Origin of the sequence: Pedobacter sp. MC2016-14 (assembly GCF_020991475.1) — a bacterium.
Taxonomy (GTDB): domain Bacteria; phylum Bacteroidota; class Bacteroidia; order Sphingobacteriales; family Sphingobacteriaceae; genus Pedobacter.
The window spans coordinates 402,070-459,740 of record NZ_JAJMPA010000003.1; the positions used below are offsets into that span (position 1 = coordinate 402,070).

The window sequence follows — 57,671 nt, forward strand, 5'->3', positions numbered from 1 at the left end:
AGGTTAAAATAGTGGTAGGCCCTTAAAAATAAAGCCTCACCAGCCAGCTGGTTTTTTTGAGCAGCAGTAACCTGGGCAGTTCCATCAGCGATGGCAATGCTTTCATTCTGATAACTTACACCCAGGCTTTTGAGCACGTAATTGATAGAACGGATATTTTTATAGGTATTTAACCAATACAGGTAAACCTTATCATGCGCGGAATTGAGGTTAAACATATCCAGCTCATTGAGTTCCACGTTGCTGGTGGCAGAACTGTTGGGCACACCCTGTTTGGTGTTGTCGCTCCGCAGCTCGGTCAGCATCCATTCCGTTTCCAGGGGCAGCAGTAAGCCGTTGTAGCTCCCGGTAAGTCCGGTTTTGGTTTCCTCATAGTTCCTGTAAAAAGAACTTACCCCCACATTGGATACCGGATCCAGCTCAATGATTTTTTTGCAGGAAAAAGTACTGATGCTTACAGCGATGATGAAGATATTAAGGGTTAATGTTTTCATGTTGAGTAATTTAAAAGCTTCCATATCTAGAAATTTACATCCAGTCCGAAGGTGTAGGTACGCGCAATTGGGAAGGCGCCACGTTGATAGCCCGCAATTAAAGGAGAAGCATAGGCAGAACTTGTGGTCCTGGCTTCGGGGTTAATACCACGGTAGCTGCTGCCCATTAAGTACAGCAGGTTATCTACAGAACTGTACAGCCTGATGCCGCTAACACCTAATTTTTTACTGATTTTGGAGGCAAAAGTATAACCCAAAATCACATTCCTTAAAGCCGCATAAGAAGCATCCTCAAGTACATAATCGGTCAGCAGCCAGTTTTCACCATTGGTATAATAAGGCGTTTTGCCATCACCAGGATTGGCGGCACTGATCCAGCGGTTGGCGATAAAGTTTTCGTTGTACTTGCGCGATTCATTGTAATTGGCATCACCGTTAATTAAACTGCCGCCCTGAACGCCCTGAATGAGCACACTGAGGTCAAAGCCTTTGTATTTAAAGGTATTGGTTACGCCCCAGGTAAAATCTGGAAAAGGAGAACCCAGCACGGTACGGTCATCAATGTCTATTTTGTTGTCGCCATTTACATCCACATACTTTAAACCACCTGCAGCAAAGTATTTAGAAAGGGTAGAAGTTTGTCCCGTTGCTTTAGCCGCATCAATTTCTGCCTGCGAAGTCCAGATGCCATCGGTTTTATAACCAAAAAACTGGATGGCACGGTCGCCCACAATGTTGGCATAAATCTCGTTTCTTTCCCCATATTTATATTGCACAGGTTCGCCGCCCAAAGCCACTAATTTATTACGGGTAGCAGACACATTTAAATTGGTGCTCCAGCTAAAATCTTTTGTTTTAAGGTTGTTCATCGTCAGTTCTACCTCTGCACCCTGGTTCCTCAGTTTGCCGGCATTTCTGAAATACTCATTAGAGCCGCTAAAAGATTGGGTATTGGCCTGGTACAGCAACTGATCGGTAATGGAATTGTAGTATTCCAGTGTTAGGGCAAAGCGGTCTTTCAGGAAGCTGACATCCAAACCGGTATTAAATTCAAAGGTACGCTCCCAGGAAATGTCCGGGTTGGCCAGTACATTGCTGTTCGGCGATAAACCAAGGCCAACTGTTCCGGTACCAGAGCCAAAAGAATAATTACTTGGGTACAGGAGGTTGACATAAGAAAATGCAGGGATGTTGTTGTTACCCGTAACCCCATAACTGGCCCTCAGCTTCATGCTGCTGATCCAGTCGGCGCTTTTCATAAAGTTTTCATTGGAAATGGCCCAGCCGCCGGAAATAGCAGGGAAGTAACCCCATTTTTTACCCGGTCCAAAATTGGAACTTCCATCTGCACGGAAGCTGGCACTCAGCAGGTATTTGCCCTTGTAATCGTAATTGACCCTGCCCAGGTAGGAAAGTAAGCCTTTAGGATATTCCAGCGTATTGGTTAGAGCCTGATCAATCTGACCGGCCTGGTTTAAGGTTTTAAAATCTTCTGTAGGGAAGTTACGGCCTACAATGTTGCTTTCCTTCGTTTTGGTCTGCTGTGCCGTATAACCTACCAAACCCGTAAAATTATGGTTGCCAGCTTTTAGGCTATAGTTTAAAGTGTTTTCCCAAAGCAGGTCCAGGTACAGTTTATTGTAAATTACGGCCTGGTTTACATCGCCATCTTTACGGGCGCCGGATTTGGTGAAGGTGGTATTTTCCTGACTGGAGTAATAGCCGCCAACAGAGGTTTTAAAAATCAGGTTCTTGGCTACCGTAACGCTCAAATCTCCACCACCCAGTACGCGATAAGTTTGCTGCGTAATGTTTTCCCTGGCTGCGATGGAAAGCGGGGTATTGTTACTGGTAGAAAAAGGCTCAACCGTACCGTTGCTGCTCCACAGACTGCCATCGGGCATGAAACCGGAATAGGTTAAACCGTTAAAATGGCGCGCCTGGATAAAATCACCGGGTGCAATATTTGCCCATTGCGCGTTCTGGTGTACGAATGCAGAAGTAAAGGCATCGTGATACACGGGCAGGAAGGAAGCAAACCTGAAATAATCTGTAAAGTTGGAAGCTGGTCGGATAGTTTTGATGTAAGATGGGTTGATGTTGAAACTGAAACGCACCCTTTTGCTCAGTTCGCCGTCTACCTTAGCTTTGACATTTAAACGGGTATTTTCGTTGAATTTTAACACCGCTTTGTCTTTTTGGCCATTGGCCGATAAATAATAGCGGATGTCTTTTTTACCACCACTGATGCCAAACTGGATGTTAGAGATGGCACCGTTTTGTAAAGCTTCCTGCTGCCAGTCGGTAGCGTAACCTGCAATTTGGTTTTCTATGACATAAGCTGCACGCTCTGCCGGGGTAATGAGGTTAATTTGACTGCTGGCTACAGTGGGGTCGGTCTGCCTTAAAGCCGCTTCCTGAAACAGCAAATTGGTGTATTCGCCCACACTTAAAATGGGGTTAACGGAATACGGGTTTTTAAAACCGTAATAACTTTTAAAGGTATACCTTGGTTTGTCAGATACCCCGCCTTTGGTGGTGATTAAAATGACCCCATTGGCAGCACGGGAACCGTAAATGGCACCCGAAGCGGCATCTTTCAAGACCTCAATGGATTCTACATCCTGAGGATTCACAAAGGAAAGTCCGTCTGGAACGGGATAACCATCTACCACCACCAAGGGCTGTGAGTCTGCACTGATGGAGTTGAAACCACGCACCCGAACGGTAGGCGCGGCACCAACCTCAGAACTTACGTTTTGGATGGTAACCCCGGCGATTTTCCCGATCAGGGCATTGTCTAACCTTGAAGTGGGCATTTCGTCCAGGTTGGTATTTTTCAGTTTACTTACTGAACCGGTTACGGATGATCTTTTTTGGGTACCATAACCAATCACGACCACATCTTCCAGGTTGTTTTTGAGTTCCTGAAGGGTAACGGTAATGGTTTCGTTTTTGGTTACGGGGTGCCCGTATAACTGGTAGCCCAGGTAATTGATCAACAGGATTTTTCCCGTTTCAACGCTAATGGAGAATTCTCCTTTTTCGTTGGTCATGGTGCCTTGTTTACCGTCCTTTACTTTAACGGAAGCTCCGGACAGGGCTTCCCCGTCCGGAGTTTTTACCGTTCCCTGGATTTTAACTTTAGTTTGCGCTAAAGTTTTGTTTCCAAAAAGGAGCGAGGTCAATAGCACAAGCACCATACATTGTAAATAATATTTTAGGTTCATGCTGGTTTAATTTGGTTAGCTGATGGTTGGTATTATTTGTAATCTGGGTTTTGGACCAGGTTGCCTTTACTTAAATCTATTTCGGTTTGCGGAATAGGAAAGATTAAACGGTAAGCCGGTACAGTTAGGGTTGGATTGCCGGTAGCGGTTAAATAGGCATTCAGGATGGCAATGGTGCTTGCCTGGTCCATTCGTACCAAATCATACCAGCGTTGGTTTTCAAATCCAAATTCCAGTTTACGTTCTTTAAAGATTAAATCCCTGGCATTGGCTTTAGTGCCCAGGCCAACTAAGTTATACAAGCTGGCGCCCGCACGACCGCGCACCTCGTTGATAGGCGTCAGTACATCTAAAGTTGGTGCAGCAGCAAGCTCATTGTTCACTTCGGCCGCCATCAGCAATACATCAGAAAAACGGATGACAGGAAAATCGTTTCCGGCATCCCTTACTGGTGCCGTAGCATCTAAAAATTTAGTCGCCAGGCCATTGGTAGCATTATAGGTGCTGGCTTTCCTGACATCGGTACTTTCAAAAAGCGCCATGTATTGTGCAGAAGCTTTTACGTTCCTTGCATCGCCATTGTTGGAGTATTCGTAAGAAAAAGAGTTTCCTTCGCCATTAGAACTCGCTTTGTAGCGAACAGCAAACAGGATTTCTTTGCTCATTTCTGATGCGGTGCTGAATATAGCCGCATAACTTGGGTTTAAAGTATAAGTGCTGCCTTTAAAGTTGGTACCAACCAAGGGGTCCAGTTGCAATTTGGCATTAGGATAATCTTTGGTAGTGAGGTAAACTTTGGCCAGTAAAGCTTGCGAAGCACCTTTGGTGGCACGGGCGATTTGTGCCGTTGGCCATGAAGGAGGACAAGTAGCCACAGAAGTCAGCAAATCTGTTTTAATCTGGCTGTAAATGGTGGAGGTGCTGATGCGTTTGAATTTCTCAAAATCATCAAAATTGATGGAAGCAGTAATCAAAGGCACATCGCCATACAAACGGATCAGGTTGAAATACATTAAAGAGCGGATGAACTTAACCTCACCTTCAAAGTATTGCTTTTTAACCGGGTCTGTTACGTTGTTGATGTATTTAAGCACCAGGTTACAACGCGCTATGGTATTGTAGGAACGCTGCCAGAAATCGGCCAGGAAGAAATTGGAAGGGGCATCCCTGAAAAACTTAATGGCACCCCAATCGCCCTCCAGGGATACACCCGAAGTATTGTCGGCCCTGATCTCGGTTAGTTTAAATTCGATGTCGTACACCTTTTGCAAGCCGTCATAACAGGCAATCACACCAGTTTCTACCTCATCTGTAGTGCGGTAGTAATTCTGCTCAATGAGGTTGGATACTGGTTTTTCATCTAAAAACTTTTTACAGCTGCTTAGGCTTACTATAAGACCCAAGGCAATTAATATTTTGGTTTTCATGGAGTTGTTTTAAAAGTTAGCGTTAAGACCAAAAGTGATGTTTCTTGTGATGGGCGCTGAACCACGCTGGTAGCCGTTTTTAAGCGGATCGTCAGTATACTCGTTTACGCCTTCAGGATTGTAACTTGAATAGCCTTTGGCAAACTTGTACCATAAGTTAGCTGCCGATACATATAACCTTAAATTACTGGCTTTGATGGCTTTCATGATGTTGCCCGGAAAGGTATAACCCAGGTTTACATTGCGAAGCGCTACAAATGACGCATCTTCAATAGAATAACGGCTTTCTGTTTTGTATTTGGTTTTGGCTTGCAATGCAGTTGGCAACAAGAGGTAAGCAGAAGTTCCGGTAGCAGAGAATTGTGTTTCGTAGTAGTTAGGGTCTGCATTGAATACGCTTGCCCCATGAGAACCTTGTACCACAAAGCTAAAATCGAAGTTTTTGTATTTTACATTATTGGTTAATCCCCAGGTAAATTTAGGGGTAGGCTGACCCAATACCACCCGGTCGGCTTCATTCACTACACCATCGTTGTTCATGTCGCGGGCAATGATCCTGTCGGAGTGAACATTGGTGGGCCAGAAATTCCCGCCCACCGAAATGTCACTATCATACTCATAACCGTAAAATTGTACCAATGGAGCACCTACCTGCGCCAGGAAATAGTTCAGTCTTTTAGGATCACCAATGCTGATGATGGAAGTACTGTTTCCAATATTTTTAACTGTGTTTTTATTCGTTGCACCATTTGCTGCCAGGCTCCATTTAACATCCTGGCTGTCGATGATTTTTGCACCCAGTTCAAATTCAATCCCTTGGTTTTGCACTTCGCCATTGTTTACATAAACACCGGAACTCCCTGTAATGGTGTTGATTGGCTGGAAGAAGAGTAAGTCTTTGGTTTTGGTTTTGTAAGCATCTACCGTTAAGGTAAATTTGTTTTTTAAGAAAGCCAGGTCTACACCGCCGTTGAAACTGAAACTGCGTTCCCATCCCAAATTAGGATTGTCGTAAAAGCTGGAATTAAAGCCCAGGCTGGTAGCATCGCCCAATATGGCACCTACTGTACTTACGTTAGCGAAGGCTTTGTAATTGCCGATGTTGTTGTTTCCTGTAGCACCATAACTGGCCCTCAGTTTTAAATCGTTTACTAAGGATTCTTTGTTGTAGAAATCTTCATTGCTTACGCGCCAGCCCACAGAGGCAGAAGGGAAATAACGCCAGCGGTTATCGGCACCGAAACGGGAGCTACCATCCCAGCGTGAACCGATGGAAAGTAAATATTTGTTGTCATAAGCATAATTGGCCCTGAACAATAGGGAAGCAAGCGTATTGCGCTCTTCTGTAGAACTCAGCGAGTTTGGTGTTCCTGCATTTAAAGTAGGAATATCGTCTGTTGCGAAATTGGTGGCTACGGCATTACTGGCAGAGATTTTTGTAGATTGAGAGGTGAAACCGGCCACCACATTTAAATCGTGTTTACCAAATGTTTTGGCATAGTTTAAAATGTTCTCGTTCAATAAATCGATGGTTTGGGTATTGGCTAAAGTAGCCCTGGTAGATGCTTGTGCTACGGCAGCGCTTTGCAAAAAGAGGTCACGCGTGGCCCATGATTTCTGGAAAAACTCTGTCCGCGAATTGTTGATGAATGCACCGGCAGATACTTTTAAAGAGAGGGCATCGGTAAAGTTATACTGCACATTGGCATTGGTAATGGTTTTGTAAGTAAAGGTGGTGTTTTTGATGCCGGCTAAGTTGGCGTAACCGTTGTTGTTGGCCGTAGCCGAGAGGTTGATGCCCGTGTAACGGGTATTGGTAGCCGGATCAAAGGCCCTTTGGTTGACCATAGCGCCAATTGGGTAACCTGTAGCCGCAGAAATTTCTGGAGTGGAATATAAGGGCAACCAGGTAGCGAAGGCACGCAGCACATCGTGTATTTTATAGTTAGGCGTATTTTGCACCGTGTAAGAAGGGGTGATGCTTAAGCCAATTTTCCATTTATCGCTTGGCGTAATGTCTATATTGGCTTGTCCGCCGTATCTTTTATAATCGTTGGTCAGGATGACACCCTTATCCAATAAGGCTTCTCCAGACACATAATATTTTACGTTTGGACTGCCGCCGCTCAGGTTAACTTGTGTGTTTTGAAAGGTTCCGGTTCTGAAGACCACGTCCTGAGGATCCATAGGTACATCAAACTTTTGTGCGGCAATAATTTCAGGAGATAAATTGCCGTTGTTTACAGATCTTACATGGTCTGCCCATTCAGACAGGGTAGGGAAGTCAAGGCGACGGTATACATCTTTAAAGCCGGTAGCATTGTTGAAACCGAAAACTGTTTTACCCTCTTTACCAGATTTGGTGGTGATGAGGATAACCCCATTGGCACCCCTAGATCCGTAGATGGCTGCCGATGCCGCATCTTTTAAGACCTCGATACTTTCTACGTTGTTCATATCTACCGAGGCTAAATCTGTAGGAACAGGGTAACCATCGATAACGATTAATGGGTTGGTACCTGCGGTAATAGAGGCTGCACCACGGATTTTAATTACGGGCGCCGCACCTGCGGTAGCATCTGTAGTTTGGATTTGCACACCGGCAAGTTTACCAGCTAAAGCCTGATCTGCCCTGGATACCGGGATTTGGTTGAGGTTATCGTTGGTGAGTTTGGCTACTGCACCAGTTACGGAAGATTTCTTTTGGGTACCGTAACCAATGACCACCACGGTTTCCATGGTATTTGGAAGTTCTTGTATGGTAATGGTAACAGACTCGGCTTTAGTTACGGTAAATGTTTGCGTAACATAACCAATGTAGCTGATTTCCAGAACCTGGCCAGTGCTTACATTTAAGCTGAATGCACCGTTGGTATCTGTAACTGCGCCTTGCTGGGCATTTTTAACTTTAACGGAAGCACCTGGTAAGCGAGCCCCGTCTGGTGTTTTAACCACACCTTGTACAGTTACTTTATTTTGTGCCTGTACCGGCTGCGTAAATAATGCACAGCTGAACAATACAAGCAGTAGGCCTGATAAGTAAACTTTTACGTTCATATCTTTAATATTTATATTTGGTTAGTGTTGTTTGCATGCTGCCCTCTGGCGCATTGCTTCTTTTTTTATGAAGTCAGGACATCATTTACTGTCCTGACTTTAAGGGTATAGGGTATTTGATTATGAAAAATTAAGTCCGCCGTTGATGTCGATGTTGTTTCCGGTAATGTAGCTGGCCTGATCTGAAGCCAGGTACACAATGAGGTCTGCCACTTCCTGTGCCTGACCTTCGCGTTTTAACAGGGTAGCATTGGCCACGTTTACCCGAACTTCTGGTTTACTAAAGGTATCGTGGAAGGTAGTAGCAATCATACCCGGTAATACAGCGTTTACACGAATGCCTTTTGGTCCCAGTTCTTTGGCAAGGGATCTGGTGTAAGTCATGACCGCACCTTTTGATGCTGCATAGGCACTGGCACCCGGACCACCGCCATCTCTACCCGCAAGGGAAGATAAATTGATGATGGAAGCGCCTGAGCTCATGTAAGGTATGACCGCTTTGGAAGCCAGGTATACGCTTTTCAGGTTCAGGTTCATCACCTGGTCCCAGAATTCTTCTTCCAGTTCCAGTGTGGTTTTGCGGGCAATCATACCGCCGGCAACATTGACCAGGATATGGATTTCTTCGCCAAAAGCGGCCCTGGTCTGATCGATCAGGCTGGTTACTTCGGCAGATTTAGTCACATCACCTTTAACAATGATGCCTTGACCACCAGCAGCTGTAATGATGGCCAGTGTTTCTTCTGCATTTTGCAGGTTGCCATGGTAATTGATGACAACTTTTGCTCCTTCTGCTGCCAATTGGCAGGATACTGCTCTTCCGATATCTCTTGATCCGCCAGTTACGATGGCTACTTTGTTTGTTAAACGCATACTAGTAATTAGATTTAATGAATTAATTTTTTTGAACTGATATATCTGATACAAAACCAGGTAATGGGCACCAGTACGGCAGCCAGTATAAAAAAGGAATTGTAGCTTGTTTTTGTAATGATGGGCACCGCCCAGGTGGTTAATAAAGTTCCGGCTACTGCAGCTGTACCACCCATACCCGCTACGGCACCTACGTTTTTGCCATGGAAGTAATCGCTTGGCAAGGTTTGAATGTTGCCGATTAAAAACTGGAAGCCAAATAACGTAGTACCAATTAAAGTCATGGCCAGGGTAGGTTGTTCTTTAAGACTGCCAAGGAAATAAACAATGGCCACCAGGGAAGCCAGCATGATGGCGCAGCCTAAGGTAATGGCTTTTTTACGTGCTTTTACTGCAGCTACACCTTGTTTGATTTGCCTGGATGAATAATAGCCACCTAGTAAACTGCCGATGGCGGCAAACAAATAGGGCAGCCAGGTAAAGGCACCGATTTGTTTGATATCAAACAGGAATTGCTCTTTTAAAAAGGTTGGCAGCCAGGTCACGAACAGCCACCAAACCGGGTCTATAAAAAACCTGCCGGTGATGATGCCCCAGGTATTCCTGAATTTTAGCAATTCGCGCCAGGTTAGTACTGGTGCTGTTTCCACTACTGTGGCTGTTTCTGGTTTTTTGTCCAGGATGTAATTCCGTTCTTCTTCGGTAAGCCAGTTGTGTTTATCGGGCGTGGCTTTGTTGATGAACAACCAGGGAATGATCCAGATTAGTCCAAGAAGCGCAATAAGCACAAAGGTCATTTTCCAACCGAAAGCGATGTATAAAAGCGCGATGATGGGCGCAGAGACCACAGAGCCCAGGGAAGCACCTGCACCAAAAATACCTTGGGCAATGGCCCGCTCTTTGGCCGGAAACCATTCTGCATTACTTTTGGTGGCACCAGGCCAGTTGCCAGCTTCGCTAAAGCCCAGTAAAAACCGGAAGATGTTGAAGGAAAACAAGCTGCGTGCGAAAGCATGGAGTGCAATGGAAATGCTCCAGCCAACGATGGAAATGGTCATCCCCAGTCTGGTACCCACCGCATCCATCAGTTTGCCGGTAAACGTTTGCCCTAAGGCATAGGCAATCATAAAGAAGGTTGTGATCAGTGCCAGCGCGCTTTTGTTGTCGACATCACTGATCCCGAAGTCCTTGTAAATATAAGGCCACATAATGTTAATGGCACTTCTGTCAATATAGTTGATCACTGTTGCCAGGGCAATCAGCGCGACTATGTACCATCTTAATCCTCTAACCTTCATGTATATCAGGAGTTATATCTATTGTAATTAAAGACCAAGGCTTTTCAGGAAATCCATAATTTTGGCGTTGACCATGCTATTGTCTTCTGGTGTGAATTTTCCATGCAAACCATCCTTTACCGTGATGAATTCATTTTTAACGCCCAGTTTATCCAGCTTTTCTTTTAAGGCTACGCTTTGCTCATAAGGTACTGTGGGATCTGCATCGCCATGTACAATGAAAATTGGCGGACTGCTCTTTTTAACCAGGTAAAAGGGAGATACAGATTTGGCAAATTCTGCGTCTTTAGCCTTTGAACCTAACCATGCTGTGGCAGATTTGCTGGTTTTGTGAACGCCATAAGCCCAATCCCATACGTCTGTAATGCCATATTTATCGATGATGGCGGCAACTTTAATGTTTTCTACACCCGGGCAATTGGTATCAAAGATGTGGTTGTTTTCTAACAAGCCACCCATCAGTGCCAGGTGACCACCGGCAGAGCCGCCCATGATGACAATTTTATTGAGGTCTACATTTAGTTTGCCGGCATTTTTAATGATATAAATGAGGGCGCAACGGGTATCTTCTACTGCTGCTGGTGCTGTTGCGGCGCCGGTTAAACGGTATTCGATGTTGGCTACCGCATAACCGCGTTTGAAAAAGCCACTGAAACCAGTTTGCGATTCTTTAGTGCCTTTGTTCCAGCCACCGCCATGAATGTTGATGACAATGGGCGTTGGTTTTCCGGCAGGGGGTAAGTACAAATCGAGTTTACCTTCCCAGTCGTTCACTTTAGTATAAACCACATCCAATTGTGCCGTAAAACCAGCGGGATATTTTACCGGTTTGATCTCTGTTTCCTGGGCCATTATAGAACTGCTGATGCATAGCAATCCAATTAACATGAATTTTAATTTCATATTTTACTGATTATTAGTTTTTTATCTTAAATTAACTTTTCAAGAAATCCTCGCGATGCGGAGTGAACACATCGATTAAAATTCCCGGTTCAATACATACACATCCGTGTATAATGTGGGGTGGCACATAATAGCCATCGCCCTTTTTGATGATTTTTTTGTCTTCTCCGATGGTCATTTCAAACACGCCGCTGTCTACATAGGTAACCTGGGTGTGGTGGTGCTCATGCAAAGTGCCTACAGCACCTGCTTCAAATTTTGCTTTAACGAGCATAATGCGCTCATCGTGGCCATAAATTTGTCTTTGTACACCGTTGCCCAGATCTTCCCAAGGGGTTTCTTCGTCTATTTGAAATAAGTTGCTTTGTATCATGAATGCTTAATTGAGTTGTACGCTTTTATTTTTGTCTTTGTAATTGATTGTATATTGATAGGTTTTGTCCTTCACTTTAAAGGATACAGCTACCTGTTGTTCATCTGCACTAATTATTTTAAGTCCGCTTACCTGGTTCGCGGCACCTACAACGGTTTCGTTAACAGGATTGGTACGGCCATGCACCTCGGTAATGGTAAAAAATAATTGGTTTTGTGCCTGTGGCTGCGAAAGGATAAAGGCTTTGCTTTCTACCAGGTTGAGCTCCGGATCATTGGCACCTAAGGAAACCAGTTTAACTTTGATGTCCGCATCTGTAGTAAAATGCGTGGTGTAAAACCGTTTGTTGTTCAGCAGGGTAACATATCCTCCACTAGCAGCTACGTTTTCTTCTGCATTTAGCCAGAGGTGCTGGTAGCCATAATTGGTACCCAAAGCTTGCAGGTTATTTTTTACCGCATTGATTTTGAAGGAAGAAGCAACCAGCTGGCCTTTGTACCAGAAAGGAAGGTCGTACTGGTGGTTTTGTGCTGCATTTACCTGGAATAAATCGATCAGTAAGGGTTTATCCAGACCTTCGATATTGACCAGGGCAGATGTTCTGGTCATTTTTACACCCGGATAGGCATGATTTTCTGTTGCACTAGCGGCCTGAATGTCTTTGGTGTTTTTGAAAAACAACTGTTCTGGATGCTGTTCCTGGGCCAGTTCTGCATTGGCTTTGAAATTTGAAGTCTGATCTACCACAAGGGTATTGTGCGCTACCGTTTGTTTAGCCCATGTTTTGTTTTCCGGAAGGTAATCTCCTCCTTTTTTAGATTCGATATTCAGGAACCTCGCTGCACCATAGTCGGGGAAGATTTCGGTGTTGTTGTCGTAGTATAAAATATTCAGACGGTCAAAGTGTCCATGGCCCATGCCTTGCGACGCGGCTTTAAAAAGCAAACATTGCTGATCCTGGTTGTCGCCATACCTTAAGATCCCCAATCCGCCTTCGGTGCCGGAAGCGCCATCGCCAATCCATTGTGGTTGGTAGTTAAAGCTTTTCATTTTACCGGCAGCTAGATCTGCTGCGATTTTTAAGCCCGCATCAGAAACGATGACTTCGCCCTGGCGCTGTGCAATATCTAACAACTGCGGCTGCGCTTTAATGTCTGCATAGGCAATGTCTACACCATAGACCAGCTCTGCCGATTGATAAGTTTTATCTTTAATGGCATCATTGATCGGGAAAAATGTACCATCGGTATACGTAAGCTGCAAAGAGGTGTTGATGGCTTTGGAGAGCAACTGGTTGCGGTATTGGAAAATTTTAAGCGCTGGCTGATAGTTGTTGATGGCTTTGGCAAAGATGACGAAAGGCAACAAGGCATAACGCTGGTAGTAAGGTCCTTCGGTATAATATCCATCAGGCGAAAATAATTGGTCAACTTGTGCAAGGTAACCTGTTTTTCCATCCAGTTTGCTGCCTTTAATAGCCATGTTTACATATTCTGGTTTGTTCAATACATAACCGGTCATGCCTACAGCCGCAATGTCCCAGGTGCCATGGTTATGGATCAAATTAAACGTTGTGGCACAATCTACCGTAAAATATTTTAAAATGGGTAAAAAGAGGTGTGTTTCAATTTGTTTTCTATCTGCCGGGGCTATGCCATCAAAGGCCATGTCGTAACCCTGAATGGTATATACCTGCCATACAAAATCGTTTAGGCTTTGCCAGAACATTTTTCCTGCCTGGTGACCAGGTTTAGCTTTTGGATGTACTGGCCACTTTTCGTACTGAGCAGCATAACTCAGCAAAATTGTTTTTACGTAATCGGCATATTTCTGTTCTCCGCTGATTTGGTAGGCCACCCCGCAATTTAAGATATTGCTGTAGTTTTTTTTATGCTGTTCGTGGGTAAAGCCACCACCAGCATCTTTAGGAACGGGAACAAGGATAGGTTGCGATAAGGCATAATCTGCATTGCGCTTTACCTCTTCATATGATTTTTTAAGCAGGGGATAGGTAGCAATGCCTTTGCGCAATTCAGCAACATTCTTCTTCGTCATCATAATACCGGGATGATCCTGGGCTGATGCGGCAGAAAAAATAAGGCAAAAGATACCTGTTACCAACTTTTTTAAGTAGTTCATTTCTTTATCACTAGTGTATAATTTCCGCGGAGGGCTGCTCAGCGAAACAACTGATTTATCTTAATCTTTTTGAATAATTTTTTGTGCGGTATAACCTGCTTTACTAATCTGAAACATATCATTAAGGTGGGCTGCAATGGCATTTTCCGCCGCATCTATATCCTGATCTATAATAGCTTGCAAAATTTCACGGTGTTCGTTTTTAGCCTGTATGCCACGATTTTCACCGCATATCTTATTTTCTACAATGTTTTTGATCAAATCTGGAATAAGGATCAGGATCATCGATTCGATGACAGAGTTTTTGGAAGCGCTGGCAATTTTGATGTGAAAGATCATGTCTTCTTCCACAGCATCTACACCGCTGTCTATTTTATTCTCGTAATCTGTCATTGCTGCTCTTAAAGCTTCAATGTCCTGTTCGGTGCGTCTTTCTGCCGCAAGCCTTACTGCATCGAGCTCCAAATAGTAGCGCGCCTCAAGCATGGCGTTAAAATCGTCTTTGCTAAATTTGATGACATCGGTAATGATATTGTCCAGAACTTTAAGACTAAGTCCGGCAACATAGGTTCCGCTTTGGGGATTGGTTTTTAGTAAACCGTAAAATTCAAGTCTTAAAATCGCTTCTCTTACGTAACTTCTGCCTACACCAAATTTTTCGGCAAGCATCCTTTCCGCAGGAAGTCTGTCGCCGGGTTGTAGCTGACCTGATGTAATGAGTTGTTTAAGCTGCTTGATGATCTTGTCAACAGGTGACTCGACTTCGATAGACTTAATGGTTTCAATAAATGATTTCATACGCAATATTTGGTTTACCAATTAATTGGTAAACCAAATATATGGATAGTATTTATAATTCCAAATTTTATATCAGAAATTGTTTTGAACACTAATTTGAGATTTTGCGTTAAAAAATGATGCTGCCCAGGTAAGTGCTGTTGGCACATTCCATATTTTTAGCCGATCTAAAAGAGATATAACACTCCATAGGCATACCTTTCCAGCTGCTATGTACCTTAACACTTTCCCGCCCTGTGCTTCTTTTAGCGCCACAAAGCTCAAATATTGCATCTTTGAGTTCAGCATTCCACAACAGGAGCATAACGTGATCGGTATCTGTAGCGCTGCTGCTGATCTTATCCCAGGAGAAAATGAATTGATCTTCTACAACGCTGACCGATGGATTAATGGCAGGTAATAAATCTCCTTTTGTAACCAATACTTTACTATAATCAATGTATTGGTTGGGGTATTGTCCGGCAACGATGTTATGAATTGCATGTTTTTGTCCTTCGTTGTAAGCACTGGATACGGTACCATGAGCAACATGTGCAAAGCCCACATCGAGGATGTCCTGGATATCACTGGTAAATTTTCCGGTAATCGCCATTACAGTCCGGTGCGCTAGCTGTTTTAATGTAGGTGGTTTGGTGGTTTTTTCCTTTTCGCCGCGAACGTAATGCCTTCCTTTTAAGGTGTAATACTCGAGGTTGCCTGCTTTTCCACTTGGGTGGCTTCCGAGGCCATTTGGTAATTTTGCCATAATTTTAAATTTAAATTGTTTCTGTTACCCTCATTGATGCAAAACACTGTTTGACTGATGGGTAATCTCTCAAATATCTGGTAACTTGTTGGTATATAAAAAGGTAAGGGGTGCAAGAAGGTGCAAGATTACCCGAAATGACCACAAAAGATCTAAAATAATTAGCGGCCATTCCGGTGGAACTGGACATTTTAGCCTGGAGCAACTGGTAGCTTGTTGTAGTTTACGTTAGGGTAAAGTTGGATTATGGTTAGGGTATGCTTAGGGTATCAGGGGTAAAATCTAAACATTTACCAAGGAATCTCTATGTTTAAGCTACCCTTAACTACAACAAGCTCCCTGCTTTCTGTATTACGGATCTTCTAAACAATTCGATTTGTAAGGTGTTGTTAAGAGACACCTATTATTAAAAAAATAAGATTATGAATACGCCAGAAAACGAAAACGAACAAGAAGAAAACAAAAAAATAGTTTACAAAGAAACTACGCTTGATGATGATGAGACGCTGAGCAGTGGCGAGACTTCATCTTCAACTGGTTCCGGACGTTCTGCATTTGCACATACACCGGAAAGGAAAAACAGACCGCTGGGTACAGGCCATGAGCCTGGGGTAACACCAGGCAGGGATTTTTAATGATTCCATTAGCGAAAAAGGTACAGGTATAAATTAATTACTTGTACCTTTTTTGTTTAGTATGCGCTTGGTATCATTGAAATTGTTATTTTCATCTCAAATAAAATAAATTCTAAACGGATGAAAAACTTCTTCTGCCTTCTTATAGCTCTTGTGTTAATTACCGGGCTTGCTTCTGCACAAACTACTTACCGTTTCTATGACGATGTGCAGACCATCAAAGAGTACGATAAAATTTATAAACCCACTGAAAACCCTGTATTATTTATAGGCAGTTCTTCGATCAGGAAATGGGATGATGCGGAACGGGTGTTTGCGCCTTTTAATGTTTTGAACCGAGGGATTGGGGGTGCGGTAACGGATGACATTACCCATTACCTTAATGATCTGGTTTTTCCTTACAAGCCGCGTCAGATTGTATTGTACGTAGGAGAGAATGATTTACCAGCGGCAAATGTTACTGCTGATTCTGTTTTAAATAAGACCATCAGGTTATACGATGCCATAAGGGCTGTTTTACCAGAGATACCTATTGTGTACATTAGTATGAAGCCTAGTCCGAGCAGAGAAAAGTACGTACAGAAAGCAATGGATGCAAACCAGCTGATTAAAGCTTACCTGGCCAGGCAAAAGAACACCGTATTTGTTGATATTTTTCCGCTGATGCTGACTAAAGATGGCAAGAACAGGCCTGAATTATTTGTGAGCGATATGTTGCACATGAATAAAGCCGGCTATGCCATTTGGGAAAAAGCAGTAAAACCCCATCTTTTGAAATACTAATCTGTAAGAAATGGTGCTACTTCTTTAAAATGATAAAAAATAATATACTGTTTATTAATTTTTAAATTAAAGTGTATATTTGTGATATTAAGTATTACATTAGAGAGATGAGTTACCCAGTTTTAAATATCGCAAATAAAATCATTGCCAGTAATGATGCAAGCCAGGGAGAGATAATTTCGAACTTAAAGTTGCAGAAGCTTCTTTATTACATGCAAGGCTTTTTTATAGCGGTGTTTGACAGGAAGCTTTTCGAAAATGAAATAGAAGCCTGGCAATATGGGCCGGTTGTAAGGGAAATGTATGAGCATTTCAGAACCTTTGGATCAGGCGCAATCACCTTGACCGAAGATGCAGAAATTGCAAGTCTAACAGATGAAGAGCATCAGCTGTTTAAGGATGTAATGGATGAGTACGGGCAATTTTCGGCCATTAAATTAATGAACATGACGCACGAAGAATTGCCCTGGAAAAAAGTTTTTAACCACACGCCACAAGGCGAAATTTCTTACGATTTACTAAAAGAATACTTCAAAACTCAAATTGTTGAGTAAATGAGATCATGGGCGTAAATAAATGTTCAAACAAAGTTTGGCATTTTGCTGTTTGTTTATAAAATACCCACATGCCTCGCTGGATCAAAATCGCCCTGAAAACTTTGGCCGTCCTTATTGTAATCATTATGGTTGCATTTTTGGGAATGGCTTATTACGTGAATAAAAACAATAAATCTTTACTCTTAGCGGTTACCAAACAGTTAAATTTAAATTTGAACGGCACGTTGACTATCGGCAGTATGGATCCTACTTTTTTAAAAGGGTTTCCGGGGATTAGTTTACGCTTGAATAATGTGTTGATGCAGGATAAATCTTTTGCGGCCCATAAACACAGGTTGCTGGAGGCTAAGGACTTTAACATTTCTGTGAATACACTTGCGCTGCTGAGGGGTGCCATTGAAATTAAAAAGATAGAGATCACTGATGCCACTATTTATTTATATACCGATACTACAGGGTACAGCAATACATCTATATTTAAAAAAAGAGACAAATCAAAACCCGTAGCTGCTGATGACGATGACGGTTCTGCTACAGAGCTGAGGAAATTTGCTCTAAACAATGTAAATTTTGTAGTGGACAACCAGAAAGGGCATAAATTATTTCAGTTTGAAATACAGAGCTTAAAAGGGAATATGGATTATCCGTCTGAAGGATGGAAAGCTGATTTCCAGTTGAAAACACTGGTAAAAAGCTTAGCCTTTAATACGAGAAGAGGTAGTTTTATTAAGGATCAGTTATTGGAAGGGCCTTTTAACGTAACTTACGATGAAGATAAAGAGCTGATTACAGTGCTCCCTAATACCTTGAATATTGGCAAAGACCCTTTTATTATTGGTGCCCGCTTTGCTTTAGGGGAAGATCCGACAGAGTTTTCTATCAACATTACCGCTAATGGGATTTTATGGCGTAATGCATCTGCATTGCTGGCGCCAAACATCAAATCAAGGTTGGATATGTTTAACCTGAAAGCACCAATAGATGTGAAATGCGATTTAAATGGTAACATGGGTCCGGGTGGTGACCCTAAAATAAACGTGGTGGCACAGGTGAGGGGAAACGTACTGACGATGCCTGGTGGCGTGGTGCAGGACTGTGATTTCACTGGGGTTTATACCAATAATTTTGTGAATGGGAAGGGTTATAATGATGAAAATTCTGCCGTTAAACTTTATCATTTTGTAGGAAACTATGAAGAAATGCCATTTACCATAGATACGGCTTCAATTGATAACTTTCTTAAACCTATTGCGACAGGTACTTTTCAATCACAGTTCCCGATTAAAAAACTGAACAATGTACTGGGGCAGGATTTACTACATTTTACTAAGGGTACGGCGAACATCAAGCTAACTTACAAAGCTGATATTGTAAACTACAAACTAAACAAGCCTATTGTGAGGGGAGTGGTTGACATTAAAAATGCAAGCCTAAACTATGTACCCCGCCAGCTTAATTTTACCAATACTTCTATTTCTTTAAATTTTACCGGCCCCGATTTATTTATTAAAAACATCAGGTTGCAAAGTGGCAGGAGCGTAGTAGCCATGGAAGGTACCATCAAAAACTTTTTAAATCTTTATTACTCTGCACCGGAGAAAATTATATTGAACTGGCAAATTAAAAGTCCGCAGTTACATTTGGCAGAATTTATTGGTTTTTTAGGCAACCGGACCTATGTAAATACACCTGCTAAGGCCAGTAAAAATACATTTTCGAAAGATCTGAATGCCGTATTTGAAAGAAGTAAAGTAAATATGCACCTGCAGGTAGATAAAGTGTACTACAATAAGTTTTTGGCCACTAATGCGGTTGCGGACTTGCTGGTTACGGAGAGCGGCATCAACATTAGAAATGTGAGTGTAAACCATGGTGGTGGTACTTTAAAGCTGAATGGGAATTTACACCAAACAGGTGCACAAAGTAAATTTGCGATTAACACCACTTTGAGCAATGTGAACATACAACGTTTTTTCTACGGTTTTGAAAACTTTGGATTAAAGTCCATTACATCTGAAAATTTGCGGGGCAACTTGTTTTCTAAGGTAAACATTGGCGGTACCATTTCCAGCAAAGGGAAGCTGCTACCAAGCTCGCTCAACGGCAGTATTATATTTGACCTGAAACAAGGTGCATTGTTAAATTTTGATCCCATTACCAATGTAGGGAAGTTTGCTTTCCCTTTAAGGGATTTGAAAAATATCCAGTTTAGAAATTTAAACGGGAAATTTGATGTAAGGGGTGAAAAGATTACCATAAACCCCATGCAAATAAGCTCTAACGTGTTAAATATGGACGTTGCGGGTATTTATTCCATGAATAAAGGAACCAACATTGCCGTGGATGTACCACTTAGAAACCCTAAGAACGACATAGAAATTGAGGATGTGGCCGAACGCAAGGAAAAAAGGATGCGTGGCATTGTGTTGCACCTTTTGGCTACAGATGGTGAAGATGGTAAGATTAAAATTAAGTTGAACCGTAACAGGGATAAAACCAAATAGGAGGCTATAGGTCTTCCGGATTTTCTTTTTTGATTGGAATGTTAATGACCACTGTAGTTCCTTGCTGAAGGATGCTGTTCAGTTCTACCTCTCCCTCATAAAAGGCAATTTTTGAACGGATGCTTTCCAGGCCTTTCCCTTTCACAGCTTCTCCTTGCTGATCAAAGCCATTACCATTGTCTTCTATAATGATTGATATGGTATCTGAATGTTCTATAATTTCCAGGTAAGCATGACTGGCGGCTGCATGTTTAAGAATATTGTTGAGCAATTCCTGAATAATCCTGAACAAATCATTTAGAAAATAAACAGGGTATGCTTCCGGATTTTCAAATCCAAGCATGGTACTTTCAAGCGAAATTTTATCAGAAATATTGATCTTGTAAATCAGGTCTTGTAACGCTTTTTTAATTCCAAATTTTTCTATTGCCCAGGGTGTAAGGTTATGGCTTAGTGTGCGTATGGTTTGCGAAATATCTTTGAGTACATCCTGAGCATGTTGCAGTTTTTCGGGTGTTTTTTCATTAGAAAGACCTCTGGCATCCAGGGCTGTTGAAACCTGCAAGGTAGCAATGGACAGCATGGCGCCAACGTCATCGTGCAGCTGATCGGCGATGATCCTCCTTTCACTTTCCTTTGTTTCCAGGATACTTTCCGTTAGCTGTTCCTGCTTTTTATTAAAGGCAATGAGGAGCTGCTCCCTGTCTTTACGATAGGTGTTGAAGCGGTAAGCTAATCCAAAAATGAGAATAACCGCTTCGATGAAAATCCCGGTTTGAATGCCAAAATTGGAAAGGTAATTGTTTGCCACATCACTGGAACCGGCTTGCACCATGATTTCGGACATGGCGCAGGTTAACAAAGCAAGGGTAGAAATGAGGTAAAACCAGGCCTCTCTGTTACCCGATTTAATTTTTTCGATGATGCTCAATATCATGAGCAGGGTAGTGGAAAGCCCTGCAACCAATAATATTTTAAGTAAGAACAATACTAAGGTTGGATAGGCCACGTAATTTACCGGAACCAGAAACAAGCTGAGCATGGAAAACAAAAATACCTTAAGCCAGTTAATGGGCCGGTACAATTTACTTTCTTTAGTTTGACCGATAAATGCCTGCATAAAATGCAGGAGCATTATAGCAAAAAGGCAATTAAAAACGGGTCGGGACCTGCTTGCAAAATAAATGGATTCTGGCCATAGGTACTGGTAGCCATATCCTTTATCAGCAATTACCCATAGATATACAAAGATAAGGTACAGTACATAATAGAGATACAACTTATCCTTTACGGTAACATAAAGGAAAAGCCCGAAAATAACCAGCAAACATACACCACCACATAGGATTCCATTTAGGAAATTATTGGTGTTTGTTTTTTGGTTAAATTCATAGGCCTTTGTAATACTTAAACTTAGCTGCAAAGATTCATTGTGCTTATCTACACGGATTAAATACAAACTGTTAGATTTTTTTTCTGTTTGTAAGGGCAAGATATAAAGCGGATGGGGAATGGGCCGGGAAGCAAATTTTCGGTGATCTCCGGTTTGGTATCTCCGGATTAAAAATCCTTTATGATATTGGTATACATCCAGTAAATTGATCAGCGGACTACCCATAATCAGATAGGTGCTATCTGTTACAGGGGGCACTTCTACGGCCATCCAATAGACAGATGAACTAAAGCCTAGATTTAAACGTGCTCCTTTTACGGGTTTAAATTGACCTTTTTTATAAAAATTATAAGCATCCAGAGCAGTTAAAGTCCTGTTTTTATCTTCTAGGATCATGCGCTTACACAACACATCATTTGCTTGCAAAGGTGTACTTATACTATTGAATAGGGAGAAGCATAAAAAAAGAAACAGGGAGTTATAGCCTGAAAATTTAAAAGGACAGCGCTGTAGAAAAACGATCATTAGAAAATTAACTGCAAAATTTAAAACATAATTGGATGCCAATTGTCATCTTGAATATAAATTGTAGGTTTAACTTACACTCGCATTGCAATTTAAAGGATTTAATTGGTTATATTTGTGCAAATTTTTAAACATTAATGAAGATATTTATTACAGGCCTTCCTTTAGAAGTAGGGGAAGATGAATTAACGGCCGTTTTTGGTGATTTTGGTCAAGTAAAATCACTTAGGATTATCAAAGATCGTGAGACTGGTCAGAGTCGTGGATTTGGTTTCGTAGAGATGCCAGTTGACGAGGAAGCCAGAGAAGCCATTAAAAGAATGAATGGTGGCGATTACAATGGTAACCGTATTAAAGTTGCTGAAGCGCAAGAAAAACCAGGAAACGCAGGTGGCGGAAACGCTGGCGGTGGTTTTAAACGCAACAACAACAACAGAGAAAGAAGCTATTAATTAGCTTTTTCTTTTTGGCTTTCTGAGCATTTAATGTTGAGCAATTGACATTACGCATATAAAAAAACCGGTCGGTTAAATTCGGTCGGTTATTTTTATTTATCATTCTCTTTTTCCAGTATAGTGAATTGCTGAATGAGCCTTTCTCCTTTTTCGTCTACCAAGGTTAGCGTATGTTGACCAGGAGCTGGGCTGAGGGATAACTGATGAAAACTGCGCGTGGTAGCAATATAATCGTTATCTATATGCCAGTATAACTTTGCACCGGGTTCTCTGTGTGTAGCATTAAAAATTACTTTTCCCCTGCTGCCATCCAATTCTATTGGAATGTATACCGTAGCATAGTTTTTAGGATAAATGATTTCCATCATACTGTTGCTGCTTTGCGGACTGCAGCCTTCCATAAATGGCGGTAAGGTTTTATAATCGCTATGCTTTACCTTATAATAGGATTCCATGGCTGGTGGCAAAATGAACCAGGATTTATGAACCATTTGATCCACGGCTTCGCATTCGTCTGATACTTGCCATCGGCTGCTTCGGTCCAGATGTATGAGCTTATGAAAAGGGCAGAGCACGGTTTTTTCGCCGGCAATGGGAACCAATTGTTCTTGTTTGTCCAAACATTGCAGACCTGGTTTATACCCGCTTTGCCTGCAGACCAGCATTTTCTTTAATTTGTGCCGGGGTGTTTCAAACCATTTGCCTGCAGGGAGTTTTCTGAAAATATCAAAAAGAATTGGCGCGGCTGCATCTATACCTGTTAAGCCCGGTCTACCTTCGCCATCTGCATTGCCTACCCACACGCAAACCACATAATCTGGGGTTAAACCAACTGCCCAGGCATCACGAAATCCAAAACTAGTACCGGTTTTCCAGGCAATCCTTTGTGAGGAAGAAAATTGTTGCCACAATCCTTCTTCGCCAGGTCGCATCAGCTCTTCCATGGCGTTAAAGGTATTCCAAATGGATCCATGGTCCAGCATGCCGGTAAGCTCAGGTTTCGGCTCCTTATGGGGATTATTTTGGAAATATACAGGCGCGTCATAATCTGCCGGATTGTATTTCCCCTGATATTCATTGTAATGATTTAAAGATCTGGCCATCCCCATATATGTTTTGGCAAGATCCCACATGGTGACTTCGCTGCCGCCAAGTATCAATGAAAGACCGTAATGATCTGCCGGTTTAGTAAGGGTACCAATACCCAGGCGTTTAAGTTTGTCGTAAAACCGCTGGTACTTATAGGTTTGCAGCATTTTAACTGCAGGGATATTTAAGGAGCGGCTCAGGGCAAGGTCGGCCGGAATTGCACCATCATAACCAAGGTCATAATTTTGTGGCGTATAGCCACTAATCTGGGTAGGGATATCGGGGATAAGGGTATGGGGCAGAATGAAGCCGTCGTTAAGCATACTGGCATATAAGAGTGGCTTTAATGTGCTACCAGGGCTTCGTGATGCCTTAATCATATCGACATGACTTTCAAAATCAACATGCTCTGGCTGGTAGGTATTGCCTACGTAACTAAGCACAGTACCTTTACGTACATCCAGCACCAATGCGGCTACGTTGTTGATGTCATTTGCCTGGTAACGGTTTTGATAGCGCTTTAACAAGGCATTAATGCTAAGCTGAAGGTCATAATTTAATGTGGTGGTGATCCTGTTGGTAGACAGGCCCAGAACCTTTGATTCGGACCTGAACCTGCTCAATAAATGTGGTGCGTTTTCAGGCAAAGGCATCGGTTTCCCCGGGAGGGGTTCAAATTTCGCTAAATCTGCAGAAGACCTGTCAAGGTAATGGAGCCGCACCATTTTATCTAACAAGTCGTTCCTTTTTTTTATGAGCCTTGCGGTATTCTTACCGGGATGCACCAGGGAAGGACTATTGGGCAGTACAGCTAGTGTAGCCATCTCTCCCCAGGAAAGATTTTCAGGACCTCTACCATAGTATCGCCATGAGGCGGCATCCAATCCCACTACGTTACTGCCAAAGGGGGCATTGGCCGCATACATTTTTAAGATCTCTTGCTTGGAGTAGCCCAATTCAAGTCTGACAGAAAGGAGGAGTTCAATGAATTTTTGGCCCAGGGTGCGGTTTTCCTTTCGGGAAAGCCTGATGACCTGCATACTGAGTGTACTGCCGCCGCTTACGACAGCTTTTGCACGTAAATTTACCCGTATAGCCCGTATCATAGCCAAGGGATCTACCCCGATATGACTGTAAAAGCGCTTGTCTTCAAATGCGGTAATACATTTGATAAACTTATCTGGTACTGCCGAAGCAGCAGGAAATCTCCATTGGCCGTCTTTTGCTATAGAAGCGCTGAGCAATTGCCCGTTAGACGCTTCTATAACGTAAGAGGTTGGACTTACAAAGAGTTTAGCCGGCAGGCAAAACCAAAACCAAACCAGCAAGACCAGACAAATGGCATCGCTGATGATTATTTTACGACCTGTACCCATTGACCAGCTTGAGTTGCAGAAATGGTGTTGTTATACATCGCTTCGCACTGTATGGCAGATAAGTAAAACTTACCCAGGTAAGATGCATTTAACAACACCTTATAGGTAACAGTTTCATTTTCCCGTAAATTGAAATACGTAAACACCCGGTCATCACGAATATCTCTGTAACCATATGGGGACGAAGCCAGGATACTTTCGTTATCGTTTAACCTGGTGTTGATGATTTCCCATCCGGATGGAAAGATTTGCGTAAGAGCCATTTGCTCATAATAACCCATTTTTCCTGGATTCTTGATCGTTACTTCGGCATAAAAATCTAAACCTTGCTTTAATACCGTAGGGTCTATTGTTTTGCCGTTGAGCAATTTATAGTTAACACCCATAATTAACGCATCTGTATTGTTTGGAAGGAAATTGTTTTGACCTGCAGCTGGTTGTCCTTGCAAAATAAGCCTTGCAAACAGTACACGCTGGCTATTATTGGTAACTGATGCAGTCCTGCTTTTGAATAAAACCGGTATACTACTCATGTATTTTCCGGAATTGTCTGATGCTTTTTTACCATCCAAAACGTAGGTATAGGCCAATTTAGCTGCAGAAGTGGTTTGGCCGCAGAATTTTGCAATGGCCAACAAACTGTATGCGGTAGTTTGTGTGCTGTACCAGGTATCCTGACCTAATTTGGAAGCCAATGGTTGCAGCAATTCTGCTGCTTTTCCTTTTTGTCCCAACAGGGTAAGGGTTTCCAGGATCATGGCTTCATCTCTTGTGTCTGAGCCATAGGTACCACCCATTTGATTGTAAGGCTTAACAGCAGTTGCCAATCCCGCTACAAGTTTATTGGCCGCATCCGTTTGCCCGGCTAATTTATAGGCAGCAGCCAGTCTCCATTTTGCACTTTCAGATAAATACTCGAAGGCACGCAATTTGTTCATGGCAGCCATTTCCGGACGTTTAGCCAATGCCAATACATACAAACGATACGATTGCAACAAGTCACCCCCATAAAAATTGGTACTGTTGGGTGCCCAATTGCCTGCTTTGTTTTTTAGGTAACGAATTAATTCATCCATACCCACCGGTACGGTATAGCCCGCATTTTGTGCTTCTATTAAAAAGTGTGCAGCATAATTGCTTCCCCATTCATCTGAACTGGAGGCACCGGGCCAGTAGCCAAGGCCACCATCAGTAGTTTGGAAACCACGTAGTTTTTGAATAGCTACTTTGATGTTTCTTTCTTTTTCTGTTTTCTGCTGTTCTGACAATTGGGTAAGCTGCTCTAAAAACAACTGTGGAAATACAGATGAGGTGGTTTGTTCTACACAGCCATGAGGGTATTGCATCAAGTAACTTAACCTCTTTTTAAGGTTAATAGGAGGAATAGCAGACAATTCCAGGTTGCCACTGTTTGTGCCGGCCATACCTGTTGGTTGATAATTTACAGACCATGTTTTACCAGGTTCTATCATTTGAGAAAGTACATTGGTTACGTAAGGATTTGGATTTCTAATGTCCATCTCTACATCGTAAACCGCAGTTTCACTGCCACTTTGAACTTTCACCTTAACTTTAGCTATACCTATACGTTCTGGTGCTTTGACCTCAAAGTAAGCCATTTGTTCTCCTGGTTGTTTAAAGAACATTGTTTTAGCCGCACTGCCCTGGATCAACAGGTTTTGCGCCTGAACACTCAGCGTAACATTTTTTAAAGCTGCTTCTGTAGTAAATACAGTGACTGGCAGGGTAAAGCTTTCTCCGGGACCAATAACCCTTGGTAAGGTAGCCAACAGCATCAGTGGTTTTTTAACTTGTACAGATTTTTCTGCAAAGCCATATGCACCTTGCTGACCAGCAACAACCATTACCCTTACGGCACCGATGTATTGAGGCAGCTTAAATTTATGCGTTTTAGTTTCGCCTTTACCGATAGCAAATGGCCCCATATACTTAACCACAGGTGCAAAGCGGTTGGCTTTGGCTGGTTTTAAATTGCGGTTGGCACTGCCATCACCACCAATGCTGAGGATGCGTTCCAGATTGCCGCCCCAGGCGCCAAGTACTTCATCAAACAAATCCCATGTTTTTACCCCAAGACCTTCCCGTGCATAAAAAACAGCATGTGGGTCTGGTGTTTTAAATCTGGTAAGGTCAAGCAAACCTTCATCTACGATGGCGATGGTATAGGTCATGGCTTTACCTGTTTGTTCCTTTACCGTAAGTGTAGTTTCCGTTTCTGGCTTAATTTTATCTGCCATTTGCAGCACCGGTTTGAGGATGGTTTCGGTATATTCTACCAGGATAGGAATTGCCCCATACATCCGGATAGGCAAATCATTGACCGTTTGGGCATGCGGTTGCAGCAACGTAATATTGGCAAATACGTTTGGTGCCATATTTTTCTCTGCCTTGAAAGTAAACTGGGTTTGTCCTTTTTGGGTTTCTGTCCAAAAGGTTTTTAATACTTTACTGCCATTTTCAATGGAGATTAAAGCCCGGCCGCCTTTTCCGGAAGGAATAGTCAATACCACATCTTCGCCAACCTTAAACTTAGCTTTATTGGCCGTAAAAGAAAGCATGGATGCTTCAGTAGGGTTGCTGCCTTGTTCTCGCTGCGCCCATCCCGGCCAATCGATGTACACCGATTTTCCGGTAACATGCCCGCCATTGTAATCTCTTACCAGAATTAGGTAACGGCCCCATTCTGGCTCATCGATCCGCAGGTTGTAACTTCCTTTGCCATCCAGTAGCGTAATGTTTTCTGTAGTGATGAGTTTGTTGTATTGGTTTTGAGTAAAGTTAGCGTAGGCATCTTCTCCATCACGTTCCCACCACCAGCGCCACTGCACTTTGTATAATTCCAGGCCTACTGTTTTACCTCCTTTAACGAGTTTGCCATTTCTATCTACATTGACAATGTCAATTTTATGGTCTTTACCCGTAACCAGCATACCGCTTAATTTATCACCTTCTGGGGCCTTGATGCCATAATAGTTGTTATACAAGTGATACGGGATGCTAAAATTATCAATACTGAAATTTCCGCCGGCTTCAAATACCTTGGTGCTAAAGTTGGCCCTTAGCATACCCGGTGCGGTTTTGTTTTCTTCCAGACTGGTATTAATTACTGCCGAACCATTTTCGTTTAAGCTACCTTCAAAAATAGTGTTGACCTGTGATTCGAATTTCACAGTTGGATTATCAAACGTGTAAGCCTCAAAACCTTTAAAGGTGGTAGTCATGGTATTTAAATTGACATCTACCTTTGCTTTTAAATTCTTTCCTGGTGTGCCAAAAAGCCATGTAGCAGTAAGGTTGGCTGTAGAAGCCGGTCCGCTGCTAAGGTAAGTACGGTTGCCAATATCAAAGTTTATTTTTAACCGGTTTGGCATCACCGTTTCTATTTTTAAAGTTTTGGTAAAGGTAGAACCTCCGGCTTTAACTTTTGCGGTCCAGTTTCCGGTAGGCGCAGTATTATCCGTAGCCGTTTTGATGGCATAAAACCCATTCAACGTTTGGGTCTGCACAGCCTTTTTTACCAGTTGGCCACTCGGATTGTACAATTCAAATGAAATGGGATAGGAGCCGGGTAATTTTTTTAATTTATCTTCCAGGATAAAGGACAAGAACAAGGAGTCTCCTGGTCTCCAAACGCCGCGTTCGCCGTATAAAAATCCTTTTAAGCCATTCTGTACCAAATCTCCACCAACATCAAAGCGACTCAAAGGCAAAGCATTGCCATCATCCAGTTTGAGGTAGCCGCGCTCTTTTCCATTTTTAGCAATTAGCAGGAATGGTTTTCGTTTTAAATCAAATGTAGCCAAACCATCTGCATCAGTTTTTGAACTGAATATAATTTGACGCTGGTAATCCACAAATTCAAGTTCAACACCGCTTAAAGGTTCAGCAGTTAACAGATCTGTAGCAACGATGAGCATACTGTTGTCGTTTCCACGTTTGACCACCAAACCAATGTTAGAGGCCAGTAAATTTCTGCTTGCCCATCTTTCACTGGTATAATAGGAGTCTGTACATGGATTGTCGCGATCCTCCCATCTGTAGTAATTGGGATAGCTACTGTTATACTGGCTCCAAAAATCGTCGTCCTCGTCAATTTTCTCCCCATAATTCTCGTATCCTTCATCCCCTCCATCAGCAGACTGTTCTTCTTTGCTGCTGCTGTTACAATCGAATACGTTATAGCTGTGCCTGAACCCGAGCGTAACCCTATACATAGCACCGGGTTCAGCTTTAATGATCTTATCCAGATCTAGTGTAAAGCGGTTCTTTTTATGAAGATCAAGCGCTTTATCTTCATCAAGTCTGATGGTTTTTTGTACCACAGGTTTACCTACACGACGCAATTCTGAACCATCTTTGTAATTGTTGGTTTGAAAGAACTGCGGAATGTTATTTTCATAAATCCTGATGACCGTTACATCTACTGCTTTTAAATTGACGGTTTCAAAAGGAAGCACCAGTTTACCTGAATTGGGTAGGATGGTTCCATTGCCGGAGATGGTAACTGAAGGTTGTTTTTTTTCAAAGACGATGTTGGCATTTTTTGCAGCTTCTAATTTCTTGCCTTCGATATTCTCTATACCCTGATTGGCATAGACGGTATAGTTTCCATCTAATGTATTGGGCGCGTATATTTTTACCTGACTGGCGTCAATGGTATAACGTGTATCTGTAACGCCATTGAGACCCACCAGTCCGTTTAAGTCTTGCCCAACGCCTACAGGTTCCGAAAACTGAATTAAGGCATAATCTTCCAACTGCTGAACAGCCTTAATATTGAGTACCTTAAAAACGCCCAATTTAGGAACCTCTACAACTTCTTCTCCTTCATTTTTGGCGTCTATGGCGTCACCAGACCATTTTATGCTTAGTTTTTCTTCTGTATTGGTTTTCTTGATGCTGTCTATGCTGAAGATGGAGCTGTTTTTGGCGGGGTTATGCTGCCATTTGATTTTAAGTTTTTGAGGGAAATCCAGTTCGATTGTTTTTTCCAGTTGTTTTGTATCTTCTTCATCAGAAGTGATGATTTCGCCGCTCAGTTTCATATACTCCATAGAAGTATTGTTTTGGGAAACCAGGCCATTTTGGGTTAACATCATGCCGGGGTTGATAACCTTAAAATCGAACTCGAACTCTTCCTGACCTTTTTCGGTTTCGGTAACCGCTTTTAAATTGAAGGTGGCTGTATAAGTTTCTCCTGGTTCCAGGTTTTCATCGGGCCTAAATTCTACCGTCTGGCCGTCAATCCAATATGTTTTACCTTTTATAGAAGGCGAAAAATCAAAGAGTTCACGCTCATCTGGTTTCCCTGCATCATTCATGGTACTTACCTGACTGGCAAGATGCAACCTGATGTAGCTTTTCTTTGAAATGGTGCCAGAGGTATACGCCTCTATATATTTGGCATAAGCCTGATTGTAATCGTCTGGTTTGGATTTCCTGAAAAAGAAAAATGCCGCCAGACCCAACAGAACAACTGAGATGGCAGCAATAGATAGTAATTTCTTATTTTGCTGGATAAATGTAGAGAATGAATTTTTCATAATTTTCATGTATTGGTAGATACAGCTGAAAATTAAGAAAAATTTAAGGTAACAACGGGAATTATTTTATCATCACCCCAGGTTTATTAACCAGGGGGATTTTGATGAGGTTTTCATCAACAATACTTTCGGGAAGAAAGATGAATTTTTTATCGTAGATGGTGCCGTCAATGTAATAGCTTAACCAATATTCATTGGTTAAGCCAAAAACTGCTGTATCTATAGCTTCTACACCAGAAAATGATTGCGCTTTCAGATCACCCAGGAAGTGTCTGAGCATAGAGGTTTTAACCTGCCTGCCATCTTTTTCGCCGTAGCCTTTCGAACTGATCAATACGTTACTAATGGGTTCATCTTTTAGATTTATAAGATAGACCGTCCAATTTTTTACTTCAGGTGTTTCGCCAATCAGCACTACGGCCATAGCCACATCTTCAACAATATTTTCTGGCAGATCTTTAATCATATTTTTATTTTTTCTTAACCGCCGCTTTCTTTTTTGCAGCAGGAGCTTTTGCTGCTGCTTTTTTAGCAGGAGCCTTTTTTGCTTTTACATCAAATGCTGCAGGTAGCTGCTCTACAATTAACTTTTTAACCTCTTCTAATGAAATTACGGCCAGCTCTTCAGCGGTATATTTATCATTAGTGGCTGGGTTTTTCCTCAGTTTCAGCATCTCTTTGCCAAAGCGAATGAATGGTCCCCATCTGCCGTTTTCAATGGCTATTTTTTCTGCAGGCCATGTCTGAATAAAACGATTGGCTTCTTTCTCTATCTTTTTGGCGATAAGTTCACGAATGTCCTGATCTGATAGAAAATCAAAATTATAGGCCTTAGGCACATTAATAAACAGGTCGTTCCATTTGATGAAAGGCCCAAACCGTCCTGTGCCTTTAGTTACAGGCATACCATCAAACTGTGCAACTGGTGCATCTGCAGTAATCTTTTCACCAATAATTACCTCGGCACGAGCCTGGTCTACGGTTAAAGGATCTTCGTTCTTTGGAATAGAAATGTAGGTTTCTCCCCATTTAACGTAGGGACCAAACCTTCCAACACCTACAGAAACTTCTTTATCCTGGAAAGGCTCAAGTTGGAAAGGCAGACGAAACTGCTCGAGTGCATCTTCTAACGTAATGGTACCTACAGACTGAGATTTCATTAAGCTTGCATACCTAGGCTTTTCTTCATCATCTGTATGGCCTATTTGTACCAATGGTCCAAATTTTCCAACTTTGGCATATACATTTTTACCACTTTCGGGATCAACACCCAGTAAACGTTCTCCGTTTGCACGATCTGCATTTTCTAAAGTAGTTTCTACTTCCTGATGGAAAGGGGTGTAGAAGGAGTGGAGCATTTTGGTCCATACCTGCAATCCCTGCGCAATTTCATCGAACTCTTTTTCTACGTTTGCCGTAAAGTTAAAATCTACGATGTCTTTAAAATGCTCTACAAGGAAATCATTTACAACTTCGCCAATATCTGTAGGGAAAAGTTTAGCTTTTTCTGCACCTGTAATTTCTGTTTTAACCTGCTTGTTGATTTGACCATTGCTTAAAACAAGGGAACCAAATGAACGTTGACGGCCATCACGATCTTCTTTAACCACATAACCGCGATTTTGTATGGTAGAGATGGTAGGTGCATAGGTAGATGGACGACCAATGCCTAATTCTTCCAGTTTTTTTACCAGACTGGCCTCTGTATATCGTGCAGGCGGGCGGGAGAAACGCTCTATTGCACTCATTTCTTTAAGTTGGAGATTTTGTCCTTTGCTTAAAGGGGGTAGTAGGTTATTATCTGTATTGTCATCCAGATCTTCTTCATCACTGGATTCAAGGTAAACTTTTAAAAAGCCGTCAAACTTCATCACTTCACCTTCAGCAACCAGGTGTTCTGCTCTGGTACTTACTTTAACATGAGCTGTGGTTTTCTCAAATATAGCTTCGCTCATTTGAGAAGCGATTGCACGCTTCCAAATTAACTCATACAGGCGTTGTTCGGAGCTATCTCCGGGCACACTATGGTGATTGAAATAGGTTGGACGTATTGCCTCGTGCGCTTCCTGTGCACCGGCAGATTTAGTTCTGTATGTTCTGGGCTGGTGATATTTATCTCCGTAGGCAGATTTTATTTCGCTTTCGGCAGCCTGTAACGCTGTCTCAGACAAATTAACTGAGTCGGTACGCATATAGGTAATTCTACCACTTTCATATAGGCGCTGGGCGATCTGCATGGTTCTTGAAACGGAATAACCAAGTTTTCTGGAAGCTTCCTGTTGCAAGGTAGAGGTGGTAAAAGGAGCAGCTGGATTACGTTTTGCCGGTTTTGTTTCCAGACTTGAAATAGAAAATGCAGCAGAGATACAATCCTTAAGGAATTTTTCGGCATCGGCCTCCTGATCGAAACGCTGAGGCAATTCTGCTTTTAGAATTTCTCTGGCATTGCCGGTACTAAATTGCGCAGATATTTTATAAGCAGCGGTGGCACTAAATTTATTGACTTCGCGCTCACGGTCTACAATTAAGCGTACCGCTACAGATTGTACCCGGCCAGCCGAAAGAGAAGGTTTGATCTTTTTCCAAAGTACAGGAGAAAGTTCAAAACCTACCAGACGGTCTAAAACCCGACGCGCCTGCTGTGCATTTACTAAATTATAGTCGATTGTACGCGGATTCTCAATAGCCTTTAGAATTGCCGGTTTGGTAATTTCATGGAAAACGATTCTTTTGGTTTTGTTTTCTTTCAAGCCAAGGGTATCAAACAGGTGCCATGATATGGCTTCCCCTTCGCGGTCCTCATCACTCGCTAACCAAATCATTTCAGCTTCTTTAGCCAGCTTCTTCAACTCGGCAACTACCTGCTTTTTGTCTGCAGGTACTTCATAGGTTTGTGCAAAATTATTGTTGATATCAATAGCCATATCCCCTTTAACAAGATCACGGATGTGCCCGTAACTTGACTTAACAAGGAAATCTTTGCCTAAATACCCTTCTATGGTTTTGGCTTTTGCAGGTGACTCAACGATTAACAGATTCTTCGCCATTCAGAACGTTTTTCTGCAAATAAAGCTATAAATAAGCCTATATTCCAAATTGAATTCATTTTTATTTATAAAGATTCTTTAAAAATGCGTGGTATAAATGTCAAAATGAGGCCTAAATTCACATTAACAAAGGAAGTTAGGTAAGGCTAACAATTTCTTTACCTAAATAACGATAAATAGTTTTTACCTTCGTTATAACTTAAAAATTCAATCATGAATGTATTATTAATTTTGTTTAGTTTGTTCTTTACACCTCCAAAAAGTGTTTATGATTTTAAAATTAAAACCATAGATGGAAAAGAGGTTAGTTTGGCCAGGTTTAAGGGGAAAAAGCTACTTATCGTTAATACGGCTTCTAAATGTGGCTACACTCCGCAATATGAAGCACTAGAAAAATTGCATAAACAATATGGTAAAAATGTAGTGCTGATTGGCTTTCCGGCAGGAAACTTTGGCGATCAGGAATTGGCAACCAATACAGAAATTCAGGATTTCTGTAAAAAGAATTTTGGCGTTACCTTTTTACTTAGCGAAAAGGTAAGTGTAAAAGGAGCCGACATTGATCCTTTATTTGCCTATTTGACCAGTCAGGAAAACCCAGACTTTAAAGGAGACATTAGCTGGAACTTTGAAAAATTCCTGATTAATGAAAAAGGAAAGTTGGTTCATAGGTTCAGATCTAAAGTAGCTCCTTTGGATCCAGCCATTACCAGCAATTTTTAATTAGCGTGTTTGTAAAGACCATAATTGCCCAGGGAGTTATGGTCTTTATTGTTTTATCTGACATTCATCCCCAATGTTCATCCCCAAGCTAAAACTTAATTTTACAGGTCTAATTTTTCTAGGCACTGTATTTTCTTCCTGTAGCAGTAGTTACCAATTGGTAAAATCAAACCGGATTGACTATGCTTTAGATAGCGGAGTTGTGGCAGACAGTGCCATGATAAAGTTGTATCAGCCTTATAGGGCAATTGTTGACGTGGAAATGAATAAGGTTGTGGCCTATACAGACGTTACATTGACCAAAAGCTTTTTATTACCCGAAACATTAATGGGCAACTTCTTTGCTGACGCGGTTTTAACGGAGACACTAAAACTGGATGCCGATATTGATTTTGCAATGCCAACCACCAACGGTGGTATCCGTCGTGAATGGCCAAAGGGCCCTATTACAATGTCGGAAGTTTTTGAATTGATGCCATTTGAAAATGAGATCATGATCTATACGCTTAGTGGGGAAGATACAGAGGCTTTTTTAAATGATCTGGCTAAATTAGGCGGGCAACCTGTAGCGCGTTTGAAAATGAAAATAGTGGATAAAAAGCCTACTGAGGTACTTATTAATGGTAAACCTTTTGATAAAACAAGGAAGTACAGAATTATGACTTCTGACTATATTGGAAACGGAGGCGACAGCATTAATAGTTTTAAGAACGCATTGGAAGTTAAAATTGTGGGGCTAAAAGTGCGTGATGCAATTTTAAATTACGTTACGGAGCAGCAGGAGAAGGGCTTACACATTAACACGCAGTTAGATGGAAGAATTACAAAAAATTAGTAGAAGAGGCTTTATAAAAACTGGGAGCATTGTAGCGGCTTCAGCGGCTTTGAGCTTAAATTCGCTGGCAGCAATGGCGGCGGGAGATCTAAAGCGTCTTACTATTCTGCATACCAATGATGTACATAGCAGGATAGAGCCTTTCCCTATGGATGGGTCTAAATATCAGGGTCTTGGTGGTGTTGCAAGAAGATTGGCCTTATTGAAACAAATTCGTGCTCAGGTAAACAATGTTTTGTTGTTTGATGCTGGTGATATTTTTCAGGGTACACCTTACTTTAATAAGTTTGGCGGAGAGCTGGAAATGAAGGCCATGAGCATGATGAATTACGACGCTGCGACGATGGGAAACCATGACTTTGACAATGGTATGGAAGGCTTTTATAAACAGCTGCCTCATGCCAATTTCCCGATTTTGATGAGTAACTACGACTTCTCAAATACCATCCTCAAAAATTCAACTATTCCTTACAAAATATTTAAAGTTGATGGCCTTAAGATTGGTGTTTTTGGAATAGGCCTGGAGCTAAAGGGTATTGTAGCGGATAAAAATTATGGTGATACGATTTATCAGGATCCGGTTAAAAAAGCCAACGAAGTATCGGATGCTTTGAAAAATGATTATAAATGTGATCTGGTAATCTGTTTATCGCACTTAGGTTATAAGTACACCAGCAGCAAAGTATCTGATCAAATACTGGCAAAAAACAATAAAAGCATTGATTTGATTATAGGCGGCCATACGCATACTTTTATGGATACGCCTGAAGATGTACTGAATGTGGGTGGGAATATTACGACGATTAATCAGGTGGGCTACGCTGGCATTAACCTTGGTAGGATAGATTATTATTTTGAAAAAGGCCGGAAAATAAAAACTTCCCGGCCCTATGTGATCTCAAACCAACTGGATGGCTAGTTATATAAGGAAACCACCACCTAGTAAGTCGTTTCCTTCATAGAAAACAGCTGACTGGCCTGGTGCAATTGCGGATACGTTATGATCAAAAACAACACGCATATTGTCTTTTTCCTGAACGATGGTACTCATCATTCCAGCATCTTTATACCTTATTTTTGTAATAACGTTATCTAATGGTTCTAAAATATTTTCATATTTAACTAAGTTAACATTACGCACCAAAGCCTCACGGCGTTCTAGTTCTTCTGCTTTACCCAATACAACCGTGTTACTTTCTGGAAGAATTTGTGTTACAAACATAGGCTCGCCAAATGCGATGCCTAAACCTTTACGCTGCCCAATGGTGTAAAACGGATAACCTTTATGTTGCCCTACCACCATACCATTGCTGGTGATGAAATTTCCGCCGGTAACTCTATCTTCCAGATCTTCTACTTTATGTTTTAAAAACGCACGATAGTCGTTATCTGGCACAAAACAGATTTCATAGCTTTCACTTTTTTTAGCCAGTTCTTCCTGTCCCATATCCAGGGCCATTTGCCTGATCTCTGACTTAGCAAATGAACCTAAGGGGAATTTAGTACGGGAAAGGTTTTCTTGCGTTACACCCCAAAGCACGTAAGATTGGTCTTTATTCTCATCCTTTCCTTTGGAAATTACATGCCTTCCATTCTCGTGCTGACGTATATTGGCATAGTGACCAGTGGCGATAAACTCGCAGTCAAGCTTATTGGCACGTTTAAGTAATGCTTCCCATTTGATGTGGGTATTACATAAAACACAAGGATTTGGCGTACGACCCGCTAAATATTCATCAACAAAATTATCGATTACGTAGTCCCCAAATTCGTCTCTGATATCTAAAATATAGTGTGGAAAACCATAATTTACAGCTAAAGTCCTGGCATCGTTGATGCTATCTAAGCTACAGCACCCGGTTTCTTTGCTGCTACTGCCTGAAGTGGCGTAGTCCCAGGTTTTCATGGTTAGTCCAATCACCTCGTACCCTTGTTCATGAAGCATGACCGCTGCAACAGAGCTGTCTACACCGCCACTCATGGCTACTAATATTCTTCCTCGTTTACTCATGATTATTTTCCGAATTGCAAAAATAGTTGTTTTTAACGGTAGATTGTTGCTTAGGCGGTCAGACGCTTGTAAAAACACCTTATGTTGTTAAATAAAATGTATTGTGTACGGAAACAGCGTAGGTTTTGTCTTTTTTTTATACTTTAGAGCAATCAAATTTTAATCCATTATGAAAATACGAATAGCATCCTGTTTGTTATTGTTTCCACTTTTTTCCATTGCACAGCAAAACCTGGTTAAATATGTACGACCGATAATAGGTACTGAAAAAATGGGTCATACGTATCCTGGAGCCACAGTTCCGTTTGGGGCTGTGCAGCTAAGTCCAGAAACAGATACAATTCCTTATGATATGAATGGTAAATACAATGGCGACGTTTACAAGTATTGTGCGGGATACAGGTATGAGGATAAAACGATTACTGGTTTTAGCCACACACATTTTAGCGGCACGGGGCATTCTGATTTGGGCGACTTTTTGATTATGCCGACCAGCGGAAAACTGCAATTGAACCCTGGAATTTCGAAAGACCCGAAAACCGGGTATCGCTCTGGCTTTTCTCATGCCAATGAAACGGCAGAGGCAGGTTATTACAAAGTAAAACTTGACGATGACAATATTTTAGCGGAATTAACAGCTAGCAAAAGGGTGGGAATGCATCAATATACCTTTCCTAAGTCTGCAGATTCGCACATCATTCTTGATTTAATGGCTGGTATTTACAATTATGATGAAAAAACAGTTTGGACTTATGTTAGGGTAGTTAATGATACGCTGGTAACCGGCTACAGGCAAACCAGTGGTTGGGCAAGGACCAGAACGGTTTATTTTGCTATGTCTTTCTCAAAACCGTTTAAAAGTTATGGTCAGAAAAACTACGACGCAAAGCAGGTTTACAAAGGCTTCTGGAGAAAGTTTGATCAGGAAAAGAATTTTCCGGAGATAGCAGGAAAGAAAATTAGAATGTACTTTGATTTTAATACTTTGGCAGATGAAAAAGTAAAGATAAAATTCGCCCTTTCTCCGGTAAGTCAGGCAAATGCTTTGAATAACATGGCTGCAGAAATTCCCGGTTGGAACTTTGAGCAAGTAAAAAGTGCTGCCCAGGCAGAATGGAACAAGGAATTAAATAAAATAAGTATTGAAGCTTCTGAAGACCATAAATTTAATTTTTACACCGCGATGTACCACACTTTTTTAAGTCCAACAATTTACGGTGACGTGAATGGCGCTTACAAAGGTTTAGACCAAAATGTACATATGGCAAAAGGTTTTAATAATTACACTACCTTTTCCCTTTGGGATACCTACAGGGCTTTACATCCCTTTTTTAACCTGATACAGCCCGCCAGAAATAACGACATTGTTAAATCCATGATGGCCCATTACGATCAGAGTGCTCTACATATGCTACCGATATGGTCACATTACGCGAATGACAATTGGTGTATGAGCGGATACCATAGCGTTTCTGTAATTGCTGATGCGATACTAAAAGGCACGTATAATGGTGACCAGAATGCGGCACTTGATGCTTGCATAAAAACAGCTGAACATCGAAACTATGAGGGAATTGGAGATTATATGAACATGGGTTACATACCTGCCGAAAATAGTAATACCTCGATTTCTAATACGCTGGAATATGCCTATGACGATTGGTGCATTGCCCAGCTGGCAAAAAAGCTGAACAGAATAAAGGATTATAACACGTTTATAAAACGCTCTGCAAACTGGAGAAATAATTTTGATGTTAAAACTGGGTTTATGAGAGAAAAACTGGCTGATGGATCATTTAAAAAACCATTTGATGCCTTGAGTACTCATGGACAAGGATTTATTGAAGGTAACTCATGGAACTTCAGTTTTTTTGTACCTCATGATCCAAATGCTTTGGTTGCGGTAATGGGCGGCAAAAAGAAATTTGCTGCGCGTTTAGATACACTCTTTAATATGCACTTATCTGATAAATTCTTTGCTGAAACTGAAGACATCACGAGGGAAGGTATTATTGGCGGATATGTACATGGAAATGAGCCAGCCCATCATGTTGCTTACCTGTATAACTGGGCCGGACAGCCCTGGAAAACGCAAGAGCGCGTAAGGATGATTCTTGATATGCAATATAAGAATGCGCCTGATGGCCTGGGCGGGAATGATGATTGTGGCCAAATGAGCGCATGGTACTTATTTTCTGCCATGGGATTTTATCCTGTTTCGCCCGGATCTACAAATTACGCTATTGGCAGTCCTTCTGTTACTGCAGCCGAAATTCATTTAGAGAATGGTAAAATATTTAAAATTAGCACCAAAAATCAGGCAGACCGCAATGTGTACGTTCAAAAAGTGCTTTTAAATGGTATGGAAATTAAAAATCAAACGATAACTCATGAAGACATCCTAAAAGGTGGAGAAATCACCTATTTTATGTCAGCTAAACACTAAGAAATATACATAGCTTGTATTTTTTTGGCATAAAACACCAAAATAAAGGGTAAAAATTGATTTAAAATCAACATTTACCCTTTGTTGTTTTTGAGTAAATTCATTGTTTTTTATATCTATATCATCATAAAACAAAATATTATTTTAAATAACTCAAGCTATTTATCAATATTCAATGAATTTCAAATTAAAATAGACCCTGTTTTTTATCCCCATAGATTAGGCTAAATCAATAGAACAAACCTTAAACTATGTAAATGATGAAACAAAAACAGCATGAAAACAACGCATTTTACCCAACTTCGAGGTCGTTAAGGATATATTCAAGCGAACTCAACAAAATCAAGGCACTACCCATCGAAATGGAGCAGGAACTGGCTCTAAAAATTAAGAGTGGTGATATGGATGCATTATATGAATTAACTGAAGCCAACTTGAAATTTGTTTATTATACAGCAATTAAATTCTGCAATAGAGGTGTTGAGTTGGATGACCTGATTGCTGAAGGTAATATAGCGATGCTTAAAGCGGCACAAAAGTTTGACGCAACCCTGGGTTATAAATTTATATCCTACGCAGTTTGGCCAATAAAACAAGCGATAATGTACACAGTAACAAGTCAGGCCAGCCAGGTTAGGCTACCTCAATTTATGATCGCTAATCAGTCTTTAATTAGAAAAGCCAACAACCATTTGAGACAAATACTTTTTCGAGAACCAACTTACAGAGAGATAGCCGAATATATGAATACAGATGAGCATTGGGTGAAGGAATGCCTGGGGTATCAAAAATCTACTTCATCTATTTATGAAAATATTTATGGTGGAAATGGAATTAACATTTTAGACACTATGATAAGTGACCTTCCAATGCCTGACGGAAGTTTTGAAGCAGCATCTCTGAGCCATGAGACAAATAATGCTTTAAGCATACTGAGCACAAGGGAAAGGGTATTAATTACCGAGTTTTATGGAATAGGCATTATGCAAAAACTTAATTACGATCAGCTAGCGGCAAGACATAACCTTACAAAAGAAAGGGTAAGACAGATTATAAAAGCGGCTTTACTTAAATTGACAGAAAACAAATCCGTACGACGTTATTTAAAACAAAGGATGATGTCTTAATTTATATTTGTGGCCACGGTATAACCCGTGGCCCTTATTTTTTTAAGCTTTCAATGGCTAAGCGGTATCCGTTCATACCAAAACCAGTAAGTACGCCTTTGCAGTTTTTACCGGTTAATGAAACATGGCGATATTCTTCCCGCGCATAGATATTGGAGATATGAACCTCTATTACAGGTGTTTTTATTGCTGCAATTGCATCTGCTAATGCTACAGAAGTGTGGGTATATCCACCAGCATTTAAAATGATGCCATCAAAAGAGAAGCCTGTTTCATGTATCTTATTAATCAGTTCTCCTTCTACATTACTCTGAAAATAGTCAATCTCCATATCTGGGTAGGCAGTTTTTAAGTCAATCAGGTAGTCTTCAAAAGACTGATTGCCATATACTCCTGGTTCGCGGGTGCCCAGAAGATTTAAGTTTGGGCCGTTAATAATTTGTATCTTCATCGTTTCAAACTTAATGCTAAAAAATTACAGTTGAAAATTTATGATCAATAATTCCTATGTAAAGCAATTCAAAACCTATTTACAATTGGAAAGGGCGTTATCGCCAAATTCTGTTGAAGCTTATTTAAATGATGTTGAAAAACTGAATCAATATTATGAGGTAATGAACCGAAATTTAAAGATTACAGATATATCTTTTGAAGACCTAACTAAATTTGTTACCTGGCTTAATGAACTTGGAATGCTTCCGGCAACGCAGGGAAGGGTGATTTCTGGCTTGAAGGCTTATTTTAATTTTTTGCTAATTGAAAAGCTAATTGAAACTAGTCCGGCAGAATTGCTTGAAGCACCTAAACTTTCGAGAACTTTGCCTGATGTATTACATATTCACGAAGTTAATGCACTCATTGAGGCCATTGATGTTTCTAAACCAGAAGGTATGAGAAACAAAGTGATCATTGAGGTGCTGTACGGTTGTGGACTAAGAGTTAGCGAGTTGACTGATTTGTTAATTTCCAATATCAATTACGATGCAGAGTTTATTATGGTGGTTGGAAAAGGAAATAAAGAAAGAATTGTACCGATAGGAGGTATAGCTCTTAAATTAATCAGGCTGTATATTAGCGAGGTAAGGGTTCATTTAAAAATTAAAAAAGGCGACGAGGATATTGTATTCTTAAACCGGTACGGTGCGCAATTGTCCCGAATTTCAGTCTTTAAGATTGTTAAAGCATTGGCAGAAAGCATCGGACTGCAGAAAAGTATCAGTCCGCATACGTTAAGGCATTCTTTTGCCACACATTTAATAGAAGGCGGTGCAGACCTGCGTGCTGTGCAGGAAATGCTTGGACATTCCAGCATCACCACAACGGAAATTTATACACATCTGGATCGGGCTTATTTACAGGGCGTAATTACTCAATTTCACCCTCGGTCTTAACCGGAATGGAACAGCAGATCATCCGTTCCTTCCCCTGCATATCTTTCCTTAATTCAATAGTGGTAAAGCCTTTATCTTTTAACATTTCTATGGTTTCTTTACCAAGATACTCATTGATCTCAAAATACAATAATCCAGCTGGGAATAGGTTTTTCCTTGCAAAATCTGCGATAGCCTTGTAAAATAATAAAGGATGATCATTTTCTACAAAGAGGGCTCCATGTGGTTCGTATTTTAACACGTTTGGATGCATGTCTGCTTTCTCATCATTTTTTATGTAAGGTGGATTGCTTACGATGAGGTGATATTTTGATTGTTCTGAGTAGGAAAGGATATCAGCGTGGATAAAAGAAACTTCTACTTCATTTAAATGACTATTGTCTTTAGCAACAGTTATGGCCTCTTTGGAGATGTCAAGCGCCTTAACTATAGCATGAGGCAGATTTTTTTTGATGGAAATGGCTATACATCCAGTTCCTGTTCCAATATCAAGAATATTTGGTTGCGGTAAGGCAGTTTTAAGTTCCTGATCACTTAATATCCAATGCACAAGCTCTTCAGTTTCTGGTCTTGGTATTAAAGTGGCTTCGGTAACTTTAAAAGGCAGTCCGTAAAATTGAGTTTCCCCTAAGATATACTGAAGTGGCTTGCCAGTATTCAAATCAGTAAGTATGTGCTTAAGCTGAATTTCCTTGCTGTCCTCAAGCTCATCGTTTAAGTGTAGGATCACCTGACTTTTGTTCCATCCATATAGATGTTTAACAGTAATGTAATACATGGCGAGCGCTTCTTCAGTTGTATACAATGAAGCTATTTCCGTAATGTAGCGCTGTCTGAGGTCCTTGAAATTCATGCCTGGCAAAAGTAACTAAATCAAACAATATACCTTACTTTTGTATCAATGAGTGATGAGTTGTATATGCGCCGTTGCCTGGAGCTGGCACTGTTAGGAAGTGGTAACGTAAGTCCGAACCCAATGGTAGGCTGTGTGATTGTTCTGGACAATGTGATTATAGGAGAGGGATATCATGCAAAGTTTGGACAAGCTCATGCGGAAGTAAATGCCATAAATTCGGTATTTAAAAACTTTCCTGAACAAGCCACTCATTTTTTAAGCGAAGCTACTGTATACGTGAGCCTTGAACCTTGTGCTCATTTCGGAAAAACGCCTCCCTGTGCCGATTTACTGATTAAACATCGGGTTAAAAAAGTGGTGGTAGGTAACCGGGATCCTTTTTCTGAAGTGAATGGAAGAGGGATTGATAAACTAAAAAACGCAGGTATAGCCGTAACTTATGGTGTTTTAGATTTGGAATGTAAACACCTTAACCGTCGTTTCTTTACCAGAGTAACGCAACAGCGACCCTATATCATTTTGAAATGGGCCGAGACTGCAAATGGATTTTTTGCGCCCTTAACAAATGTACAGCGATGGATAAGCTCTCCATTGGCCCGGAAAATTGCGCACAAATGGCGATCTGAAGAGGATGCTATTTTAGTAGGAAAGAAAACAGTGCTTGCAGATAATCCTCAACTTAATGCAAGAGATTGGAACCATAAAAACCCGGTTCGCCTGGTTATCGATAAAAATCTGGAAATTACTACTGAATATAATATATACAATACGGATGCTAAAACTATTATTTTCAATGAAGTAAAGACAGAAGTACAAGGTAATGTACATTACATACAGATGGAAGATATGCATTTTTATCTGCCCCAAAAGATAGCCTATCAGCTTTATTTGATGGACATTCAATCGGTGATTATAGAAGGTGGGGCCAACATTCTTAATCAATTTATTGAGTCTGGTTTATGGGATGAATCAAGGGTCTTTTCTGGTCACGTAAATTGGGAAAATGGAACTCATGCACCGCGGATTAACGGGATTTTGAAAGAGGTGATTCAACTAAATGAGGACAAATTGTTGATTTCGTACAATACAAACTAAAATGATTTTCATATTTTTAAGCATATTGTGCAGCGTATCTGTAGGTATCTTACTGAAGCTGGCCAGGAGGTACCGCATCAATATAGCACAGGCGGTAACGTTTAATTATTTTACGGCAATAGTACTTGGATTGTTCTTTTTTAAGCCCGAATGGTCTCAGTTCAGTTCATCCATCTCTGTAATTCATCTTGGATTGGGGATTTTACTTCCCCTGGTATTTTGGATACTGGCGATGTCTATTCAAAAAATGGGCATTGTAAAAACCGATATTGCACAGCGTTTATCGTTATTTATTCCTTTACTTGCGGCATGGCTGCTCTTTGGCGAGCATTTTCAAGGTATTCGTTTGATTGGCCTGATTACAGGTCTACTGGCCATTCTGCTTATTTTAATGAGAACAGAGAATAAAATTGCTACAAGTAAATCATTTATTTATCCAGTACTCGTTTTTGCCGGCTTTGGCCTGGTTGACATCCTGTTTAAAAAAATTGCTTCAATTACAAGCGTTCCTTACACAACATCTTTAGTTGCCATCTTTTGCATTTCATTTTCACTATCATTGTTGGGCATTACTTACCTGATTTTCTTTAAAAAGGAAAAATTTCAAATGGTAAATGTACTATGCGGCGGGATCTTAGGCCTGTTTAATTTCGGCAACATTTTATTCTATTTAAAAGCACACAAGGCTTTGGCTGGTACACCTTCTATTGTATTTAGTACGATGAATATGGGCGTAATTATTTTGGGTAGCTTAGTTGGCGTATTTATTTTCAAAGAAAAGCTTAACAAATTAAATTACTTAGGGTTAATTTTAGCTATTGTAGCCATTGTTTTAATTAGTAAATCAAAATAGGATGCTATTTGACGATCGTTACTCAACTATTTCCAACAATTCTGAAGGGATTTACAGAGATAAAGGCAGTAAATTTATTGCCTATGCCTACCCATTAAATTCAGAATCAGAAGTAAAAAACCTGGTTGCAATACTTAGAACTGAACATCCGAAGGCGAGACATTTTTGCTGGGCTTATAGACTTGGACAAGACAGAAATACCTTTAGAATTAATGATGATGGCGAACCTTCCGGAACCGCCGGCAGACCAATATTAAATAGTTTATTATCGGCAGATCTTACCAATATTCTTGTAGTGGTAGTTAGGTATTTTGGAGGCACTTTACTTGGTGTACCGGGATTGATTAACGCTTATAAATCTGCTACCATTGAGGCATTGGGAGCTGCTGAACGTATAGAAAGGACCGTAAATGACCGCTATTTGATCTCTTTTTCTTATTTACATATGAACGAAGTGATGAGGGTGATTAAAGATGAACAAATTACAGTTCATGCTCAAAACTTTAATGAAGATTGCGAACTGATTATTGAGATTAGAAAATCTAAACTCAATCAAATACTTTCCAGGTTGGAGCAAATTAAGAAGGTTAAGGCCACTTATATGAATACTTTATAAAATGACTAACAAAAAATATTTTTCTTTAATCCTTGTTCTGGGCTCACTTACTGCGCTTGGACCTTTTTCTATAGACATGTACTTGCCGGCATTCCCGGTGATTGCAAAAGACCTGCAAACCACAACGGAGCAGGTGGCAATCTCATTGTCTAGTTTCTTTATCGGCATTTCTTTAGGTCAGCTTTTATATGGACCGTTATTGGATAGGTATGGCCGAAAAAAACCATTATACATCGGTTTAGCAGTATACATTTTGGCGTCACTTGGCTGCGTGTTTGCTGCTACCCTGGATCAGTTAATAGTACTGCGTGCAGTTCAGGCAATTGGTAGCTGTGCCGCTGCAGTGGCATCTGTGGCTATGGTTAGAGATTTGTTTCCTGTAAAAGACAGCGCCAAAGTATTTGCCTTATTAATGCTGGTGGTAGGCGTATCACCTATGGTAGCACCTACGGTTGGTAGTTATATTACTGTTTATTTTGGCTGGCATGCTGTATTTTACGTTTTACTGGCACTGGGCGTACTCAATTTATTGTCTAGTTTTTTATGGCTTCCTGAAAGCTTTATACCAGACCGTACATTATCACTTAAACCTGTACCGATATTAAAAGGATTTTTTAACGTAATGATAGAATCGCAGTTTTATACTTATGCCTTAACCGGGGCAATATCATTTGCAGGCCTTTTTGCTTATGTAGCAGGCTCGCCAGTGGTATTTATGGAGGTATTTAACGTGAGCACGGAAACGTATGGCTGGATCTTCGCCATCTTGTCCGTTGGCTTAATTGGCTCAAGTCAAATCAACAGCATGTTACTTAAAAGATATAAAAGTGAACAGATTATCCGCATGGCCATCATTGGGCAAGTATTGGTTACTGCTTTATTTTTAATGGGTGCATTAAACGATTGGTATGGATTAATGGCTACAATTTGCGTGCTATTTCTCTTCCTGTGCTGTTTGGGTTTTACCAATCCAAATACTGCTGCATTAGCTTTGGCACCATTTACTAAAAATGCAGGCACGGCTTCGGCGCTAATGGGCGCTATACAAATGGGAATTGGTGCACTGGCATCTTCTATGCTCAGCGTTTTCCACTTAAAATCTGCAGTACCAATGGCAGCAGTTATGGCTGCGACGTCAATTATAGCTTTTGCTGTACTTAGTATTGGTAAAAGAAGGATCAAGACTCATGTAAACATTAGCGAAAACGCGGCAGGAGGGCTGGTACATTAAAGCTGGCTGAACTTCCTTGCTTTTCTGATAAAATACGCCCATACAATACTTTTTTGATATACGCCCGTATGTTGCTGGTAAGGGAGTTGTTTGCTGGTCCTTTTACCGGCAGTTCTAAAGAAGTGTTTAAAAAACTGGATGTGTGCCTTACTAACAGCCTTCGCAAAGTTTGCTTTTCCGGTAAAAAGGAACTGCAATAAAGCCACAAAGTCAATAAAAAATCGAATAAATATGAGATAACACGCTTGAAAAAATGGCAGGTTCTTCTGCATGATGAAGAGGTTATTCCTGAAGTTGAGATACGTTTTAAATGGATTAGTAGCATTTAATGTACCGCCACCAACATGGTAAACTTCTGCATCCGGACAATAAATGATGGCATAGCCTAAATTTTTTAAACGCCAGCAAATGTCTATTTCTTCCATGTGTGCAAACAAATCCGGATCAAGTCCGCCAACTTCTTCCCAACATTTGCGTTTTATAAAAAAAGCTGCCCCGCTTGCCCAAAAAATCTCCGCTGCATCATTATACTGACCATGATCAAATTCAGCGACATCAAAAATCCTACCCCTGCAAAATGGGAAAACATATTGATCCAAAAATCCTCCGGCAGCACCCGCATATTCAAATTGAGCTTTGTCATTATACCATTTGATTTTAGGTTGTGCTGCGGCAATGCGGTCATCAAGTTCCATTGCAGATATTACTGGTTCTATCCAGTTTTGCGGAACTTCCACATCCGAATTCAATAAAATAAAATAATCAGCATCAACTTGTTTAAGTACCTTATTGTAGCCTTCGGCAAAGCCAAAATTGGCCTCATTTTCAATTATTTTGACGCTAGGAAAGTATTCACGAATCATGGCCAATGATCCATCTGTTGAGGCGTTGTCTCCAACAACAACCTGAAGGTTGCTATAGCTGGATTGTAATACTCCTGGTAAAAAGCGCTGAAGAAATGTGATGCCATTCCAATTTAAGATTACAATTGCAACTGAGGGCTTCGTTGTCATGCATTTACAGGTTTAAATTTCCATCTTCTATGACTCCACAGCCAATATTGAGGTGCTTTTATAATCATCTCTTCCAGTACTTTAAAATGACGATCTGTAATTTCATGATTAGTAGTTTTAGAAGGATCGAGACAGATGGGTACGCAGTCAACCTCATAATAACCTCGTTTTAGTACCGTAGTCTTTAAATAAAATACAGGTCGGTTGGTTTGCAAAGCAATTTTTTCTATTCCCAAAAGTACCGGAGTAGACTGATTTAGAAAATTAAGCCAATATTGAGTTTCTTCTCTGGTAGGGGTTTGATCATTCGCAAAAAAGAATATGGTAGACTGGTTTCTGGTTCCTGCAACCATCCTTAGCGTTTGCCTCATGGCCACCAATTTATTTCCAAATCTACTACGCAGATTCAGAAACCAGTTACTAAAAACTGTATTATTTATAGGCTTGTATATTACATATTTATCTGTATCCAGATGAAGTCCTAAGGCAACCATTCCCCATTCCCAATTTCCGTAATGGCCACTGCATCCTAGTAAGCTTTCACCTTTTTTAAGGTATTCCTGAATCCTGTCTAAATTTTTAAAGGTATATCTTTTTAGTAATTCCGATTTTGATACGGTACTCATTTTTACAATTTCTACCATGAGCGAACACAAATGCCTGAAGTATTTGCGCTCAATAGATCTTATTTCTTTTGGTCCTTTTTCTGGAAAAGCATATTGTAAATTTTCGTGCACTACTTGTTTTCTATATCCGACAACATAGTAAACCAGGTAATACATCAAGTCTGCTAAAACATATAACAAGGGCAAAGGAAAGAGAGATAAAAAGTACAAAAAAAATATTCCAATATGAGAAAACCCTTTTTTTATCATTATTTTGGCCAATTGAGAATGCAAACATAAATTATCAGATGCAAAGTTCAGCTATATTTCCTCTTTTTTATCTTCCGCCGGTAAGCTATTTTTCCGCTTTAAAAATACATGAAAACAACTTTTTGATTGAAAAACAAGAGCATTTTCCAAAACAAACCTATAGAAACCGGGCAAAGATTTCGTCGCCAAATGGTACACTGGATCTATATGTCCCTGTAGTAAAGGGCTCTAAATTTCATACCGTAATTAAGGATGTAAAAATTAGCTATGATTTTAAGTGGCAGCGGTTGCATTGGCTAAGTTTGGAAAGTTGCTACCGAAATTCTGCGTATTTTGAATACTATGAAGATGAGTTTGCACAGTTTTACACAAAAAAATACACCTACCTGTTTGACTATAACCTGGAAATATTTTACTGGTTATTGAAGAATTTGAAAAAAAATATACCAGTAGATTTTACAACTGAATACATTAAAACCCTGGAACCGGGCATGGATTACAGAGATAAACTTCCTTTTAAAGATACGCCGGAAATGGGTTTAATAAAACCCTACTTTCAGGTATTTGAAGACAGAAATGGTTTTACACCAAACCTAAGCGTGGTCGATTTGTTATTTAGCCAGGGACCGCAAGCTAAATTGTATCTTTAAAAATATGTCTAAACCAAAAAAGCGAAAAAGACACCATTATACTTTACCTACAGCGGGTACCAGTCCGGGATTAGTGTTCATAGGGGAGGATGCATTAAAGCCTGTTATTACTTTACATACTTACAGTGACAAGGAATATAAAACAGAGTCTTTAACGAGTATCACGAATGTTAAGACAGCCATAGCCAACAAAAATTATACTTATTGGCTGGATATTAAAGGCTTCGGATCTAAGGAAATGTTTGAGAAGCTAAATACTGAATTTAAAATAAATAACCTTGTTTTAGAGGATATCACCCGGACTTATCAGCGCCCAAAACTGGAAGAATATGTAGATTATGTGTTTGCTATAAGCAGGATGCTGATTCTTGATGAAGAAGGTAATTTAGAAAATGAGCAGGTTTCGTTTCTGTTGACAGACAATACGCTGATGACTTTCAGAGAACATTATGAAGATTGTTTGGATCCTGTTAGGAAAAGGCTGGAGGCTGGTAAAGGAAACATACGCATTTCCGGCCCGGGATACCTCATGTATGCTTTGATGGATATAATTGTTGACCGGTACTTTGAAATTTTGAATGCCTGGGGTGAAGATTTGGATGCTATTGAAGATCGTTTACTCGAAAAGCCGGACAAATCGATTATGTACGATACTCAGCTTATAAAACGAAACCTAATTCAGATAAGAAGGGTTGCATGGCCTGAACGGGATAAACTGAATGATATGCTCCGTACTGATAGTACACTCATTACTGATCAGACAAAAACTTACATTAAAGATGCCTACGATCATTGCATTCAGATCATTGATATTATAGAATCGCTAAAGGAGATCTCTGCAAGTAATATTGACATGTATTTGTCTATCATCAGCAACAGAATGAATGAAATTATGAAAGTGCTAACCATAATTTCTTCCATTTTTATTCCGCTAACGTTCATCGCTGGTATATATGGGATGAATTTTGCTCAGCAAGACCCTAAAACAGGCAGAATTTTACCAGATAATATGCCCGAACTTTACATGGAGCATGGATATTTATATACCTGGTTGGTTATGCTTGTCATTGCGGTGTTACAAGTTATTTATTTCTGGCGAAGAGGCTGGTTTAAATAAAACCCAGACCTTATTACTGCAAATATATCCTTACCTTAGCTTCATATGCAATCTTTTGATCTGGATAGGACTGATGTGTCCAAGATAAAGTCGGCCTTAAATGGAGATGATGAGCAGCTCAAGGTTATTCTAAGTGAATACCATGCCTCTGAAATTGCGATATTATTTGAAAGTATCAATAAAGACGACAGGCAAAGGATTATCAATTTGCTTGACATTGAGATTGCCTCGGAAGTCTTCTCTGAAATGCATGAGGAGGCACACCCTGAAGAATTACTCTTACAACTCCATCCTGATAAGCGTACTGAAATTGTAGAAGAACTGGATTACGATGATGCTACCGATATTATTTCTCAGCTGGAGGAGCACGAACAGACAGAAATTCTTAAGGAACTTAGCGAGGACGATGCCTCCAGCATCCGTAATTTATTAAGTTACGACGAGGAAACTGCGGGCGGTTTGATGAACACAGAGTTCATCAAAATACAACTCGGTCTCACTAAAAAAGATGCTATTGATGAGATCATCAGGCAAAGTGAGGAAATTGAAGAGTTTTACACCATCTTCGTTATTGATGAAGACAATGTTTTTCATGGCATTGTATCTTTGAAGGATATTATAAAGGCTAAAGGAAATGTGAAAATCACGGAGCTCGTAAAAGCTGAAGTAGCTTGGGTAACTGCAGATACCGATCAGGAAGAAGTAGCCAGGCTAATCTCGCAGTACAACATTACCAGTATACCTGTTTTGGACCACAACATGAAATTGCTTGGCAGGGTAACCTTTGATGATGTTATAGACGTTTTACAGGAAGAAAATACAGAAGATATCTTAAAAATCTCCGGTGTATCAGAAGATGAAGAATTAAGCGGTAACTGGATAGAAGCTGTTAAATCGCGTTTACCATGGCTTATACTAAACCTGGGCACGGCATTTATGGCCTCTGCGGTCATCAGACATTTTGATCCCACTATAAAATTATTTCCTTTGTTATCTTCTTACATGGTCATCATTGCCGGAATGGGGGGAAATGCCGCCACACAGGCTTTAGCGGTTACGGTGCGAAGGATTTCCCTGAATGACTTAACAGACAATCAAGCTTACAGAACTGTGCTTAAGGAATTTACTGTAGGTTTGATTAATGGTGCTGTAACGGGTTTGATTGTGTTTTTTGTAGCTTATTTCTTGGATGCTAACTTGATGCTAGGCTTAGTGATATTTGCATCAATGACAGGAAACCTGATTATAGCAGGGGTTACGGGCGCAGGTATTCCATTGATCTTAAAACGATTGGGCATTGACCCGGCAATTGCCTCGTCCATCATCATTACCACATTTACAGATGTATTTGGCTTTTTGTTGCTCTTGGGTTTAGCGAGCAAATTACTTTTATAATTTAAAGATCCCGTTACTTATATCTTTATTTTTTCTGTGAGTTTATAGATATCATAGGCTACTTTTTGAATCATATCAAATTGTTCATCAATCACAGTTTCTGCCGTTTGCTGTTCAGTTTTTTTACGTACAAGAGGCACATTACTGATCTGTTCTTTATGCACCAAAAGGTTTTCTACTGAAAGATTTAAGAGGTATATAGTATTTTTAGAGATGGGCTTTAGTTCATCAAAATTCGCATACCCAAAAGTATGTTCTTTATAATAAAGAGACAGTGTAGCCACATACGAGGACAGCAAATGGTTTAAAGCTGTAAACTGGTGTATTTCCTTCATCAGCAGTTGCTTACTTTTAGGTTCTGAAAACATTCTTTGAAATAAAGAGGCAAGATTAGCAGAGGTAACATAAACTTCCTTTCTTGCAACCTTATAGCTGGTTAAATTTTCTGATCTCTCAAAGTACAACAAAGTCACCTGATCAAAATAAGCCAAATTGGCCTTTAAGGTATCAAGCATGGCTTCTTTAAGCTTCTCGTGCTCCCAGTTCGGAAAAAGAAAATAACTCGCCACCAGTGCTATTCCTGAGCCAATCAAGGTATCATATATCCGTTCTCTGGCTATGGAAAGACCTCCCATACCAAGAAAATCAAACAGCACCAAAATATAAGGAGTCATAAAGAGTACACTGACAACATAATTTTTGCGGATAAAACTATAACAACCAATCATGCAAAATAACAGAATACCAAAAAGCGCGTGCTTATCATGTACATAAGTGAGTATGCCCATACCTATAAAAGCACCTACTACAGTGCCCAGTAGCCGTTCGTAATTTCTTTGTTTTGTGAGGCTAAACCCAGGCTTAGAAATGACCAATATAGTAAGCAGTATCCAATAGCTATGCGAAAAATGCAAAGATTTTGAGACGACAAAGCCAATCAGCATTACGATAGCCACCCTTAAAGAATGCCTGAAAGTTGATGAACTTAAGGTTAGGTTTTCAAGAAAAAGTTTAACATCAACATTTTGCCTGGTAATAAATTTTTCAATTTCAATATCCCTGCGTTTTAAGTTTTTCTTCTCGTTTTTATTAAAATAGCCATTAATGGTTTTTAGCCTGGCTAGTATATTCTCAATGTTGACCTCAATGTTTTTTAAAGCAATAATTCCCAATGTATTAAACTTCAGTTCCTTATTATTTTGTTCAAGCGCAACAATTTCGGCTTTAAGAGAATTTACGCTGTTTAACAACTTATTAGACAGGAGAGGGGTTCCACCAGTTTTAAGGGAAAAGGCAAGGTTATCAAGTTCTTCCGCAATACCGTTAATGATACTTTCGTAGTGTGAAAGAATGCCTATAGAATCAAACTGATCATGCAACTGTTCGTAGTTGTAATACGTAGACATCACTTGCTCAAACAAGTCTACCATATCTACAAATACCAGCATTAAAAATCGTCCTTCAGGTGTTGAATCTCTAACAATTTCACGGGTCTTAAAAAGCAATTCCCGAACTGCATCTTGTTTCTCATGCACTTGAACCTGTAGTTGAAGCAACTCAGCATACTGCGCATCGTAGTTGATATTTTGATGATAAAATTGAGCTTTAGCCCTTAAGAAATTACTAACCTCATGTATAGAATCGCTCAACATTTGCTGAACAATTCTAAAAGGGCGAATCCTATAAAAGAAATAGCTTAATGCCGTGTACCATAAGCTGCCGGTAAGCACCAGACCAGAATAAATCAAAACTTCATTCCAGGGTCTAATGTCATCAATGCTTAAAACCATGATTAGTAAAGATGCCGTACCAATTGCAGCTGCACGTAAACCATATAAAAAGAACATGGAGAAAATAAAACTGCAAAATACCAGTAAAATGCCGGTGAAGTAAATACTTGTGTTGGTTAGTCCAACAATTATGGAAAGTAGAAAAATTGAAACTGTTGTAATGAGCATTGCGTTACGGCGATGCACAATCGGCCCAGGCGTATCAACAACGCTTACACACATGGCGCCTAAAGAAACTGTCATACCAAATTTTAGCAAACCAAATTGTGCCAGTATCAACGATGGACAAAGTACACCAATGGTAATTCTCAAACCATCAGCAAAATAAATGCTTAGTAAAAAATCCTGAACGGTTCTGATGTGTTTATGAAACATTGTTAACTAGCAGCATTACGTGCCGTCACTAAATTAGTGTAAAAAGAAGATAAACAGCAAAAATTAATGCAGTTTAATAAATCACAAACGTTAGTCATAATTCACATTATGTTAACCAACGCCTTCTTCTGTCTGGCTGCCTCCGCCTAAATACGATTTTAATTATTAAAATTCCTGCAACTTCCTTTTTAACTCCTGAACTTTATCCAGGCGATTTTTACGGGTGTAAATATCAATTAGCAGTTGTACAGTAAATTTATCATTCGGATTAATTTCGTGTGCTTGCAGCAAAGTTGATTCGGATCTGTTGATGTTAGCTGTAAATTGTTGCAAATATTTTTCTTTCTTTGAACTGAGGCTCTCATTTGCCATTTCTACATATGCTAAGCCCAATTGATATAATGCTACAAAGTAATTTTGATCCAAGCCCAATGCTCTTTTATAGGCTAGTTCTGCTGTGCTGTTATTAGATTTTAGTTGCTGTAAATATCCGTACAGAAAATAAAGCAGCTTATTTTTAGTCTCCACTTTTAAACCCTGCTCTATAACTTCCAATGCCTTATCGTATTTTTCATTGTCAAGCAGTAAATTGATATAATCATTTGTTAAAAATGAATTATAAGGATTCAATTTAATTCCTTCCTCCAATGTTTTAATAGCAATTTCCGGTTCAAATTTGGAAGCATACGTGGTTGCCAGCGATTGAAAGATTACTGGATTTTTGGCCCCATTATCCTTTGCGCGTTTTAAATAAAATAATGCATTATCATACGATCGAATAATTTGTGCAGCGATTCCTGTATTTATAGCTAGTGTAGTATCTTTTGGAAAGAAATCACTTACATCCCTAAGTAAATTATATGCATTGATAAATTCATTGCTATAATATGCTTTGTTTCCCTTTTCCTGCTTTTTAATAATTAAGTTAAAATTGGTTGCTTCAATTAACTTTCCATTATCCTGATACTTATCTAATTCAGTTGCTGTTTTAACAGCATCTGTTGCGATGTTAAAATATCGCTCAGCATTATTCTCATCTTCGTCAATTAATGAGATGTATGAACTTAAGTAAGCTTTGATAGACCATGTTTCAGGCCAATTTTTAGTTCTCCTATCCTTCTCTGCACTCTCTGTTGCTTTTATTCCCTCTCCCATAATGTTGAGCTGGTCTTTTTTGCTTTTACCGGAAGCCACAGCCACCTGCAATTTACCCAGTACATTACGTGCTATTTGAATCTGGCTTTTTTGAGCCCTAACTGCAGATATATCACAGATACTGAAACTAATGAACAGAATAAAAAAAAGGATTACAGATGATTTATGCTTCATTTAAAATGGTGTTTAAGCAAATTTAGGCAAAAAAAAAGAGGGATAAAATTATCCCTCTTTATAAAAGCAATTTTTTATTTATTTGCTGGCGTTAAGGCGTCCAGCTGTTTCTTTACTGCATCGTATTTAACAGTATCGTTTTTAAAGGCATAAACTCGTTTTAAGGCCTCAAGTGCAGGTGCATATTTTGGATCTATTTCAGCTGATTTTAAGTAATATGGAAGTGCCTTATCCAATAAACCTGTTAACTGAACCCTCAAAGTTTCTGATTCCTTCAATTGCTTAGGTGTCAATTTGATTTTCGCTTTTTGGGCATCATCAGAAATCTTATTAATACGGTTTTGTACTTCAACAGCTTGCTGATAGTAGATATCCCCTCTTAGGTATTGGTAGTTTGCATTGTTTGGGTTTTTTGCAAGCAATTTGTCCAGCATCTCAATAGATTTTGCAACGTTACCCTGATTCATATACAACTGAGTTTCCAATTGTGTAAAGTTTTCAGCATCCGGATATTTCGCGGAAGCCTCTTTAATCAATGCTAACGCATCTACTGTATCTTTGATTTCGGTAAGGGTTATGTTAATCACCTCTCCGTATAAATCTTTAGCCGTAGGCGTATTAAAGCTGATCAGTTTCTTGAAATTTCTTACCGTTTCGGGGTAATTTTTAATATTTCTTGCCATAATCCCGGCATTCAAATACATTGCAGTATCATTAGGATTCTTTACAGTAACCTCATTGAAATACTTCATTGCACCTGCAAAATCTTGCTTGTTATAAGCAGCAAATGCTCTAATTTTTACTGCGTTTAATGCGTTGATTTCAGCATTTTCAATGTTTGTTTTCTCCTCACCTTTAGTATCAAGCGCTTTAGCTTTAACAATTGCTTCTTCAGCTATAGCTTGGTTTTTAATAGAGTTATCTACATTAACGGTATCTAAAACCGCAATTGTAGATGAAAATAAAGCCCTGTAAGACCAGGCTTCTGTTAAATTTTTAGACTTTTCGTGTACGATAGCAAGATCGGTATGTTTTAAACCAGTCTGTAAAGCCGTTAATTTCTTATCTAATGGCGTTTTTCCATTAGCAATAATCTGGAATAAATTCCATTCCTTTTTCGCATCGGCGACTTCACTCTTCTGAGCATTTGCAAATGTAGCAACACCTACAAGTACGGCACCTAAAAGTACTTTCTTCATTTGTTTTTTGTTTTTTTAATGATAAAGCCTGTACAACTCTTTTTTTGATAAGCTGTACAAGCTTTATTGTATATAACTAAGTTTAATTTTTATTCTTCTTCCTCTCCTTCTTCCTCACTTTCGCTATCGTCGCCTTCTTCTTCCTCTTCTTCAATTTCCTCCTCTACAGCAGGCTCTTCAGCTATAAAATCACCTTCAGCATTAGCTTCATCAGCAATTACACCTTCAGCTACTTCTTCTTCAGGTTCGTCCTCATGATCAATCCTTGCTACAGAAGCGATTTCGTCATTACCTTTAAGGTTAATTAAGCGAACGCCTTGTGTTGCGCGTCCCATTACCCTTAATCCACTGGCAACAATACGGATAACTATACCAGATTTATTGATGATCATTAAATCATCTGCATCTGTAACGTTTTTAATTGCAATTAAACTTCCGGTTTTCTCCGTAATGCTAATTGTTTTAACACCCTTTCCACCTCTATTAGTAACGCGGTAATCATCAATATCAGTACGTTTACCGTAACCTTTTTCTGAAACTACCAATACCGTGGCTGAGGAGTCTTCAACAGCAATCATGCCAACTACCTCATCTTTATCATGTGCAAGGGTTACTCCTCTTACTCCCGTAGCAGTTCTTCCCATTGGTCTAACTGTAGACTCATTGAAACGGATAGCTCTTCCAGAACGTAAAGCCATTACAATTTCACTACTTCCACTGGTTAAACTTGCTTCAAGTAACTGGTCACCTTCATTAATGTTAATGGCATTAATACCGTTTACTCTAGGTCTTGAATACGCTTCCAAAGAAGTTTTTTTGATGGTACCTTTTTTGGTACACATGATGATATAGTTGTTTTCAAGATAATCCTGGTCTTTAAGATTCTTAACCTTAATATAAGCCTTGATTTTCTCTTCTTTAGGAATATTGATAATGTTTTGAATTGCTCTTCCTTTACTTAAGCGGGAACCTTCAGGAATTTCATATACCCTTAACCAGAAACAACGTCCGTTCTCTGTAAAGAACAGCATGTAGTTGTGGTTAGATGCAATTAGCAAATGTTCAATAAAATCTTCATTTCTGGAATCACTTCCTTTAGATCCTTTACCACCGCGGGCCTGGGTACGATATTCGGTTGCAGGAGTACGTTTAATATAACCTTCATGAGAAATGGTAATCACTACCTCTTCATCCTCAATAAAGTCTTCCATGCTCATATCTTCAGCAGAGTGGATGATTTTGGTACGGCGTTCATCGCCATATTTTTCCATCATTTCAGTCAACTCATCCTTTATAATTTGCATCCTTAAGCCTTCATCTGCCAAAATCGATTGCAAGTACTCAATTGTTTTCATCAACTCGTTGTACTCATCTTTGATTTTGTCCCTTTCCAGGCCTGTTAAACGACGAAGGGTCATGTCTAATATTGCACGTGCCTGAATATCACTCAGACCAAACTGCTCCATTAAGCCTGTTCTT

The 57,671-nt window shown here is 40.3% G+C and carries 43 protein-coding genes (2 of these 43 only partly in view); 18 read left to right on the top strand and 25 right to left on the bottom strand.

What is annotated here, in order from left to right; all coding sequences use genetic code 11:
- The 11 genes from LPB86_RS17150 to LPB86_RS17200 all read right to left on the bottom strand — a co-directional run.
- Nucleotides 1-494, bottom strand: the 5' portion of a protein-coding gene (locus LPB86_RS17150; protein WP_230646194.1) for a RagB/SusD family nutrient uptake outer membrane protein. Its footprint begins 1,090 nt before the window's first position; 494 of the gene's 1,584 nt are visible here — the first part of the coding sequence; its start codon is at nucleotides 492-494; its stop codon lies beyond the left edge, outside the window.
- A gap of 26 nt (nucleotides 495-520) precedes the next feature.
- Entirely contained in the window at nucleotides 521-3,724 is a 3,204-nt protein-coding gene (locus tag LPB86_RS17155; protein WP_230646196.1) for a TonB-dependent receptor, read from the bottom strand.
- A 32-nt stretch (nucleotides 3,725-3,756) separates the two neighbouring features.
- Nucleotides 3,757-5,151, bottom strand: coding sequence for a RagB/SusD family nutrient uptake outer membrane protein (locus LPB86_RS17160; RefSeq protein ID WP_230646198.1), 1,395 nt, complete (start codon nucleotides 5,149-5,151; stop codon nucleotides 3,757-3,759).
- Nucleotides 5,152-5,160: 9 nt separating this feature from the next.
- On the bottom strand, nucleotides 5,161-8,208 hold the full coding sequence (locus LPB86_RS17165) for a TonB-dependent receptor (protein WP_230646200.1): 3,048 nt from the start codon (nucleotides 8,206-8,208) through the stop codon (nucleotides 5,161-5,163).
- A 120-nt stretch (nucleotides 8,209-8,328) separates the two neighbouring features.
- Nucleotides 8,329-9,081 carry an SDR family NAD(P)-dependent oxidoreductase gene (locus LPB86_RS17170; RefSeq protein WP_230646202.1) on the bottom strand — a complete coding sequence of 251 codons (753 nt, stop codon included), beginning with the start codon at nucleotides 9,079-9,081 and terminating at the stop codon, nucleotides 8,329-8,331.
- Between the two features lie 14 nt (nucleotides 9,082-9,095).
- Nucleotides 9,096-10,379: an MFS transporter gene (locus LPB86_RS17175; RefSeq protein WP_230646204.1), complete on the bottom strand. Its 1,284-nt coding sequence runs from the start codon at nucleotides 10,377-10,379 to the stop codon at nucleotides 9,096-9,098.
- Between the two features lie 27 nt (nucleotides 10,380-10,406).
- Nucleotides 10,407-11,282 (bottom strand): alpha/beta hydrolase, encoded by an 876-nt coding sequence (locus LPB86_RS17180; protein WP_230646206.1) that lies wholly within the window; start codon nucleotides 11,280-11,282, stop codon nucleotides 10,407-10,409.
- A 31-nt stretch (nucleotides 11,283-11,313) separates the two neighbouring features.
- Complete coding sequence (locus LPB86_RS17185) at nucleotides 11,314-11,655, bottom strand: cupin domain-containing protein (protein ID WP_230646208.1); 342 nt, start codon at nucleotides 11,653-11,655, stop codon at nucleotides 11,314-11,316.
- Between the two features lie 6 nt (nucleotides 11,656-11,661).
- Nucleotides 11,662-13,794 (bottom strand): heparinase II/III family protein, encoded by a 2,133-nt coding sequence (locus LPB86_RS17190; RefSeq protein WP_230646211.1) that lies wholly within the window; start codon nucleotides 13,792-13,794, stop codon nucleotides 11,662-11,664.
- Between the two features lie 60 nt (nucleotides 13,795-13,854).
- A complete protein-coding gene (locus LPB86_RS17195; RefSeq protein WP_230646213.1) occupies nucleotides 13,855-14,592 on the bottom strand; it encodes a FadR/GntR family transcriptional regulator in 738 nt (245 codons plus the stop codon).
- A 109-nt stretch (nucleotides 14,593-14,701) separates the two neighbouring features.
- Entirely contained in the window at nucleotides 14,702-15,337 is a 636-nt protein-coding gene (locus tag LPB86_RS17200; RefSeq protein ID WP_230646215.1) for a DUF6266 family protein, read from the bottom strand.
- 422 nt (nucleotides 15,338-15,759) lie between these two features.
- Here LPB86_RS17200 and LPB86_RS17205 point away from each other — a divergent pair, with 422 nt between their 5' ends.
- The 4 genes from LPB86_RS17205 (at nucleotide 15,760) to LPB86_RS17220 (ending at nucleotide 19,816) form a co-directional block, all read left to right on the top strand.
- Entirely contained in the window at nucleotides 15,760-15,972 is a 213-nt protein-coding gene (locus tag LPB86_RS17205; protein ID WP_230646217.1) for a hypothetical protein, read from the top strand.
- Between the two features lie 120 nt (nucleotides 15,973-16,092).
- Nucleotides 16,093-16,755, top strand: a complete 663-nt coding sequence (locus tag LPB86_RS17210; RefSeq protein ID WP_230646220.1) for a GDSL-type esterase/lipase family protein — start codon at nucleotides 16,093-16,095, stop codon at nucleotides 16,753-16,755.
- A gap of 107 nt (nucleotides 16,756-16,862) precedes the next feature.
- Complete coding sequence (locus tag LPB86_RS17215; protein WP_230646222.1) at nucleotides 16,863-17,309, top strand: Panacea domain-containing protein; 447 nt, start codon at nucleotides 16,863-16,865, stop codon at nucleotides 17,307-17,309.
- A gap of 71 nt (nucleotides 17,310-17,380) precedes the next feature.
- A complete protein-coding gene (locus LPB86_RS17220; protein WP_255695577.1) occupies nucleotides 17,381-19,816 on the top strand; it encodes an AsmA-like C-terminal region-containing protein in 2,436 nt (811 codons plus the stop codon).
- 4 nt (nucleotides 19,817-19,820) lie between these two features.
- Here LPB86_RS17220 and LPB86_RS17225 read toward each other — a convergent pair whose 3' ends face one another.
- The gene (locus LPB86_RS17225; RefSeq protein WP_230646229.1) at nucleotides 19,821-21,605 is read right to left on the bottom strand and encodes a 7TM diverse intracellular signaling domain-containing protein; all 1,785 of its coding nucleotides are present in this window, start codon (nucleotides 21,603-21,605) and stop codon (nucleotides 19,821-19,823) included.
- 266 nt (nucleotides 21,606-21,871) lie between these two features.
- On the opposite strand from LPB86_RS17225, the gene LPB86_RS17230 reads away from it, so the two are divergent.
- Nucleotides 21,872-22,186, top strand: coding sequence for an RNA-binding protein (locus LPB86_RS17230; RefSeq protein ID WP_230646231.1), 315 nt, complete (start codon nucleotides 21,872-21,874; stop codon nucleotides 22,184-22,186).
- A gap of 95 nt (nucleotides 22,187-22,281) precedes the next feature.
- Here LPB86_RS17230 and pbpC read toward each other — a convergent pair whose 3' ends face one another.
- The 4 genes from pbpC to topA form a co-directional block, all read right to left on the bottom strand.
- Nucleotides 22,282-24,654, bottom strand: a complete 2,373-nt coding sequence (pbpC, locus tag LPB86_RS17235; RefSeq protein ID WP_230646234.1) for a penicillin-binding protein 1C — start codon at nucleotides 24,652-24,654, stop codon at nucleotides 22,282-22,284.
- Nucleotides 24,633-30,218, bottom strand: coding sequence for an Ig-like domain-containing alpha-2-macroglobulin family protein (locus LPB86_RS17240; protein WP_230646238.1), 5,586 nt, complete (start codon nucleotides 30,216-30,218; stop codon nucleotides 24,633-24,635). The genes pbpC and LPB86_RS17240 overlap by 22 nt, the downstream gene beginning before the upstream one ends.
- Before the next feature lie 61 nt (nucleotides 30,219-30,279).
- Nucleotides 30,280-30,684 carry a hypothetical protein gene (locus LPB86_RS17245; protein WP_230646240.1) on the bottom strand — a complete coding sequence of 135 codons (405 nt, stop codon included), beginning with the start codon at nucleotides 30,682-30,684 and terminating at the stop codon, nucleotides 30,280-30,282.
- 4 nt (nucleotides 30,685-30,688) lie between these two features.
- Entirely contained in the window at nucleotides 30,689-33,265 is a 2,577-nt protein-coding gene (gene topA, locus LPB86_RS17250; protein ID WP_230646243.1) for a type I DNA topoisomerase, read from the bottom strand.
- Between the two features lie 213 nt (nucleotides 33,266-33,478).
- On the opposite strand from topA, the gene LPB86_RS17255 reads away from it, so the two are divergent.
- From LPB86_RS17255 to LPB86_RS17265, 3 genes are all read left to right on the top strand, one after another.
- Nucleotides 33,479-33,988, top strand: coding sequence for a glutathione peroxidase (locus LPB86_RS17255; RefSeq protein ID WP_230646245.1), 510 nt, complete (start codon nucleotides 33,479-33,481; stop codon nucleotides 33,986-33,988).
- Between the two features lie 73 nt (nucleotides 33,989-34,061).
- Entirely contained in the window at nucleotides 34,062-34,823 is a 762-nt protein-coding gene (locus tag LPB86_RS17260) for a 5'-nucleotidase C-terminal domain-containing protein (RefSeq protein ID WP_230646247.1), read from the top strand.
- Nucleotides 34,801-35,742, top strand: a complete 942-nt coding sequence (locus tag LPB86_RS17265) for a bifunctional UDP-sugar hydrolase/5'-nucleotidase (RefSeq protein WP_230646249.1) — start codon at nucleotides 34,801-34,803, stop codon at nucleotides 35,740-35,742. The genes LPB86_RS17260 and LPB86_RS17265 overlap by 23 nt, the downstream gene beginning before the upstream one ends.
- Here the strand turns inward: LPB86_RS17265 and mnmA are convergent, their stop codons facing one another.
- On the bottom strand, nucleotides 35,743-36,834 hold the full coding sequence (mnmA, locus tag LPB86_RS17270; RefSeq protein ID WP_230646253.1) for a tRNA 2-thiouridine(34) synthase MnmA: 1,092 nt from the start codon (nucleotides 36,832-36,834) through the stop codon (nucleotides 35,743-35,745).
- A 169-nt stretch (nucleotides 36,835-37,003) separates the two neighbouring features.
- On the opposite strand from mnmA, the gene LPB86_RS17275 reads away from it, so the two are divergent.
- Both LPB86_RS17275 and LPB86_RS17280 read left to right on the top strand, forming a co-directional pair.
- Nucleotides 37,004-39,280, top strand: a complete 2,277-nt coding sequence (locus LPB86_RS17275; protein WP_230646257.1) for a GH92 family glycosyl hydrolase — start codon at nucleotides 37,004-37,006, stop codon at nucleotides 39,278-39,280.
- 257 nt (nucleotides 39,281-39,537) lie between these two features.
- Nucleotides 39,538-40,407 (top strand): RNA polymerase sigma factor RpoD/SigA, encoded by an 870-nt coding sequence (locus tag LPB86_RS17280; protein WP_230646259.1) that lies wholly within the window; start codon nucleotides 39,538-39,540, stop codon nucleotides 40,405-40,407.
- Between the two features lie 34 nt (nucleotides 40,408-40,441).
- On the opposite strand, the gene aroQ is transcribed toward LPB86_RS17280, so the two are convergent.
- A complete protein-coding gene (gene aroQ, locus LPB86_RS17285; RefSeq protein WP_230646261.1) occupies nucleotides 40,442-40,858 on the bottom strand; it encodes a type II 3-dehydroquinate dehydratase in 417 nt (138 codons plus the stop codon).
- 40 nt (nucleotides 40,859-40,898) lie between these two features.
- Here aroQ and xerD point away from each other — a divergent pair, with 40 nt between their 5' ends.
- A complete protein-coding gene (gene xerD / locus LPB86_RS17290) occupies nucleotides 40,899-41,798 on the top strand; it encodes a site-specific tyrosine recombinase XerD (protein WP_230646263.1) in 900 nt (299 codons plus the stop codon).
- On the opposite strand, the gene prmC is transcribed toward xerD, so the two are convergent.
- The gene (gene prmC / locus LPB86_RS17295) at nucleotides 41,773-42,651 is read right to left on the bottom strand and encodes a peptide chain release factor N(5)-glutamine methyltransferase (RefSeq protein WP_230646266.1); all 879 of its coding nucleotides are present in this window, start codon (nucleotides 42,649-42,651) and stop codon (nucleotides 41,773-41,775) included. The genes xerD and prmC overlap by 26 nt on opposite strands.
- A 48-nt stretch (nucleotides 42,652-42,699) precedes the next feature.
- Here prmC and ribD point away from each other — a divergent pair, with 48 nt between their 5' ends.
- Genes ribD through LPB86_RS17315 form a run of 4 tightly spaced genes read left to right on the top strand, consistent with a single transcriptional unit; the run spans nucleotide 42,700 to nucleotide 46,449 of the window.
- Complete coding sequence (gene ribD, locus LPB86_RS17300) at nucleotides 42,700-43,749, top strand: bifunctional diaminohydroxyphosphoribosylaminopyrimidine deaminase/5-amino-6-(5-phosphoribosylamino)uracil reductase RibD (protein WP_230646268.1); 1,050 nt, start codon at nucleotides 42,700-42,702, stop codon at nucleotides 43,747-43,749.
- A 1-nt stretch (nucleotide 43,750) separates the two neighbouring features.
- Nucleotides 43,751-44,602: a DMT family transporter gene (locus LPB86_RS17305; protein ID WP_230646270.1), complete on the top strand. Its 852-nt coding sequence runs from the start codon at nucleotides 43,751-43,753 to the stop codon at nucleotides 44,600-44,602.
- A gap of 1 nt (nucleotide 44,603) precedes the next feature.
- On the top strand, nucleotides 44,604-45,218 hold the full coding sequence (locus tag LPB86_RS17310; protein WP_230646272.1) for a YigZ family protein: 615 nt from the start codon (nucleotides 44,604-44,606) through the stop codon (nucleotides 45,216-45,218).
- Between the two features lies 1 nt (nucleotide 45,219).
- Nucleotides 45,220-46,449, top strand: a complete 1,230-nt coding sequence (locus tag LPB86_RS17315; protein ID WP_230646274.1) for a multidrug effflux MFS transporter — start codon at nucleotides 45,220-45,222, stop codon at nucleotides 46,447-46,449.
- Here LPB86_RS17315 and LPB86_RS17320 read toward each other — a convergent pair.
- Entirely contained in the window at nucleotides 46,446-47,462 is a 1,017-nt protein-coding gene (locus LPB86_RS17320) for a glycosyltransferase family 2 protein (protein WP_230646279.1), read from the bottom strand. The genes LPB86_RS17315 and LPB86_RS17320 overlap by 4 nt on opposite strands.
- Nucleotides 47,459-48,337 carry a lysophospholipid acyltransferase family protein gene (locus tag LPB86_RS17325; RefSeq protein ID WP_230646281.1) on the bottom strand — a complete coding sequence of 293 codons (879 nt, stop codon included), beginning with the start codon at nucleotides 48,335-48,337 and terminating at the stop codon, nucleotides 47,459-47,461. Before LPB86_RS17325 ends, LPB86_RS17320 begins: the two co-directional genes overlap by 4 nt.
- Nucleotides 48,338-48,375: 38 nt before the next feature.
- Between LPB86_RS17325 and LPB86_RS17330 the strand changes: the two genes are divergently transcribed.
- The 3 genes from LPB86_RS17330 to mgtE are packed head-to-tail and all read left to right on the top strand — an operon-like array spanning nucleotide 48,376 to nucleotide 51,499.
- Nucleotides 48,376-48,987 (top strand): WbqC family protein, encoded by a 612-nt coding sequence (locus LPB86_RS17330; protein WP_230646283.1) that lies wholly within the window; start codon nucleotides 48,376-48,378, stop codon nucleotides 48,985-48,987.
- Nucleotides 48,988-48,991: 4 nt separating this feature from the next.
- Nucleotides 48,992-50,104: a magnesium/cobalt transporter CorA gene (gene corA, locus LPB86_RS17335; RefSeq protein WP_230646287.1), complete on the top strand. Its 1,113-nt coding sequence runs from the start codon at nucleotides 48,992-48,994 to the stop codon at nucleotides 50,102-50,104.
- Nucleotides 50,105-50,149: 45 nt separating this feature from the next.
- Entirely contained in the window at nucleotides 50,150-51,499 is a 1,350-nt protein-coding gene (mgtE, locus tag LPB86_RS17340) for a magnesium transporter (RefSeq protein ID WP_230646289.1), read from the top strand.
- Nucleotides 51,500-51,516: 17 nt separating this feature from the next.
- Here the strand turns inward: mgtE and LPB86_RS17345 are convergent, their stop codons facing one another.
- The 4 genes from LPB86_RS17345 to gyrA all read right to left on the bottom strand — a co-directional run.
- Nucleotides 51,517-53,664 carry an FUSC family membrane protein gene (locus tag LPB86_RS17345; protein WP_230646291.1) on the bottom strand — a complete coding sequence of 716 codons (2,148 nt, stop codon included), beginning with the start codon at nucleotides 53,662-53,664 and terminating at the stop codon, nucleotides 51,517-51,519.
- Nucleotides 53,665-53,829: 165 nt separating this feature from the next.
- Entirely contained in the window at nucleotides 53,830-54,993 is a 1,164-nt protein-coding gene (locus tag LPB86_RS17350; RefSeq protein WP_230646294.1) for a lipopolysaccharide assembly protein LapB, read from the bottom strand.
- Nucleotides 54,994-55,067: 74 nt separating this feature from the next.
- Nucleotides 55,068-56,192 (bottom strand): lipopolysaccharide assembly protein LapB, encoded by a 1,125-nt coding sequence (locus LPB86_RS17355; RefSeq protein WP_230646296.1) that lies wholly within the window; start codon nucleotides 56,190-56,192, stop codon nucleotides 55,068-55,070.
- Nucleotides 56,193-56,281: 89 nt separating this feature from the next.
- Nucleotides 56,282-57,671, bottom strand: partial view of a DNA gyrase subunit A gene (gene gyrA, locus LPB86_RS17360; RefSeq protein WP_230646298.1) — the 3' portion only. 1,226 nt of this gene lie beyond the right edge of the window; only the last 1,390 of its 2,616 coding nucleotides appear in the window; the start codon falls outside the window, past its right edge; the stop codon is at nucleotides 56,282-56,284.

Excerpts from the sequence above, each read along its gene's own strand:
- LPB86_RS17155 (WP_230646196.1), bottom strand. The coding sequence starts at position 3,724 with ATGAACCTAAAATATTATTTACAATGTATGGTGCTTGTGCTATTGACC.
- LPB86_RS17160 (WP_230646198.1), bottom strand. The coding sequence starts at position 5,151 with ATGAAAACCAAAATATTAATTGCCTTGGGTCTTATAGTAAGCCTAAGC.
- LPB86_RS17165 (WP_230646200.1), bottom strand. The coding sequence starts at position 8,208 with ATGAACGTAAAAGTTTACTTATCAGGCCTACTGCTTGTATTGTTCAGC.
- LPB86_RS17170 (WP_230646202.1), bottom strand. The coding sequence starts at position 9,081 with ATGCGTTTAACAAACAAAGTAGCCATCGTAACTGGCGGATCAAGAGAT.
- LPB86_RS17175 (WP_230646204.1), bottom strand. The coding sequence starts at position 10,379 with ATGAAGGTTAGAGGATTAAGATGGTACATAGTCGCGCTGATTGCCCTG.
- LPB86_RS17180 (WP_230646206.1), bottom strand. The coding sequence starts at position 11,282 with ATGAAATTAAAATTCATGTTAATTGGATTGCTATGCATCAGCAGTTCT.
- LPB86_RS17185 (WP_230646208.1), bottom strand. The coding sequence starts at position 11,655 with ATGATACAAAGCAACTTATTTCAAATAGACGAAGAAACCCCTTGGGAA.
- LPB86_RS17190 (WP_230646211.1), bottom strand. The coding sequence starts at position 13,794 with ATGAACTACTTAAAAAAGTTGGTAACAGGTATCTTTTGCCTTATTTTT.
- LPB86_RS17195 (WP_230646213.1), bottom strand. The coding sequence starts at position 14,592 with ATGAAATCATTTATTGAAACCATTAAGTCTATCGAAGTCGAGTCACCT.
- LPB86_RS17200 (WP_230646215.1), bottom strand. The coding sequence starts at position 15,337 with ATGGCAAAATTACCAAATGGCCTCGGAAGCCACCCAAGTGGAAAAGCA.
- LPB86_RS17205 (WP_230646217.1), top strand. The coding sequence starts at position 15,760 with ATGAATACGCCAGAAAACGAAAACGAACAAGAAGAAAACAAAAAAATA.
- LPB86_RS17210 (WP_230646220.1), top strand. The coding sequence starts at position 16,093 with ATGAAAAACTTCTTCTGCCTTCTTATAGCTCTTGTGTTAATTACCGGG.
- LPB86_RS17215 (WP_230646222.1), top strand. The coding sequence starts at position 16,863 with ATGAGTTACCCAGTTTTAAATATCGCAAATAAAATCATTGCCAGTAAT.
- LPB86_RS17220 (WP_255695577.1), top strand. The coding sequence starts at position 17,381 with ATGCCTCGCTGGATCAAAATCGCCCTGAAAACTTTGGCCGTCCTTATT.
- LPB86_RS17225 (WP_230646229.1), bottom strand. The coding sequence starts at position 21,605 with ATGATCCTAGAAGATAAAAACAGGACTTTAACTGCTCTGGATGCTTAT.
- LPB86_RS17230 (WP_230646231.1), top strand. The coding sequence starts at position 21,872 with ATGAAGATATTTATTACAGGCCTTCCTTTAGAAGTAGGGGAAGATGAA.
- pbpC (WP_230646234.1), bottom strand. The coding sequence starts at position 24,654 with ATGGGTACAGGTCGTAAAATAATCATCAGCGATGCCATTTGTCTGGTC.
- LPB86_RS17240 (WP_230646238.1), bottom strand. The coding sequence starts at position 30,218 with ATGAAAAATTCATTCTCTACATTTATCCAGCAAAATAAGAAATTACTA.
- LPB86_RS17245 (WP_230646240.1), bottom strand. The coding sequence starts at position 30,684 with ATGATTAAAGATCTGCCAGAAAATATTGTTGAAGATGTGGCTATGGCC.
- topA (WP_230646243.1), bottom strand. The coding sequence starts at position 33,265 with ATGGCGAAGAATCTGTTAATCGTTGAGTCACCTGCAAAAGCCAAAACC.
- LPB86_RS17255 (WP_230646245.1), top strand. The coding sequence starts at position 33,479 with ATGAATGTATTATTAATTTTGTTTAGTTTGTTCTTTACACCTCCAAAA.
- LPB86_RS17260 (WP_230646247.1), top strand. The coding sequence starts at position 34,062 with ATGTTCATCCCCAAGCTAAAACTTAATTTTACAGGTCTAATTTTTCTA.
- LPB86_RS17265 (WP_230646249.1), top strand. The coding sequence starts at position 34,801 with ATGGAAGAATTACAAAAAATTAGTAGAAGAGGCTTTATAAAAACTGGG.
- mnmA (WP_230646253.1), bottom strand. The coding sequence starts at position 36,834 with ATGAGTAAACGAGGAAGAATATTAGTAGCCATGAGTGGCGGTGTAGAC.
- LPB86_RS17275 (WP_230646257.1), top strand. The coding sequence starts at position 37,004 with ATGAAAATACGAATAGCATCCTGTTTGTTATTGTTTCCACTTTTTTCC.
- LPB86_RS17280 (WP_230646259.1), top strand. The coding sequence starts at position 39,538 with ATGATGAAACAAAAACAGCATGAAAACAACGCATTTTACCCAACTTCG.
- aroQ (WP_230646261.1), bottom strand. The coding sequence starts at position 40,858 with ATGAAGATACAAATTATTAACGGCCCAAACTTAAATCTTCTGGGCACC.
- xerD (WP_230646263.1), top strand. The coding sequence starts at position 40,899 with ATGATCAATAATTCCTATGTAAAGCAATTCAAAACCTATTTACAATTG.
- prmC (WP_230646266.1), bottom strand. The coding sequence starts at position 42,651 with ATGAATTTCAAGGACCTCAGACAGCGCTACATTACGGAAATAGCTTCA.
- ribD (WP_230646268.1), top strand. The coding sequence starts at position 42,700 with ATGAGTGATGAGTTGTATATGCGCCGTTGCCTGGAGCTGGCACTGTTA.
- LPB86_RS17305 (WP_230646270.1), top strand. The coding sequence starts at position 43,751 with ATGATTTTCATATTTTTAAGCATATTGTGCAGCGTATCTGTAGGTATC.
- LPB86_RS17310 (WP_230646272.1), top strand. The coding sequence starts at position 44,604 with ATGCTATTTGACGATCGTTACTCAACTATTTCCAACAATTCTGAAGGG.
- LPB86_RS17315 (WP_230646274.1), top strand. The coding sequence starts at position 45,220 with ATGACTAACAAAAAATATTTTTCTTTAATCCTTGTTCTGGGCTCACTT.
- LPB86_RS17320 (WP_230646279.1), bottom strand. The coding sequence starts at position 47,462 with ATGACAACGAAGCCCTCAGTTGCAATTGTAATCTTAAATTGGAATGGC.
- LPB86_RS17325 (WP_230646281.1), bottom strand. The coding sequence starts at position 48,337 with ATGATAAAAAAAGGGTTTTCTCATATTGGAATATTTTTTTTGTACTTT.
- LPB86_RS17330 (WP_230646283.1), top strand. The coding sequence starts at position 48,376 with ATGCAAAGTTCAGCTATATTTCCTCTTTTTTATCTTCCGCCGGTAAGC.
- corA (WP_230646287.1), top strand. The coding sequence starts at position 48,992 with ATGTCTAAACCAAAAAAGCGAAAAAGACACCATTATACTTTACCTACA.
- mgtE (WP_230646289.1), top strand. The coding sequence starts at position 50,150 with ATGCAATCTTTTGATCTGGATAGGACTGATGTGTCCAAGATAAAGTCG.
- LPB86_RS17345 (WP_230646291.1), bottom strand. The coding sequence starts at position 53,664 with ATGTTTCATAAACACATCAGAACCGTTCAGGATTTTTTACTAAGCATT.
- LPB86_RS17350 (WP_230646294.1), bottom strand. The coding sequence starts at position 54,993 with ATGAAGCATAAATCATCTGTAATCCTTTTTTTTATTCTGTTCATTAGT.
- LPB86_RS17355 (WP_230646296.1), bottom strand. The coding sequence starts at position 56,192 with ATGAAGAAAGTACTTTTAGGTGCCGTACTTGTAGGTGTTGCTACATTT.